Here is a 55573-nt window from a genome sequence, read left to right as displayed (position 1 = left end):
CTGCGCAACGGCACCCTGGTACGGGTCATGCCCCAGTACCGCTCCCAGGAGTTGAACCTGTACGCCATCTACCCGTCGCGCCAGTACCTGGACGCCAAGATCAAGACCTGGGTCGAATACCTGCGCGGCTCCCTGCCGGAGATCCTCGCCGCGCACCAGGCGGAACTGGCGGCCTATGAACTGAGCGGCAGCCTGAGCGGCGCACGCCTGGCCACCTGAGCCCGCCCCCTTGAACCGGGGGCCTGTAGCCGCTATCGAGCCAAGGCGAGGCTGCGCGGGCTCAGCCTGAGCAACGCTCGCCGAACCCTCCAGAGCTACCACCAGGCCGCCCCTGTGCAAGCCATCGCAGCCTGCAGCAGCGGCTACAAAAAGCCGGTGGGGAATGTTAGCTTGCTTGGCATTCTCTCCCGCCTGATGAGTCTTCCCGCAATGAAAAAGACGGTACTTGCCTTCAGCCGCATCACCCCCGAGATGACCGAACGCCTGCAAAAGGACTTCGAGGTCATCGTCCCCAACCCCAAGCTCGGGGACATCGCCGCGCAGTTCAATGAAGCCCTGCCCCAGGCCCACGGCCTGATCGGCGTCGGCCGCAAACTGGGACGCGCACAGCTGGAAAAAGCCGCGCAGTTGGAAGTGGTGTCGAGCATCTCGGTGGGCTACGACAACTACGACCTGGACTACTTCAACGAACGCGGGCTGATGCTCACCAACACCCCGGACGTGCTCACCGAAAGCACCGCCGACCTGGCCTTTACCCTGCTCATGGGCAGCGCCCGCCGGGTGGCCGAGCTGGACGCCTGGACCAAGGCCGGGCAATGGCAGGCCAGCGTCGGCCCGGCGCTGTTCGGTTGCGATGTGCACGGCAAGACCCTGGGCATCGTCGGCATGGGCAACATTGGCGCAGCCATCGCCCGCCGTGGGCGTTTGGGCTTCGGTATGCCGATCCTCTACAGCGGCAACAGCCGCAAGACCGCCCTGGAACAGGAACTGGGGGCGCAGTTCCGCAGCCTGGAGCAACTCTTGGCCGAGGCGGATTTCGTCTGCCTGGTGGTGCCGTTGAGCGAACAGACCCGGCACCTGATCAGCCACCGCGAACTGGCCCTGATGAAACCCAGCGCGATCCTGGTGAACATTTCCCGCGGGCCGGTGGTGGATGAGCCGGCGTTGATCGACGCCTTGCAGAAGGGCCAGATCCGCGGCGCCGGCCTGGATGTGTACGAGAAAGAGCCGTTGGCAGAATCGCCGCTGTTCCAGCTGAAGAACGCGCTGACCCTGCCGCACATCGGCTCGGCCACCCATGAAACCCGTGACGCCATGGCCGAACGCGCCATGCGCAACCTGCGCAGCGCCCTTTTGGGCGAACGCCCGCAGGACCTGGTCAACCCGCAAGTGTGGAAGGGCTGACCACCCACTGCCTATCACCACCTGTAGCCGCTGCCGAGCCTGCGAGGCTGCGAAAAGGTCCGCAGGACCTTCAGCGATAGCCCGGCAGCATCAGGTCGCCTGGTTTTGCGACGGCTGCGCCGCCGTTCGCAGCCTCGCAAGCTCGGCAGCGGCTACAGAGGCTGGCGCAGCCTTGGGTTTACGGAACACCAGCACGTTGCCCAGCATCACCAGCACCAGTCCGGCCAATGCCGGGGCGGTCCATTGGTAGCCTTCGGCAAAGGCCGAGACGTTCAGCGCCACCACCGGGAACAGTACCGTGCAATAGGCCGCCCGTTCCGGGCCCATGCGCCCCACCAGGGTCAGGTAGGCGGTGAAGCCGATCACCGAACCCGGTATCACCAGGTACAGCAGCGAGCCGATGTAGCGGGTGGTCCACTCGACATCGAAGGCGATGCCCTGGGACAGGCAATACACCGCCAGCATCGTCGCGCCGTAGGCCATGCCCCAGGCATTGGTGGTCAGGGGCTTGAGCCCGGCTTTCTGCTGCAGGCTGGAGAGCATGTTGCCCGCCGAGAAACACAGGGTGCCCAGCAGGGCCAGGCCCAGGCCCAGCAGGGTTTGCGGACTGGCGCTGTGGCCTGCCAGTTCCGGCCAGAACAGCAGCCCCAACCCCAGCAAGCCCAGGCCGCCGCCCAGCAGCACGTTGCGGGCGATCTTCTGGCCAAAGAACACTCGCGCATTCAAGGCGTTCCACAAGGTCGCGGTAGAAAACACCACCGCCACCAGGCCGCTGGGAATCCATTGGCTGGCGTGCAGAAAGCACATGAAATTGATGCAGAACAGGCATAGGCCCTGGGCCAGGCAGATCAGATGGCCACGGCGGTTCATTGGCTGCAGCTTGCGACTGAGCAGCAGCAGGACGAACAGCACCAGGGCCGCCAGGGCGAAGCGATAGACGATGGACACCGGAATCGCCACCACCCCCAGTTGCAGTTTCAGGGCGATCCAGGTGGTGCCCCAGATCAGCACGGTCAACAGGTACAGCGATAGGTTCATGGCGCGACTCCTTTATAAGGCGTGCAGTGTCCCGCCCGCCCGACCTTGGGCGCTTGCATAAACTTGCGCTTTTTATCGGCCCGGGGCTGGCGGCGAACCGGCGAGGGAGTAGCATGCGAACCACCGGAAACCGGACCCCTTGCCGACTCGAACAGCATGCCCGCACTGGATACCCTGCAAGTCTTCCAAGCCTTGAACCGCTCGCCCCATGCTCGCCTGGAGCACAGCGCCGAGCTCGGAGACGGCTTGTCCGCCGCCTTGTGGAGCAACCATCACGACGCCCAGGAATATGAGGCACCCGGCCACCACACCCTGTCCTGCTACCTGGCCGGCGGCACCGGCACCTTTCGCCGCGATCAGCCGGACAGCAAAGGCGGCCCGGGCAAGCTGTGCATCCTGCCTGCCGAGCACCAGTCGGCCTGGGTGATCAACGGCGATATCCGCCTGGCCCACGTGTATTTCAGCCCCGAACAATTCGCCCTGGGTTGCGTCACCCTGCTGGACCGCGAACCCCGGGCAATGCAACTGCGCGAAAGCACCTTTGTCGATGACCCCGAGCAGACCCGGCGCTTTGCGCAACTGGTCCGCCTGAACTGGGACGAGCCCGGCGAGCGCCTGCTCACCAGCAGCCTGGCCCACGAGATGCTCAGCCATGCCCTGCTCAATCAAGTGGGCCTGCGCCAGGGTGCCCGGCTCAAGGGCGGCTTGGCCGCGCACCAGCGCCGCCTGCTGGTGGACTACATCGACAGCCAGCTGGACGCGCCCCTGAGCCTGGGCCAACTGGCGGGGTTGTGTGCGCTGTCGGAGTACCACTTCGCCCGCATGTTCCGCGCCAGCTTCGGCCTGCCGCCCCATCAGTATGTGCTGGCCCGACGCCTGAGCCGGGCCCGGCACCTGCTACGCAGCACTGCCCAGCCCCTGGGGGAGATTGCCCTGGCCTGTGGTTTTGCCAGCGCCAGCCACTTCAACAATCGCTTCCGCCAGGCCCTGGGTGGAACACCGGGGGACTACCGCCTGGCATTCCTGCGCTGAAGTTCGGCTTGATCCTGACCCGCCTCTGTAGGCCCCTTCTTATGCCAAAGTCCGCATCGGCACGCCTGAATAAGTAAGTTACTCAAATTCTTGACCTAAACAGGACAACTCTTACCAAACAATTAATAAACTCCTACGCAGCCCTCTATAAAAGAGCACTTCTAACAAGTACCTGTATGACAAACAAAAACGCAAACAGGTAATTATTTTAAAACTTCAGTTATCACCCCATTCACAGAACTGATGATTCTTGTTTAACCCCAGCCCCAACTTAGTCTTTAGGCCTTGAATCCCCGGCATTACGCAACGATTCAACAAACAGCCACACGCCTTCCCCCATTAACTTCAACCCCAAAACAGCCACACCCACAACTTCACCCACCATTCATCAGATTTAAACAAAGCGGCAAAGACTCAACACATCAGCCCCCAATCGCCTTTCTCCTAAAACAACAAAAACAGAGGACGATGAAATGCCTTCAAGACACTGGCCACGACGATGGCTCAACCGCTCTACCCTAATTTGCGCCGGGCTGCTGGCCATCCCGGTAAAAGCCGAACTGCTTGAAGACAGCAGCGCGCGCCTGGAACTGCGCAACTATTACTTCAATCGGGACTATCGCGAAGGCACCGCGCCCACCCGCGAAGAATGGGCACAAGGTTTGCTCCTGCGCCTGGACTCGGGGTTTACCGAGGGCCGCCTGGGTGTGGGTGCCGACGCCATCGGCATGCTCGGCATCAAGCTGGACTCCGCGCCTGGCCGAACCGGCACCGGGCTGTTGAAGGTGGGGCGCGATGGCCGGGCAGAGGATGACTATTGGAAACTGGCCCTGACCGGGAAGCTCAAGGCCAGCAAGACCCTGTTCAAGTTCGGCGCGCTGGTGCCACCGGTACTGCCAACCTTGAAACCCAACGACGGCCGCCTGTTTCCGCAGATTTTCGAAGGCGGGCTGCTGACCTCGAATGAAATCGATGACCTGGAGTTGACCGCCGGGCGCCTGAGCCGGGTCATGCAGCGCAACGCCACGCAGTACACGCCGCTGACCTTGAGCCCTTTGAACCGACGCTTCCAGGGTCAGGGGGCCACGGCAGAACACTTCGACATGGCGGGCGTCGACTATCGGTTCCACAAGCAATGGCTGGCGCGGGTGCATGTCGCCCAACTGGAGGACATCTACCGCCAGCAGGTCTTCACCCTGGTCAACAAGAGCCCCTGGGGCGCGGGGACGTTCAGCAGCGATCTGCGCTTGAGCCTGATGAACGACTATGGCAATGCCAAAGGCGGCAAGATCGACAACCGCGCTCTGCAGGGGCTGCTCGGCTATGCCTATAAAGGCCACAGCCTTGGCCTGGCTTATCAGCGAATGTTGGGAGACACCGGTTATGCCAACATCCTGGGCGCCGATGCCAACTTGATCAACTTATCGGTACTGGGTGACTTCGCCAATGCCAAAGAACGTTCCTGGGCACTGCGTTATGGCTATGACTTCGCCAACCTGGGTTTGCCGGGACTGAGTATCAACAGCCGCTATATATCCGGCAGCCATGCAGAAATCACCGGAACCCGAACCATTGGCAAGTCATGGGAGTTGGATAACGAACTGCGTTATGTCGTGCAACAAGGCCCACTGAAAAACTTGAGTGTGCGCCTGCGCACCGCACACTATCGCTCCAACTATGCCAAGAACTTCATTCGCGACACCGATGATACACGGCTGATGTTCAATTACGCCTGGAACATCAAGTAACCCAATAAGCAGAACCCATGTAGCGAATCAAACTCCTAGAGGTGATATCCACATGCAACGCCTACTATCGAACTGTTTGGCCGGTCTATTGTTTTCAAGTCTGATCCACAGCGCCGCAGCCAAACAAACCAGCCAAGCGGAAAACGTCCCGGAGTTCCGACCGGGTTACTTGATCGGTTATCTGAAACAGCAGGATCTGCCCAATAGTCTGTCGCTGTTACCACCACCTCCTGCGGTGGGCACGCCAGCCTTCGCGCTGGACCAGAGCATGGCTGAAAAAAGCCAGGCCTTGCGTGGCAGCAAACGCTGGGCGTTGGCCATCAGCGATGCCAACCTGAAATTCCCCGCCGCCGCAGAGACGTTTTCCTGTGCGCTGAATGCGCCCATCAGCGAACAGCAAACACCTGCGCTGTACAGAGTCTTGCGCCGGACCCTGACCGATGCCGGGCTGGCCACCTATAGCGCAAAGAAGCGCTACCAGCGCCCCCGGCCCTTCGTCTACAACCAGCAGCCCAGTTGCACCCCGGAAGATGAAGCCAAGCTGGCCGCGGATGGTTCCTACCCATCGGGCCACAGCGCCATCGGCTGGGCCTGGGCGCTGCTGTTGAGCGAACTGGCCCCCGAGTACGGCAACGCGCTCTGGGCCCGTGGCCGGGCCTATTCGGAAAGCCGCATGGTGTGCAACGTGCACTGGTACAGCGACGTCCGTGAAGGCCGCGAGATTGGCGCGACCACCGTGGCACGCTTGCACACCGATCCGACCTTCCAGGCCGACTTCGCCGTCGCCCGGCAAGAGCTGCTGGCCGTTCGCGCCAAGGGCCTGACTGCCAGCGACGACTGTGCGGCGCAAGCGCAAGCCCTGGCGCTGGGCGCCGACTAAGGCGCCACGGCCAGGCCCGGGATCAGGTTGCTCATCAGAACTCCAGGGTGCTGGACAGCGACACCTGGCGGGCATCCCCCATGGACACGAAGAACTTGCTGGCCGACGAGGTGTAGTAGGTCTTGTCGAACAGGTTCTTCACGTTGAGCTGGAACTTGACCTTCTGCCCTTCGACCCGGGTGTCGTAGGTGGCGAAGGCATCGGCCACGGTGTAGCCCGGCAGGTCGAAGCTGTTGGGCGCATCCCCGGCGCGCTCGCCGACATAACGGGCCCCGGCGCCGACGCGCAGGCGGTCGCCACCGATCAGGCTGCCAAAGTCGTAGACCGCCGACAGCGAGCCGGTGTTCTTGGCCACGTTCTGCAGTTGCTTGCCCTTGTACTGGGTGTCCTTGGTCACTTCGGTGTCGGTGTAGGCGTAGCTGCCGATCAGGCTCCACTGATCGGTGAGCTGCCCGGTCAGGTCCAGTTCCAGGCCCTGGGAATGTACTTCGCCGGCGACGCTGGTGACCGTCTCGGTAGCGGTGGCGGTGGTCACCAGCACATTGCGCTTGGTGATATCGAACAGCGCCGCGCTGGCGGTGATGCGCCCAGGGATGTCGAGCTTGGCCCCCAGCTCCCAGGACTTGGCTTCTTCCGGGGCGATGGAGCCGTCGAGCACCGCGCTGCCACCGGCCAGATCGGCGATGCTGGAGTTCGGCTTGAACGACTCGGTGTAGCTGCCGTAGAGCGACAACTGGTCGGTGTAGCGATACACCAGCCCGGCCCGCGGCACGAATTTCTGTCCGTTGCTGTTGGTATTGACCCGGAACGGCCGGCCCTTGCCGGCGTACTGGTCGTATTCCTGGAAACGTCCGCCGCCCACCAGAATCCACTGGTCGGTAAGGTGGATGGCGTCCTGGAAAAACAGCGAGTCGCTGCGCAACAGGTCGGTCTGCGCACTGTCGTTGGCGCTGACTGTGGTTCCGGCCACTTCCCGGCCGTAGACCGGGTTCAGGTAGTTGAAGGTGGTCCGGCTTTTCTGCCGGATCAGGTCGGCGCGGTAGATCTTGCGGTACTCATCATCCAGGCCAAACACCAGATCGTGGCGCATGCCGCCCAGTTGCACCTGGCCTTCCAGGCTGACGGTGGCGTAGCGGTCGGTGGTCAAGGCGTCCTGGGTGCCGTCCATGGCCCGGGTCAGGGTGCCGTTGGCATTTACCGCGGTCAGGCGCACCTGGCTGGCGTCGTAGGTCTCGCGGTTCCAGCTGTAGCCGAAGTGGGCCTTCCAGTCGTCGCTGAGCTCGTGGTCGACTTCAAAGCGATACAGGTCCGAGCGCCCTTCCATGTTGTTGAACGGCTCGTCCAGGCGTCGGGTGGCCGGGATGTCCAGCGGGTGGTTGGTCTTGGGATCGATGGCGGTGCCACGGTCGAAGGGGGTCAGGAACTCGCGGTGCTCATAGGCCAGCAGTACCTTGGTGCGCTCGCCGTACCAGGCCAGGGACGGCGCCACCAGGGATTCGCGATGGGTGCCGAAGTTGCGCCAGTAGTCTTCGTCCTCATGGTCGACGATCAAGCGGTAGGCCAGCCCGGAATCACCCAGCGGCCCCGTGGTGTCGAGGCTGCTGCCGCTGCCGTTCTTGCCCGAGCCGTAGGTCGAGCCACGCACGGTCAGGGCCGTGGACTGCTGCAGTTCAGGCTTCTTGCTGACAATGTTGATGACCCCGCCCGGGTCCTGGATGCCGTACAGCAGAGACGACGGGCCCTTGAGCACTTCCACCCGGTCCGCCGTGGCATTCAGCGCCCGGCCCTGCACCACCGGCATGCTGTCGCGCATGATCGAGCCGTTGCGGTTGTCACCGAAGCCGCGCAGCAGTACCGCATCCTGGGTGCCGCCCAGGGTGTTGGTCTGGGTGATGCCGCTGACGTTCTTCAGGGCATCGTCCAGGTTGCGTGGGGTCTGGTCCCGCAGCACTTGGGCTGGAACCACGTTGATGATCTGCGGGATCTCCTGGTTCAGCGCCTGGGAACGGGCCACCGAAGTGGTGGCCGGCGGCTGGTAGCTGGTGCTGTCGTCGAGGCCCGGGGTGGTGATGCTGGTGGCCCCCAGGTTCAGTGCGCCACTGCTGGGCAAGGGTTCCAGGACCAGGGTGTGCGCGTCGCTGCGCCGGTAGGTGAAGCCGGAACCGCCCAGCAGACGCTGCAGGGCCTGTTCGGCGCTGAACGGGCCGCTGAGGGCCGGTGCCTTGAACGCGTAAGGCGCTTCGTCGGTGTAGACCACGCTAATCCCGGTGACCCGGGTGAAATCGCTGAGGGCCTGGGGCAGCGGCTTGGCCACGATGGCAAAGTTGAACAGCGCACCGTGTTGCGCACTGCCGGCCTCGGCCGCCTGCGCCACGCTCAGGGGCAGCCATGCCAACCCCGACACCACCAGCGCCGAAGCGCCGAACCACCGTTTGACCGAAGCGTTTGCCGCCGAATGTGCCCTGGACTTCATGCTTGAGACTCGCGTGTAAAAAAGCCATGAATGCGAATTAGTCGCACTTTCAAGCACTACACGTGGCTCGAACGCAAAGACCTCACCTGTTTTTTGAAAATATTTTCACGACGGCGAAAACGCCCCTCCCGCCCGACGCATCCCTTGTAGCCGCTGGCGCAGGCGGCGAACGGGCTGGGCGGTATTCCGACGAAGCGGTCGCGGCGGTCTTGAGGCCGCTGCTGGCTTGGCGGGAGATCGCCAAGCAAGGTCCTGCGGACCTTTTCGCAGCCTCGCAGGCTCGGCAGCGGCTACAAGGATCGGGACGCTTCTGGTGTCAGTTGAGGCGCTGGATACGCCCGGCGCTGGTGCTGGAGCCCACCGGCCGGCCCTGCTGGTCCATGGCCTTGAGGTACTGCAGCATCGCGTCCAGGTCGCTGAGCCCGAGGTCGCTGCGGTTGCGGCCGCTCTTGAACAGGCTGAAACGGTCGCCGCCATCGGCCAGGAAACCATTCATCACCAGCCGGTAGCTGCGGTCGGCCTGCAGTGGCTGGCCATCGAGACGCACACTGCCCGGCACCACGCGGCTGTCCAGCGGACGCTTGGCGTCCCAGCGGTAGCTGAAGCCCTGGGACACTTGCAGGATGTTGGCATCCTCCGCGCCCTTCCATTGCTGGTTGAGCACCTGTTCGATCTGCCGCCCCGTGAGATCGAAGGCGATCAGGTTGTTGTTGAACGGTTGCAAGGTCGCCAGTTGCCCGTAGTTCACCTGGGTCTGCCCCGGCTCCAGGGCCAGATCGCTGCGAATGCCGCCGGTGTTCATGAAGGCGATTTGCGCACCGTTGGCCCGACCACCCGCCAGATGGGCGTCGGCGATCAGGTCGCCGATGGGCATTTCCCCGGCGTTGTCGGCGCGCCGGGCAATCGGCGAGGCGGCAATCGCCCCTACCGGCTGGAGCAGCACCTGATTGCTGCGGGCCTCGACCTCCTGTTGCAGCTTCGCCAAGTCCTGGTCCTGTGGATAACGGGCCGGATCGGCCAGCAGGTTAAGGGCCTGGATGCTCGTCACCCGGTGCTGGCCAGGGGTCACTTGCAGGGTCAGGTGGGTCAACAGATGGCCGTAGGCATTGCCCTGGGTCACCAGCAATGGCCCGACCTTGCACAGGTAGCCCTGGTGCGAGTGAGCGCTGATCAACACGTCCACCGCCGGGTCCAGGCGCTTGGCCACGTCGACAATATCGCCACTCAACTGCGAGCAGTCCTGCTGGTCGAACGGTTCCGGGGTCGCGCCACCCTGGTGCACCACGGCGACGATGGCGTTGACCCCCTTGGCGTTGAGTTCGGGAATCAGCCGGTTGATGGCGTCGGCTTCATCGGCCACCTGCAAACCGCGCATGCCCTTGGCGCTGACCACCGAAGACACGTCCCGCAGCACCGCGCCGACGAAGGCCACCTTGACCCCGCGCACCTCCTCGATGCGGTAGGCCGGCAACAGCGGCTGGCCGGTGTCGCTGTCCAGCAGGTTGGCCGCCAGGTAGGGGAAGCCGCTGCCGGGGTAGTTCGGGCGGAACTGGCAGGCCTTGTCCGGCCGCGATGACTGGCAGCCGCCATTGAGCTGGCGCAGGAACTCGGCCTTGCCGTTGTCCAGTTCGTGGTTGCCGATGGCGCTGAGTTTCATGTCCATGCGGCGCAGGGCTTCCAGGGTCGGCTCGTCGGCCCACATGGCCGACAGCGGCGGGCTGCCGCCCACCAGGTCACCGGCGCCGATGAACAGCAGTTGCGGGTCCTGCTGGCGCAGCTGGGTGAGCATGCCGCCCAGGGTGGCGATACCGCCGGCCGCAAGCTTGCGCACTCCGCCCGGGGCCTGGGGGTCCTTGTAGCTGAAGGGGTTGGCCTGCAAATAGCCGTGCAAGTCGTTGATGGCGACGATGTTCACCGCCACCGGTTGCGGCTCGCGCGGCAGCGAGCTGCAACCGGCCAGGGTGACTAGGGCCAGGGTCAGTGCACCCAGCAACCGGGGCATGGGACGAAGACGGGACATGAAAGAAATCCTTGGCAGATCAGCAAAAAAAAGGCCGCTGACACAGGCCTGGATCGGACAGAGACGAGCGCTGGGGAACAGCGCTCGCCGTCGATCGTCCGAACGCGGCCCTAGCCTGCGGCAGCGGCTACAGGTCACGTCAGGTCATCAGGCCGGTTGCAGATTGCCCTGGACCGTGGGTGCGGGGGCCTTCAGCGCGGTGCCCATGCCGGCGCGCAGCAGCAGGATCTTCAGGTGGTCGGTGATGCGCTCGACCCGGTCCTGGAAGTGGTTGTGGAAGATCATGCTGCCCAGGGCAATGGCGATCCCCAAGGCGGTGGCGTACAGCGCGGTGCCGATGCCCTTGGACACTTCACCGGGGTCGCTGACGCCGGTCTCGGCCAGGGCCTTGAAGGTGTCGATGATCCCCAGGATGGTGCCCAGAAGGCCCAGCAGGGGCGCGGCGGTGACCACGGTTTCCAGCAGCCACAGGCCATGCATCAGCTTGCTGCGGGTGGCGATGTAGATCGACTCGCTGAGGTCTTCCAGGTCCTTGTGGCTGGCCAGCCCCTGCTTGTGGGCAAACAGCTCGGCGACCATCTCCAGGGGCAGGCTGTTGCGCTGGCGCAGCTCGGCGGGCAGGTCGTCAACGCTGTGCATCTTCGGGTTGAGCACGCTCTCCAGTTTCTTCGCCTGGCGCAGGCTGAAACTGAAGTAGATGCCCCGCTCCACGGCGATAAAGGCGGCAATCGCGGCAGCGCCGTACATGGTGTAGAAGGTGATGTCGTGCAGCAGATTCATGTCCATCGTCATTTCCTCTTGGCCCCGAAGGGCATCAGAACCCGGCTTCCAGGGAGACCATCGCGGTGCGTTCCTCACCGACGTTGTAGTAGGCGGTGCTCGGCGCCAGGCCATTGGTGCGCTGGGTGTTGAACGACACGGTACGGGTCGAGGCCAGGTATTCCTTGTCGAACACGTTGAGCATGGAGAAGCGCAGGGTCGCGGACTTCAGCACCTTCTTGTCCACCGGCAAGTGGATACCGGCGTTGAGATCCACCACGGTGCGGCCGGCGATCTTCTCGTCGTTGGTCAGGTCGCCGTAGAAGGCGCCGACGTATTTGCCGACCACGTTGCCGTAGTAGCGCGAGTCGTCGTAGCCCAGGCTCAGGTTGAACATGTTTTCCGGCACGTTGGCCAGTTGCTTGCCGGAGGTGGGCAGCAGCACGTTCTTGTTGCTCAGGTCGTCCATCTGCTCGGACTGGGTGTAGGTGTACGAGGCGTAGTAGTTGAAATCGTGGGGCAACTTGCCGCTCCACTCCAGTTCCAGGCCGCGGTTCTTCACTTCGCCAACGTTGGCCACCACATAGTCGCCGTTGACGTCGGTGGTGGAGATCTGCCGGTCCTTGAAGCTGATGTAGAACAGGGTCGCGCTCAGGGCCATGTTGTCTTCGCTGTAGCGCCAGCCCAGTTCCTGGTTCCAGCTCAGCTCGGGTTTCAGGCTGATGGAATCGCCCTTGTTGTAGAGCACGTAGTTGGGCGGCGTACGCATGTTGCGGGTGACGTTGTAGAAGGCCTGGTTGTTCGGGTCGATCTGGTACTTGGCGTTGAAGCTGGGCAGGAACTCGTGGTACTTGGCGTCGCGTTTTTCCGGCTTGTCGGTGAGGCTGCCGAGGTTGTTGCCGTCACGTTCCACGTACTGGTAGGCCAGGGCCCCGGTCAGGGTCAGGTCCGGGGTCGCCTGCCAGGTGTCCTGCACCCAGAGTTTCTGCGCCGGGGTCACGGTGTATTGGTGACGGCCCTGGACCGTGGCGCCGTTGCGGTCCACCAGTTGGTCGGAACCGTTGTAGTCGCCCCAGACATTTTCCGGGGCGCCATTGCCCTTGATCCCGATGAAGGGCTGGGTCTGGCGCTGGCGGGCGCGCTCGTACCAGTAGCCGACGTCCAGGCTGTGCTCTTCGTTGAGGTCCCACTTGAGCTTGGTGGTCATCCCGGGGCGCCAGGTTTCGGTCCACGACGGCCGGTAGTAGGTGCCGGCAGGCAAGCCGCTCAGGTCGTAGTTGCCGGCCTTGTTCGAGCTGGCGGACAAGCTGGTGGCGGTCTGGCCGCTGAAGCTGCCGCCGTTGGACCACACGTAGTAGGGGTTCAAGGTCAGGCTCAGGTCGTCGCGCAGCTGGAAGCGCTGGGTCACCGAGGCGGTCAGGCTTTCAAAAGGGTTGCGATTGAGCTTGTAGGACTGGGACACGCTGCCGTTCTTGAACACGGTGCTTTCCGAGTAGTCCAGGCGCCGGCCCTGGTTCTGGAACTGGGCCTTGCTCAGGCTGTTGTAGTTGTAGTTTTCCTGCTGGTTGTACTTGACGATGGCGTTGGTGGAGTTGCCGTTGCCGTCTTCGAACAGGGTGTTCCACTCGACCTTGTCAGCCCGCAGGGTGCCCTTGCCGCGCCACTTGTCGCCCTCGGTGTGGGACGCCGAGACCCAGGTCTTGAAGCCGCCCAGGTCACCGGTGTTGAGACGGGCGAAGCTCTTGCGCACGTTGTTCGAGCCGATGGACTGCTTGGCGAACACGCCGAAGTCCTTGGTCGGGCGCACGGTCACCAGGCCGATGTTGCCGCCGCTGGAGCCGATGTGCGGGCCGTCGGCTTCGGACGAGCCCTGGGTGACGAAGACTTCGCTGAAGTTCTCCGGGTCGCCCATGAGGTTCGGGTAGATGCTGTAGTCCCCCGAGTCGTTGATCGGGAAACCATCGGCGGAAAGCCCGACCTGGTCGGAGTTCATCCCGCGCATGGTGAAGTTGGTGCCGCTCAGGCCGGTGGCGTCGGTGCTGGAAACGTTGATCCCCGGGGTGTACTTGAGCTTGTCCACGGCGTTGGCAGTGGGGGCCATCTGGTCCATGGCCTCCTTGGTCACGGTGGAACGTCCCTTGGCGCTTTCTTCCTTGATCATGTGGCCGTTGCCCAGGGTCTGTTTACCGGCAACGTTCACCGAACCGACGTCAACTGTATCTTCGGCCAAAACCAATGGCGCAAAACTGCCCAGGCCCGATGCCAGAAGCAGGGCATAAAGTTTATTGATCTTCACGGGTCAATCCCTTGCTTACAACTTTCGTTAATAGGTGATGGGTTTATTCCACGTTGTAACTAAAGGTCGCGGTAAAACGTTGCTTGTTCTTGCCGGAGAACGCGTCCGAGGGAAACGGTGAAACTTTCTCCACGCGGCGCAAACTGGTTTGCGCCGCGCGATTGAGCAACATGTTCGGCGCCTTGTTTTCGATGCCACTGTCGAGCACGTTGCCGGCCCGATCGACTTCCAGCCAGATCACCACATCGCCCTGGGGACGTTGCAGCGAGGCCTCGCGGCCGCTGGGGTACTGCTTGTGCTTTTCCAGTTCCTTGCGCAAAGCGGCGGTGTACAGGCTTTCCTTGATTGCACTGGCGGGCGCCGCAGGTGCGGGGGCCGGAGCCGGTGCAGGAGCCGCTGGCGCCACCACCGGTTGCGGCGCTGCAACCACCGCCGGCTGCGCCGCGGGGGCACTCCTGGCCACCTGAGCCGGAGCCGGCTTGGGTGGTTGCGGCTTGGCCAGCAACGGCTTGGGCGCTGGGGGCTTGGGCTTGACCACCGGCTTGGGCTTGGGCGGCTCGATCACCAGCGGCTCTTCCTCAGGCACCACCAGCGGTGGCTCGGGCTCGATCGGCAGCGGCTCGGGCTCAGGCGGTGGTGGCTCTGCCGCGGCCACCAGTTCCGCCGCATCCACCAGGGCAATTTCCACCGTGCTTTCGTCATACACCGGCTTGATCTGCAACTGTTGCAACTGACTGGCATAGATCAGCAGAAACAGCAGGCCGGCCGGCAGCAGGCACGCCAGCCACTTGCGAGTTCTATATAAACCGAACATGGCGTCAGGACTTGCGCGTAGCGATGGAGACGGAAGAGAAGCCATTGCCCTTGAGCAAGTCCATCACCGAAACCAGGCGTTTAACTTCCACGCCCTGATCGCTGTTGATAATGATCACCAACTTTTCGCTGCCGTTGTTCAGCACTTTAAGTTGTGCCAACAGCGCCCCTTCATCCAGGTCCTGGCCGTCGAGTTGCAGGCGCTCTTGCAGACCCAGGGTAATCACCGCCTTGTTTTGCGGCTTCAATTGTTGCGCGGTACTGGCCACCGGCAACTGCGTCTTGATTCCCACGGCGGGAATCACGTTGAGACTGATCAGTACGAAGAACACCAGGAGAAACATCATCACATCGATCATCGGAATGATTTCGATGTGGGCCTTCTTCTTTTTTGCGACATCCCAGCTGCGCATCGTCTTGCTCCCGCTTCAGCCTTCCCTCCCTTGTGAGAGCTGAATCACAACCCTCGCCGATCCTGACCATGTGCTCAGGAATCCGCAGATCATCCGCGCCTGATATAACGGTTTGGTGACAGAAAGGTGTGATATCGATGAATGTTCGGGAGCTCTGGGACGGGCCTTTCAGCGCAGGACTATGAACCTGCCGAGGACTTGGTGCTGTTCGAACCCTAAGGCCGCCTGCAGGGAATCGAGGACCGCCTGAGGGTCCTTGCTGGAGAAACTGCCACTGACCCGGCGCGCTGCCAGTTGGTCATTGAGCAGCAGGATGCGTCCGGGGAAATAGCGTCGCAGGTCCTGCACCACCTCGGCCAGGGGCGCGTGGTAATAGTTCAGCCAACCCTGGCGCCAGGCCAGTTGCGCTTCGCTGTCGACACCCTGCAACGGGGTCGCCTGGCCATGACCGTACGCCACCTGCTGGCCGGCACCGAGCACCTGCTGCGCCGCGCCTTTGGCGGCCGTGACCGCGACACGCCCAGACAGCACCGTGACCTGGGCACCGTCGGCTTGCAGACGCACTTCGAACTGGGTGCCCAGGACCCGCGCTTCGCCCTCCCCGGCCGCCACCACAAAGGGCGCGCCCGTGTGGCTGACGCTGAAGAAACCGGCGCCACGACGCAACTGCACATGACGTTCACCGCGGCTGAAGTCCACGGCAATGGCGCTGTCGGCGTCCAGGGTGACCTGGCTCTGGTCGGCAAGCATCACCGTGCGTACCTGACCCGGCGCGGAAACGTAATCGGCGCCCAGGTCATCGAGCCAACGGCCCGGCTGCCAGCCGGCGCCCAGGGCGATCACCAGCAGCACACTGGCGGCCATGGCCAACCCTGCCGACCAGCGCCGCCGGGCCCGAGCCCGGGCTCCGTCCATGGCGCGCAGCAGGCCCTGCAGGGCCAAGGCGTCTTCATCCGCCAGGGTCCGCGCCGGCTGTTCACTCAACTCCCACAGCACCTGGGCCTGGGCATAGGCTTCGACGTGGGCCGGATCGGCCTGCAGCCATTGGCTGAAGGTGGCCTGATCGCCGCTGCTGGGCTGGTCGTGGAGCAGGCTCAGCCAGGCCAGGGCGGCCTGTTCCTGGGCTGGCGTCGGGATGACTCTGGAGCGCTGATTCACGGTGCATTCCTTGGCGTGCGCGGGGGCGCAGGTTCCCGCAGGCTGGCCTTGCAGGCTTCGAGGGCGCGCATCATGTGTTTTTCCACGGCGCTTTGGGACAGCCCCATGACCTTAGCGATCTCGGCGTACTTGCGTCCGTGGATACGGTTGAGCAGGAAGATCTGCCGGGTTCGCTGCGGCAGGCTGCGCAGGGCGGCCTCCACGTGTCGCAAGTCATTGCCGGCTTCCAGGGCGGCCTGGGGCTCGCTGCCCTGGTTGTCCTGCTGTTCCGGTAGCCAGCCTTCACTGACCCGCACCCGCGCGCCTTCGCTGCGCAAATGATCAATGGCAATGTTGCCAGCGCAGCGCAGCAGGTAGGTGCTGAGCTCTTCGACCTGCACCAGGGGCCGGCGCCAGAAGCGCAGGAACAGGTCCTGCACCAGATCCGCGGCGGTGGCCCGGCAGCCGACCCGGCGGCTGACCAAGGCTTCCATCTGCGAACGCTGGGACAGGAACACCTGCAGAAAATGCGCACGACTGCCCCGCAGATCGGGGTGATCCAGGTCGCCGGGGTCCGGTGGCAGGGCGCTCATCACGGTCCGCTCCCTTAGAACCGGGCCAGGGCCGCAAGGGGGCAGGCCAACAGACTGGCCCCCGCCATCGACAGCACCAGACGCGGGCGATAGGGCAGCAGCAACACCAGCAGTAAGGCACTGCACATCAGCACGGCGCACCACTGCACCAGCCCCAGGCTCCAGCCGGTGCCCTGCACTGCCGCCGCCAGCGACAGGCCCAGCAACAACCAGCCTCCCAGGCGCAGGCCCTGTTGGCGCCGAGTCGTGGGCTTGTGCCCCAGCACTTCGCCGTGATGCCGGTCCAGGGACAGGCACAGGCCGGTGAATCCGCTAAAACACAACAGCAGCGCCAGCAACATCAGTTCACCTCGGTGTCAGGGGGCAGAGGCCGCTGCCGGGCCGGTGCGTGCTGGCCGCGATGCAGCTTGCGCGCAGCCCAGGCCAGGAACAGGCCACTGCTCAGGCAGGCCAGGTCGAAGCCCGCCAGCATCCAGTCGCCACGCACCATGAAGCCGTCCATCAGGCTCGGGCTGGTCACCGCGTCCAGCAAGGGGATGCTGGAGAACAGCAAGGCGGCGAGGCTCAATTGCTCGACCCAGGCACGCCGCCCGGGCCGGACCACGGCATGCACCAGGCTCAGGCCCCACAGGATGAAGAAGCTGTTGACCTCCCACTCGGCGCGCTCGGCGAAGGCTGCCGGCAACAGCCGGTTGGCCCAGAAGAAGCCGGCCACCGCCAGCACCAGCCCGGACATGCTGGCAATGTTCAGCACTTCCACCAGGCGCAGCTCGAAGGGCATGAACCCGCGCTTGGCGTGCTTGAGCTGGCGCTTGCCCAGCCAGATCACCAGCCCGGTGCCGATCATCGCGGTGCTCGCCAGGCCGCAGATAAAGTACAGCCAGCGCAACACCGGACCGGCGAACAGGCCCATGTGCAAGCCATAGAAACTGCCGCCGATGGCCATGGGCAGGGACTGTTCGGGGCTGGCGTCCAACGGCTGGCCAGTGACCCCGTTGAACGACACGCTGCTGCCAAGATCCCGGGCCACCCGGTCGGCGCTGTGGCGCATGACGTGCACCGACGCATTCACATCCCCCGGGTGGTTGACCACCAGGCGCTGCGCATGGCCCCCCGGCCACTGCTCCAGGGCGTGCTTGAGCAGCGGGTCCAGGGGCGTCAGCGCTGCCGGCTGCCCAGCCGCCGGGATGCTGTTGCTGGCCGGCCGCAAGTCCTTGAAGAACGCATTGCTGTCGCCCTTGTAGGCCACCAGGATGCTCGCCGGCATGACCATGGACATGAAGATCACCAGGCTGCTGTAGGTGATCATCAAGTGGAATGGCAGCACCAGCACGCCCACCGCGTTGTGCCCGTCGAGCCAGGTGCGCTGGCCCTTGCGGGGCCGGAAGGTGAAGAAGTCCTTGAAGATTTTCTTGTGGATGATGATGCCGCTGATCAGGGCCACGAACATCACCATGGCGGCCAGGGTCGACAACCAGCGGCCCCAGGGATAAGGCATTTGCAACTGGAAGTGGAAGCGGTAGAAGAACTCGCCGCCACGGGTATCGCGCACCTGCAGTTCGCTGCCGGTGCTGGGGTCCAGGAGTTTTTCCGTGAACTCACCGCGCTCGCCCGGGGCGCTCGGCGCCTGCCAGGCCACCGACAGCAGCGGCTGACGCGCATCGGGAAGGGTAATGAACCAGCGCTGCGCGCCCTGGCCGTGCTGTTCCAGGTAACGCTGGGCCAGATCCAGGCTGATATCGGCATGCACGGCCCGAACCGGGGCCTCCGGCTGCATCCAGTGGGTAATTTCTTCCTTGAAGTAGGACAGGGTTCCGGTGAAGAAAATCGCGAACAGCAACCAGCCGAACACCAGCCCGGCCCAGGTGTGCAGCCAGGCCATGGACTGACGCAAACCTTCCTTCATGGCAAGGCCACCCAATAGGCGCTGCCGGCGACCAGCGCCAGCACCAGGCTTGGCAGCAACAGGCCGAACCAGGCCTGCCAGGCAGTGCGACAGGCGAAGCACCAGAGCACCGCCAAGAGATAGAACACAAAGGAGGCCATCATCCCGCTGAGCACGGCGTCGGCCCGGGGAATGGGCAGCAGCAGGGTCAGGCAGACGCTGGACAGCGCCGCCAGCAGGTAACCACCCAGGACCGCGGCACAGACCCGCGAGACCACTGCCAGACGATAGGAAGCGGGAACTCCGCCGGCCTTGCTTTTCATGTTTGAACCTTGCAGCGAGGGGATGCCCGGGGCACTGCGCAGGCCGTCGGGGAGAAACAGGCGCACAATACTAATGATAAATATTCTCATGTGCAAAAAAACACCGACAACGCGGCCCATTTCTGTCGGTACGGGCTGATTGCCGAATGCCCTGTCGCAACACTACAATGCGAACAATTCTTGTTCTCTTATGCGCCTTATGGGTGCAGGAGCGTCCGACTTGTCCCATTGCGCTACCGTCGAAGGCCTCTATCAAGCCCATCACAGCTGGCTGAACACTTGGTTGCGGCGCCGGCTCGGCTGCCCGCACAGTGCCGCCGACCTGGCCCAGGACACCTTTATTCGTGTGCTCAGCGCCCGGGAAACACCAACCCTGATCGAGCCCCGGGCGTTTCTCACCACCATCGCCAAACGGGTGCTGTTCAACCACTACCGGCGCCAGGATCTGGAGCGGGCCTATCAGGAAACCCTGGCGCAGATGCCGGAACAGGTGGCCCCTTCCGAGGAGGAACGGGCCATCATCCTGCAGACCCTGATGGAGCTGGACGCCTTGCTCGACGGCCTGCCACGCCCGGTCAAGCGGGCCTTTCTGCTCTGTCAGCTCGATGGCCTGACCTACGGTCAGATTGCCGAGCAATTGAACATCTCCATCGCCACAGTCAAACGGCATCTGAACAAAGCCGCCATGCGTTGTTATTTCGCCCTGTGAGCACCTCGATGAATCCACACCTCAATGGCCAGCCCGACTTCAGCAACGCCGTGGCCGAACAGGCCGTGCACTGGCTGATCGAAATGCAAGGCGGCCCCTTGAGCCCGCGCCAGCAGGCGGCCTGGCAGCAATGGCACGACGCCCATAGCGAACACCAGCGAGCCTGGGCGCATATCCAAAGGGTCAATCAGCGCTTGCGCGGCTTGTCCTCGCCCCTGGCCCACGCGGCCTTGAATGCACCGAAATCCGCCAGCCGGCGCCAGGCCCTGAAGCTGTTGCTGATCCTCGGTGCCGGCTCGGCCGCCGCCTGGGGCCTGCGGGAACACAACCCGCTGCCGCCGCTGTTGGCGGACTACCGCAGCGCCGTGGGCCAGCGGCGCACCTTGCAACTGAGCGATGGCAGCCAGTTGCAGCTCAACACCCGCAGCGCGGTGGATGTGCGCTTCGATGGACAGCAACGGCTGATCCGCCTGCTGGAGGGCGAGATCATGCTCAGCGCCAGCCAGGACGCCCGGCCGCTGGTGGTACAGACCGCCCAGGGGCAGGTCCGCCCCGCTGCCGCACGAATCAACCTGCGCCAGTTCAAGGAGCACAGTCAGCTGGCGGTGTTTTCCGGAACGGTCAGTGTGACGCCTGCGCACTACAGCGCACTGCCGCCTCAGGTAGCGGCCGGACAACAACTGAATTTCACCCACAGCAGCTGGCAGCCGCCCCGAGCGCTGGATGCCGGCAGCGGTGCCTGGAGCGAAGGCATGCTGGTGGCGGCCCATATGCGCCTGGCGGATTTCCTCGACGAGTTGGGGCGCTACCGTCGTGGCCAGTTGAACTGCGATGCCCAGGTGGCGGACCTGCTGATCTCAGGCAGTTATCCCCTGGATGACAGCGAGCGGATTCTCGACCTGCTGGCCATCAGTCTGCCGGTCAGGGTGCGGCGTTTTACCCGCTATTGGGTCACGGTTGAGGCTCGGGCCTGATTGTCGGCAACCGCCATCCGTCGCTGGTTCTTTCGCTCAGGAAGATTTTTTCATGGCCGTTGAGCCGTTTTGCCCGGCTCGGGTGACAGAGAGGGAAAGCCACCTTGATTCCCCCTTCTCAGGATCGCCGTTCATGACCGAGCACCCCATCCGCCTCACACCCCTGGCCCGTACCCTGCGTCACCTGTTGCTGGGCGCCAGCCTGAGTCTTGCCAGCCTGCCCCAGGTCCTGGCCGCCACCACCGAGACCAAGCCTTACCACATTGCCCCGACCAGCCTGGAAAGCGCGCTGAACCAGTTCGGTCGTGAAGCCGGGGTACTGATCTCCTTCGGCTCAGAGGTCACCCGTGGTATGCAAAGTCGTGGCCTGGAAGGTAACTACAGCCCGGAACAGGGCCTCAAAGCCCTGCTACAAGGCACCGGCCTGCAAGCCCGGGCCGAGGGCCAGAATGCCTTCAGCCTGCAACCGGCCAACCCCGAGGCAACCCCGGCGTCGGTGCAGTTGGAGACCTCCAGCGTGGTTGGTGACTGGCTCGGCGATGCCCAGCAGAGCGATGTCTTCGAGCACCCCGGCGCGCGGGACGTGATTCGGCGGGAAGAGTTCGAGCGTCAAGGCGCGACCCAGGCCCGGGACGTACTCAATCGGATTCCCGGGGTCAATGCACCGGACAACAACGGCACCGGCAGCCACGACATGGCCCTGAACTTCGGCATTCGCGGCCTCAATCCGCGTCTGGCCTCGCGTTCCACGGTGCTGATGGACGGCATCCCGGTACCGTTCGCCCCCTACGGTCAGCCGCAACTGTCATTTGCCCCCATCAGCATGGGCAACATGGATGCCGTGGACGTGGTGCGTGGCGGCGGCGCCGTGCGCTACGGCCCGCAGAACGTCGGCGGCATCGTCAACTTCGTGACCCGGGCGATTCCCGATACGCCAACGGTCAAGGGCGGTTTTCAGACCGAGACCAGCCCCTCCTCCAGCCATGACGGTTTCAAGACCAGCGCCAACCTGCTGGCCGGCGGCACGGCCGACAACGGCCTGGGTGGCGCCCTGCTGTATTCCGGCACCCGCGGCGGCGACTGGCGCGAACACAGCGACACGCAGATCGACGACCTGATTCTCAAGGGCAAGTACCAGCTCGACGAGGCCAACAGCTTCAATGCCATGGCCCAGTACTACGAGGGTGAAGCGGACATGCCCGGCGGCCTGAGCGTGGCGGACTACAAGGCCGATCCGTATCAGTCCACTCGTCCCTATGACAAATTCTGGGGCCGGCGCACGATGTTCAATGTCGGCTATCACTATCAGGAAGATCGCCGGGAGTTCAGCGTAAACAGCTTCTTCACCAAGACCCTGCGCAGCGGCTACCTGGACCAGGGCAGCTTCCTCTCCCTGTCACCCCGCGAGTACTGGGTCCGTGGCCTGGAAACCCGCTTCGCCCAGGGCTTCGACCTGGGGGACAGCAGCCATGAAGTGGGCGTCGGCTACCGCTACATCAACGAAGCCGGGCATGAACTGCGCTATCGCACACCACTGACCGCCAATCAGCAACTGCCCACCAGCAACAGTCGCAACGACCGGGACACTCGTGGCGGCACCGAGGCCCACGCATTCTTCGTCGACGACCGGATCGATATCGGCAAGTGGACCCTGACCCCGGGCATCCGCTACGAGATGATCGAGTCCCAGCAGAGCAACAACCTCACCCACGTCAAATACCAGGGCGACTACAACACCGCGCTGCCGGCGCTGAATGTGCTGTATCACCTCAACGAGAGCTGGAACCTCTACGCCAACACCGAAGGCTCCTTCGGCAGCGTGCAATACAGCCAGATGCCCAACCGGGTGGCCAGCGGCGAGGTCAAACCGGAAAAGGCCCGCACCTGGGAACTGGGCACCCGCTATGACGATGGCAACCTGCGGGCGGAGATCGGCGCCTTCCTGATCAACTTCGACAATCAGTACGACAGCAACCAGACCAACGACACGGTGATCGCCCGGGGCGAAACCCGGCACCAGGGTATCGAGAGCAGCATCAACTATGCCCTGGACGGCCTCGATCCGGCGCTGGCCGGTTTCAATGTCTACGCCACCTATGCCTACGTCGATGCCACGATTCGTGAGGACGGTCCGAACAAGGGCAACCGCGTGCCCTTCTCCTCCAAGCACAAGGGCACCCTGGGGGTGAGCTACACCGAAGGTCCATGGAAGCTCAACCTCGACAGCAGCTACCAGAGCAGCCAGTTCGCCGACAACGCCAACACCTCGCGTGAAAGTGCCGACGGCAGCAACGGCCGCATCCCCGGCTACATGCTGTTCGGCACCCGTGCCGGCTACGACTTCGGCCCGCAATTGTCGGATCTGAATGTGGCGGTGGGCGTGAAGAACATCTTCAACCACCAGTACTTCACCCGCTCCTTCGATGACAACAACAAGGGCAAGTACGTGGGTGAGCCACGCACGCTCTATGTACAAACGTCAGTGGCGTTCTGACTTTTCTCGCCACAAAACAAAACGGGCCTGCAATGCAGGCCCGTGGGTTGGGGGAGAAACTCAGCCGTCAGCTATTGAGCGCGGCCTGTTGGTTTTCCAGGAATTCTTCTTCGAGCAGGGCATCCGCCTCGGTGCCGTCGCTGCTGGGCACGGCCGCCGCACGTTTGCCGCGCAATTTACCGAACATGTGCTCCAGGGCACTTTCCAGCTTGATGGTCGCACCATCAATGGCCTGTTCCAGGGTGCCGGCCTTGTGGGTCACGGAAATCGGCTGGTGACCTTTCGGACGGGCTTCCAGCTGGCAGCGCATATCGTCCGGACCTGACTTGCCACCGTTCTCGTCCCGCAGGTGGACCACGACCCGGGTCAGGTCTTCTTCGTAGCGTTCGAGCGTGCTTTCAACGGTGCTGCGCACCCACTCCTCCAACCGAAGGCTGCTTTGAATATGGTTATCGCTATGGACTTGGATTTGCATAGTTCTTCCCTTATTTCAGCTTGCTCGTAAGAGGGTCAAGGCAGGACGTTTGGACCTGCATTTCGTGACCTCTTGATTACACAATTAGGCACGGCGGCGAACATTTCAACCCCTTAAAAAAGATAAATATTCATACGCAAATAAAGCCGGACAAACTGCAAAGGCGCTGTTAAGGTCGGGAGTTAGCTCGATTCGGCTTCCTCGCTCAACCCCTCATAATTGACCCTCTCCCAGGGGGTGCAAGCCGCGAAAGATCTCCGCTTCTTCCACCAGCCAGTCATGCACCGCACGCACCCCCGGATGGCTCAGGGCGCCCGGTGCATAGAGCAGTACATAACGCTTGTGATTGGGCACCGCCAGGCCGAAAGGCACGATCAGGGTGCCGCGCTCCAGTTCGTCATTGAGCAGGGTGCGCCGGGCAATCGCCACGCCCATGCCGGCGATCGCCGCCTCGATGGTCAGGTGGTTGCGGTTGAAGGTGTGGCCACGACGCACATTCGCGCCTTCGAAGCCGATGGCATTGAGGTAGAACTCCCATTCAGCGTATTCAAAGCTGCCGCGCCAGGCGGTGATGTCGTGCAGCAGGGGGAAATGCGCCAGATCTGCCGGCCCGTGCAACGGCGGACGGCCCCGCAGCAGACTCGGCGCGCAGACCGGGAAGATCTGCTCATCCAGCAACGCAGTGGACTGCAAGCCGGGGTAGCTGCCGTCGTTCAGGTCGATGGCCAGGTCGAAGTCGCCTTCGTGCAAGGCCACGCTGCTGTCTTCGGCCACCAGCCGCAGCTGGATCTCCGGATAACGCTGCTGCAGCCGCGGCAGGCGCGGGGTCAGCCACTTGCCGAGAAACGAAGGGATCGAACGCAGACGCAGGGTGCCACTGATCATTCCCGCGTCCAGGCGCCGCAGTTCCGCATCGATGCTGCCGTAGGCCTCGCTCACCGTCAGCGCCAGCCGCTGGCCTTCGGCACTCAGTTCCACTCCCCGGGGCCGACGGTGAAACAGGCGCAGACCCAGGCGCTCTTCCAACTGGCGGATCTGCTGGCTGACCGCACCGGGGGTGATGTGCAGTTCTTCGGCACAGCGGGTAAAGGACAGGTGCCGCGCGGCACAGGAAAACACATGCAGCCAGACATAGGTCTGGGCATGAAACTGACGGCTCATCGTTTAGTCCTGCTAAAGGATCTCTTAGGAAGTTTCGTTGGTCAGTTCCGACCGACCCGGGCAGTATCGCCGACATTGCGCTTGGCCTACAAAAAATGGCAGCGATCCACCTTCCATTGCTTGTAAGGCTTTAGCATGGCTATCAGTGTTTTCGATCTTTTCAAAGTCGGTATCGGTCCCTCCAGTTCCCACACCGTGGGCCCGATGCGCGCCGCCGCCACCTTTGCCCAGGCACTGTTCGACCTGGGCCTGGAGGATCAGGTACAGCGGGTGCAGATCCGCCTTTACGGCTCGCTGTCGGCCACCGGTGTCGGCCATGCCACCGACCGCGCCAGCGTCATGGGGCTGATGGGCGAATGGCCCGACAGCATCGACCCGGGCAGCATCGGCCCACGCATCCAGCAACTGCGCGACAGCGGCCAATTGCTGCTGGGGGGGCGCACGAACATCGCCTTCGACTGGCAACAGGACCTGCTCCTGCTGGACCAAAGCCTGCCCTACCACCCCAACGCCATGTCCCTGACCGCCTCAGGCGAGCAAGGCACGCTGCTGGAACAGACCTACTACTCGGTAGGTGGTGGCTTCATCATCGAGGCCGCCCAGGTCGAGGCCGGAACTGAAGCCGGCGCCAGCGTCGAATTGCCTTACGACTTCAACAGCGCTGCTGAACTGCTGGCGCTGTGCAAGACCCACAAGCTGCGGGTCGGCGAGCTGATGCTGGCCAACGAAAGGGCTTGGCGTAACGACGCCGAAATCCGTAGCGGCCTGCTGCATATCTGGTCGGTGATGCGCGAATGCGTCGAACAGGGCCTGCGCCACGAAGGCATCCTGCCTGGCGGCCTCGATGTCCCCCGGCGCGCCGCCAAGCTGCACCGCAGCCTGCTGGAAATCGGCAAGCCGAATGTCATCACCTCGACCCTCTCGGCCATGGAGTGGGTCAACCTCTACGCCCTGGCGGTAAACGAGGAAAACGCCGCCGGCGGGCGCATGGTCACCGCTCCTACCAACGGTGCGGCGGGGATCATCCCGGCGGTGCTGCACTACTACATGAAGTTCAATCCCCAGGCCTCTGACGACGACGTCGTGAACTTTTTCCTCGGCGCCGCGGCCGTGGGCATCCTGTGCAAGAAGAACGCCTCCATCTCCGGCGCCGAAGTCGGCTGCCAGGGCGAAGTGGGCTCGGCCTGCGCCATGGCCGCAGCGGGTTTGGCGGAAGTCCTCGGCGCCACCCCCGAGCAACTGGAGAACGCCGCCGAGATCGGCCTGGAACACAACCTCGGCCTGACCTGCGACCCGGTGGGCGGGCTGGTGCAGGTGCCCTGCATCGAGCGCAACGCGATTGCCGCGGTGAAAGCGATCAACGCCACCCAGATGGCCCTGCGCGGCGACGGCAAACACTTCATTTCCCTGGACCGGGTGATCCGCACCATGCGCGATACCGGCGCCGACATGCATGACAAATACAAAGAAACTTCACGGGGCGGCCTGGCAGTGAGCTGGGTGGAATGCTGAGGAGCCTTCCCTGACCGTCCGTAACACGTGAGCCCGAGCAAAAATAATAACGAGGCGATACCGATGACCGATGTACCCACACCTGCTGCCGAAAATCCCGCAGTAGCCACACCCCGCGACACGGCGACAGCCCGGCAAGGCTGGAGCAAGCACGACACCACCTGGATGCTCGGCCTGTATGGCACCGCCATCGGCGCCGGCACCCTGTTCCTGCCGATCAACGCCGGGGTCGGTGGCTTCTGGCCATTGATCGTGCTGGCGCTGCTGGCCTTCCCCATGACCTTCTTTGCTCACCGCGGCCTGACCCGTTTCGTCCTCTCCGGGCGCTCCGGGGACATCACCGAGGTGGTGGAAGAACACTTCGGGGTCGGTGCCGGCAAGCTGATCACCCTGCTCTACTTCTTCGCCATCTTCCCGATCCTGCTGGTGTACAGCGTGGCCCTGACCAACACCCTGGGCAACTTCATGGAGCACCAGTTGCACATGACCCCGCCGCCTCGGGCGCTGCTGTCGCTGCTGCTGATCCTCGGCTTGATGGCCATCGTGCGGTGTGGCCAGGACGTGATCGTGCGGGCCATGAGCCTGCTGGTCTATCCGTTCGTCGCCGCCTTGCTGCTACTGGCCCTGAGCCTGATTCCCAACTGGAACGGCGCGTTCTTCGCCTCGGCCAGCGAGGGCATGCCCCTGCCGCTGTTCTTCAAGACCCTGTGGCTGGCGATTCCGGTGATGGTGTTCTCCTTCAACCATTCGCCGATCATCTCGGCCTTCGCCCTGGATCAGAAACGCCATTACGGCGCCCAGGCCGAACGCAAGAGCAGCGGCATCCTGGCCACGGCCCACGCCATGATGGTGCTGACGGTGATGTTCTTCTGCTTCAGCTGCGTGCTGGCCCTGTCGCCGGCGGACCTGGTGGCGGCCAAGGAACAGAACATCTCGATCCTGTCGTACCTGGCCAACCACTTCCAGACCCCGGTCATCGCCTACGCCGCACCGCTGATCGCCCTGGTGGCCATTACCAAGTCGTTCCTGGGCCACTACATCGGCGCCAGCGAAGGCTTTCAGGGGCTGATCGTAAAAAACCTGCGGGGGCGCTCGCTGTCGTCCACCCGCCTGGAAAAGATCACCGCGCTGTTCATGATCCTCACTTGCTGGGCCGTGGCCACCTTCAACCCGAGCATCCTGCACATTATCGAGACCATGGGCGGACCGGTGATCGCCTGCCTGCTGTTTTTGATGCCGATGTACGCGATCCAGCGGGTGCCTTCGCTGCGCCAGTATTCGGGCCAGCTGTCGAACCTGTTCGTGGTGCTGATCGGCCTGATCGCACTGTCTGCGATCATTTACTCGGTCGTGCCCTGAAACGGGCAGGAATAAAAAAAGCGGACCTTGTGGTCCGCTTTTTTGTCCCCGCAATCATTGCCCGGCGAGGTTCCCGGCATGCCCCTTGCTTTGTTCATCCTTGAGCAACACGGACGTAGGCAAACCTCGGCACACGACCGGCCAGCGGTCTGGAATCGCGAACTAATTCCGCGCCCTGCCAGTCAATGACTGCACGATCCAATCAGGCGGTGACGCATCATGGACAACCCATTTCAACTGATTACCGACACCTTCACCCCGGATTATCAGGTCAACCTGAGCATCCAGGGCCTGGACGGCAGCATCATGCTGACCTTGTCCCAGGCCGGCCGCGTGGTGGCCAAGCGCATGATCAGCGCAGCCCAGCGCAATGACCCGCAGCGCATCAAGCGCCTGGTGCAAAGCATTCAATTCGGCATCGCGATCGAGCAAGGCCACAGCGCCGTGGCCATCCTCGAAGCCATGACCAACGGCGACAGCCTCGCACTGCTGCCGTCCGCTGGCCATAAGCCCGCGCCCCAGGCCTTGCGTTTCTAGAGCTCGCCCTTCTCCACTTCCGGGTGCTCGCCGGAGCCCGCGCCGATCTTGCGTTGCGGATGCTCGATCTTCACCGAGGGAAACTGCGACGAGGCGTAGCGCACCACCAGAATGGCGAAGGCCAGCAGCAGGATGCCGCCACACAGGTAGATGATCCCCAGGTCTGGCGGGCTGTGGTGCGAGACGTTGGAAATCAGTAGCCGGGTCAGCGCGGTGATCGCCACGTAGATCAGGAAACGCACTGGCATATGGTTGGTCTTGAAGTAGATACCGACCATCGCCCCCAATTCCAGGTAGATGAACAACAGCAGGATGTCATCGATCTTGATGTGGCCTGCCTCGAGCATCTGCAGGAATTCCATCACCGCCGCCCAGGCAGTCACCGCGCCAATGGCGAACAGCGCCAGGTAATGGAACGACTCGACAAACAGGTTGCCCAGGGACTCGGCCAGTTGATGGACGTTCTGCCGCAGGTTCTCGGCCCAATTGATTTTCACGATGGTTCTTCCTTAGGTCGGTTCGACCGGATGATGCGGATTGGACGTGACGGTTGTTCTGCATGCAGAAAAAAGGCCAGGAGCCGTCAATGAGATGGTGGCCGCCCGCAACGAGGCACGGCCCCATCACAATCGACCCGGGAAAAAAATTCCGTCTACATTAAAAAGCCACTATCCAAGGGAAAAGGATTCGCCTATTCTCTCGACCTGTATATAGATACAGTATTTATACAGACCCATTATCGTGAAGGCATGTGAGGTGGTGAATGGCCGTCGAAGTGGTATACCGCAGCAGCCGAGATCTGGAGCGCTTGTTCATGGATAAAGCCGAAGCTGACCGTCATGACAAAATGCTCGAACTGGCTGAAGTGCTGGCGCAAGTGTTGCAAAAAGCCGTGCCGTCGCTGAGCGAGCAACAGGTGGAAGAAGCCGGGATCTACATGGCGAAGAACCGCGATGTATTCGCCAGGGCCTTCAAGAGCCAGCCGGATGCGTTGTCCGAATTGCTCAGCGCCCCCGCTCCCGCGCTGGAGGTGGTTGAAGCGCAGCAACCTGCTGAAGTCGAGGCGCCGACCAAACCGGCGAAAGCGGCCAAGGCAGCGAAATAGGCTTTACGCGAATTGAATAAGCTCTGTGTCCATGGCACAGGGCTTTTTTCATGTTTGCCGATCAAGGAGTGCCCTTGATGCAGCCGCCGGTCAAACGACTGCCGCGCCTTTCGGCTCGGGCAAATCGATCAGGTTGCGACGCAATATCGCAGTGATCTTGCCTATGAAAATCACGGGCAAATCGGTCGCGCCTCCATACAGGTCGACCATTCCAACTTCAACCGCGCTGTCGACGAGACTGGAGAACGCCTCGATATCTTCAGGCGCTATCAAAGCAACAAGGCTTTGTGGCAAATCATCCCCTCGACCATTCAATGCCAGTTGCGCTCCGGCCCTGTCCCAGGCCAGTAAACGATCTTTTTCCGGGTAGTCCTCAAGGTGCTTTAACAAGTCATCTACAGCAGGATGAGCAATACCTTTGCTCAGGCAGTAAGCCTCCAGGCACGCCGCAGCGTACAACTGCAGGTCCCTGACAGAACACCCGATCAATGGTTGGTCGGTATGGGCCTGGGTCATGGCGCAACCTCCCACACCCTGCAGCCTGGGGAGCAGTATCCGGACGCTATATCCATGGCTTCCAGGATTCTGTCTTCAAGTTCTGCAGATGCGTCATGCCTGAGCGACGCCAGATAGTTGTACACCGCCTGCGCGCCAACGCCCCAGTCCCGGCACCGCTCAAGAAGCTGGCGTATCGATTGAATATCCGCACCTTTGCGCAACAGCGAGGACAACTGCTCATCCAGGCCACTATCCAGCACTTGAGGCATCGTCGAATTCACTCCTTGTCGTTGGCCTGCGAGGGTTCAGGCTCAGCCCGGCAACCTTTCCCGGGCCCTGATACTACAGAGGGCAAGCCAAAGGGATAAGACACAGCTACCTAACGGTACAGCACCCGCTCCGCCAGTTCGTCCGCGACCCGCGCCGGGGAGCGTTTTTCCGCCTGGGCGTGGGCGAAGATCTCCGTCAGCCGCAGGCTGATCTTCGACAGGTGCGCGGTGATCACCGGAAGCTGCTCATTGCGATGCTTGAGGGACACATAGATCAGGCCACCCGAATTGATCACGTAGTCCGGCGCATAGAGAATCCCGCGCCGCTCCAGTTGATCGGCCACTTGCAGGTTGGTCAGTTGATTGTTGGCCGAACCGGCCACCGCCGCGCAGCGCAACTGGGCCACGCTGAGGCTGTTGAGCACGGCGCCAAGGCCGCAAGGGGCGAGAATGTCGCAAGGGGTGCTGAGCAACGAATCGTTGGCGACGGGATGCGCCCCGAGTTGCTCCATGGCCAACTGCACCTTGCCGGCATCAATGTCGCTGACCAGCAGCTCGGCACCGGCGGCGTGCAGTTGCTCGGCCAGGGCAAAGCCGACGTTGCCCAGGCCCTGGATCGCCACCCGCAGGCCTTCCAGGTTGTCGCTGCCCAGGCGGGCCATGGCGGTGCTGCGAATCCCGGCGAATACGCCCATGGCGGTGTGGGGCGACGGGTCTCCGGCGGCGCTGGTGCTGGTGACGTAGCGGGTCTGCTGAGCGATGCAGTCCATGTCGGCCACCGAGGTGCCGCTGTCGATGGCGGTGATGTAGCGCCCGTCCAGTTGCTCGATGCAACGGCCAAAGGCCTCGAACAGCGCCGCGCGGTTTTCCACATGGGCCGGACGGATGATCACCGCGGTACCGCCGCCTTGAGGCAAGCCGGCCAGGGCCGCCTTGTAGCTCATGCCCTGGGCCAGTCGCGCAGCGTCTTCCACGGCACTGGTGGTGTCGGGATAGGCCAGATAACGGCAACCGCCCAGGGCGGGCCCCAGGCGGTTGTTGTGGATGGCGATCACTGCCTTCAACCCGGTGCTGGGGTCGACGCTGAGGTGCAGCGATTCAAGGCGAGTGCTGTGCATGAGAGCGAACATCGACGGGCTCCCGAATCACTTCTTGTAGTCGCCAGTATAGGCTTGCGCCTGGAATTTGCTGCGCCAGGCTGGAATAAGCCGCAGGCTTTTGCAGGCATTGGGAAATAACCTGCTACCACCTGTGTCAGCACTGGACGAACCTGCGCCACGAGGCTAAAACGAGGCATCCGTCGGAGGTTGAGATGAACCCGCGCCAAGCCTTTTTCGCCTGCCTGCACCGCTCGCCACCAGCCCTGCTGGAAGCGGCCCTGTGGATTGCCGCCGAGCATGCACCAAAACTTGTGCCCGAGCGTCACTTGGAAGCCTTCAAGGAGATCCAGCTGCAGATCGGCAGCAGCCTGCCTCATCTACCGCCGAACGAACTGGGCCAGCCACTGTTGCGACGGATGAACGACCTGGGCTTCCAGCAGGACGAGCACCTGCCTCTGCGCCCCCAGGCGGCGCTGATGGACAAGGTCCTGGAATCGCGCCGCGGGCAACCCCTGGCCCTGGCCCTGATTGCCCTGGAGCTGGCACAACGGTTGCAGATTCCCCTGGTGGGGGTGAACTTCCCCGGGCACTTTCTGCTGCGGGTGCCCGGCGCCGACCATCTGCTCGATCCCTGCGGCGGACGCCGACTGTACCCCGCCGACTGCCGGGAACTGCTGCAACGCCAGTACGGCGCCCATATCAAGCTCAGTGCCGAACACCTGGCCAATGCCGAGCCGCTGCAGATGTTCCAGCGCCTGTCGCGCAATCTGCGCCAGTTGCACCTGTCCTACGACGACAACCTGGCGGCCCTGATCAATGCCGAGCGCGTGCTGGAACTGGGCAACGGCAGCGCCGCCGACTACCTGGCCCGGGCCAGCCTCTATCAACGCCTGGAGTGCCCGAATGCCGAGCGCTTCGACCTGGAACACGCCTTGCTGCTCAGCGACGACCCGATCCAGCGCCTGCGCCTGACCGAGCGCCTGGGGCATCTGCCGCCCAACAACATCGTCCATTGAGAGCTGGGCACTGCCTGCGTGCGACAATCACCCGCGCGCCACCTCCGCTCACCGCTTGCATCAAGGATGAACAGCATGAACAGTGCCGAACGCTTTCTTCAGGACTTTCACCAGCGCCGCCCCGGCACCACGCCACCGGCCTTTTCCGGGTTGAGCCTGCCGGGACGCGGTTCCTCCTACGACATGCTGGCCGCCACACTGGCCGCCGCTCGGCCCGGCGCGCAACTACTGGACCTGGGCTGCGGCGACGGTTTCCTGCTGGATCTGCTCGCCAGGCAGTATCCCGCGGCGCGATTGGTCGGTGTGGATATGAGCACCACCGAACTGCAGGCTGCACGCGCCCGTCTCGGGGAGCGCAGTATGTTGCTCAATGAGCGTGCCCAGTCCCTGTCCCTGGCCACCGATAGCGTCGACGCTGTGGTCTCGCACCTGGCGCTGATGCTCATGAGCGATATCGAACAGGTACTGGCCGAAGTGCATCGAGTCCTGGTCCGGGGTGGACAACTCTCAGCCATCGTCGGCCGCAGCTTTCTCCTGGGCGAACCGGGCCAGCGCTACTTGCAGGCCTTTCGTGCCGCCGCCCAACGCGACCGGCTAGCGCCCCTGCCTCTGGTGGACCCACGTACCCAGTCCCCGAGTGGCTGGCAAGAACTGTTGGCGCGCCATTACCGTGACGTGCAATTCGAAGAGCTGGACCTTGAATGGACCCCCACCTTCGAGGAGTTCTGGAACTCCCTGGGGGAAACCTACGACCTTGACCGTCTGACGCCCGCCACCTGCACACTGATGAAGGACGAACTGCACGGGGCCATGCAACCCTTGCTGCGGACGGACGGCACGCTGCTGACCGGCTGGGGGCTGCTGCTGATCCAGGCCAGGGCCGCATGACAGCCCCACCCGAGCTCAGGCAGGATGCTCGGCTCACTCCACGGAACGGGCGCAGCATGCTGATCAGAAAAGCTCATGGCGGCGACGCGCAACGGGTCTTCGACATTCGTAACCAAGCCATCAACCACCAGTGCCGCGGCCACTACCCCGACGCCGACTTGCAGGTATGGACCGCCGGCAGCCTGGCGGACTACTTCATCGAAGTGGTGGAAAACACCGGCTACGTGGCCGTCATCGACGACCAGGTAACCGCCAGCGGCCTGCTCGACCTGGAGACCGGACAGGTCGACGCGGTGTTCGTCGACCCGCCCTACATGGGCCAGGGGATTGGCCGGCAGATGATGGCCTACCTTGAGGAACGGGCACTGCAAGCCGGGCTGCCGCACCTGATCCTGGACTCGACCTTGAACGCCGCCCACTTCTATCGTCAGTGCGGTTTCGTCGGCGAGCGGATCGCCCAGTACCAGTCGCCCCGGGGCCTGACTCTGGCCTGCGTGCCGATGATCAAGCACCTGGCACGCTGAACCGACAGCACATCAGGACTTGAGCGGTGCCTGCAGCTCGGGTGCCACTCCCGCCCCCCCTGCGGGAGCCTCGGACGGCGAGCGCACCTGGATGATCAGCAAGGCCGCCAGTACCGCCGGAATCGCGCAGAAGAAGAAAATCTGCTGCACCGGGATATGCATCGCCAACAGCAGGCTGCCGAACAAGGGCCCGAGGATCGAACCGAAGCGCCCCACCCCCAGCGCCCAGCCAGTGCCGGTGGCGCGCACCTGAGCCGGATAGAAATTGCTGGCGAAGGCGTTGAGGGTCAGCTGGCCGCCGATAATGCAAAAACCGGCGGCGAACACGAACACCACCAGATAACGCGGGTTGTCGTGATTCAGGCCGAGCAACACCGTGCACAGGGCCGCGGCGCCGAGCACGGCCGCCAGCAAGCGCACCTTGCGCTTGAGGCGGTCGGCGAACCAGGCCATGCAGATCGCCCCCAGGGTGCCGGCGAAGAGGAACATCGAGGTCACCAGATTGGCCTGTTTCAGGGCCAGGCCACTTTCCAGCAGCAAGGTCGGCAACCAACTGATCATGAAGTACAGGAGGATCAGGCTGACAAAAAACGTCGACCAGATCAGCAGCGTTGGCCGCGCATAGCCCTGGCGGAACAGCTCCAGCACCGTGAGCTTGCTGCCTGCCGGTGCTTCAGTGGCGTCGCTGACAACCGGCGGTGGCTGCCAGTCCGGGAGCATCTGCGCAGTGACCTTGCGCAAGCGCGCATAAGGCGGCGCATCGCGCAGCAAGCGCGGCAGGGATTCGGGCAGGCGCCAGACCAGGAACGGAAACAGCAACAACGGCGTGATCCCACCGGCCAGGAACACCGCCTCCCAACCGAAGCGGTCGATGAAACCGGCAGCGACAAAACCACCGGCAGCGCCACCGAACGAGAAACCGCAGGCGGCCAAGGTCACCATCAAGGTGCGCAAGCGTGGCGGCGAATACTCGGACATCAGGGCCATGGCGCTGGGCATGGCGCCGCCCATGCCAATCCCGCAGATAAAGCGCGCGGCCATCAGGCTGTCGAGGGAATTGGCGAACACCATCAGCACCGTCAGGCTGGCGTAGATCAGCACGCAACCGAGCAGAATCCGTCGCACCCCGAACCGGTCTGCCAGAGGTGTCACTGCCAGAGAGCCGAGAGTCAAGCCCAGCAGGTTGGCGCTGAACACCGGGCCGAAGGCGGACTTTTCCAGGCCCCAGTCCTGGGCCAGGGCCGGCACCACATAACCCAGGACCTGGGCATCGTAGCCGTCAGTGACCAGCAGCAAGGCGAGAAGCAACAGGAGCAACCACTGATAGCGGGACACCGGGCGGGCGTCGAGCGCAGCACGAAAGCTGGCAATCTGATTTTGCATCGCAAGGTACCTGTTCGTTTTTTATGGTTATGAGCAGCAGTGTTGCGCAGGTCACAGGCGGTGACCGCTCAAGCCCCGTTGCGGGGCCCGGTTGATACGGATGCCACGCTGCCCCGCACACCGGGGCAGCGTGCAGGCTCAGGCCGGGGTGTCCGGCTGGTTGGCCGGGTGCGCAGCCTGGAACGCCGGGTGCGCCGCAGCCAGGGCTGCGACTCGGAGAATCCGTGGATACTCATCCAGAGATACCTTGAAGCGCTCGGCGGCATACAGCTGGGGAATCAGGAACACATCGGCCAGCCCCGGCTCATCGCCGAAACAGAAGCCGTGGTCACCGATCAGTTGTTCCAGGGCGGCCAGGCCCTGGCTGATCCAGTGGTCGATCCACACCAGCAACTGTTCTTCCTCATGCCCCCACTCGCGCAGCAGATTGAGGGTGCTGGAGTTATGCAGCGGATGGACGTCGCAGCCGATGATCGCCGCCACCGCCCGTTCCCGGGCACGGCTGGCCAGGTCCTCGGACAGCAGCGGCACCTGTGGATAACGTTCCTCCAGGTACTCGATGATCGCCAGGGACTGGATCAGCAGGTCGCCGTCATCGGTGCGCAGGGCCGGTACCCGTCCCTGGGGATTGATCTCCAGGTACTCCGGCTGGCGGTTGGCGCCGCCCTTGGGCACCAGCAGGTTGACCGGGATGGCCTGGAACTCCAGGCCCTTGAGGGCCAGGGCAATCCGCACCCGATAGGAGGCGGTGGAACGGTAGTAGGTATAGAGCTGCATGGGGCTCTCCCTTAACGTGCCGGTTGGACCGTGCCCCGGCATTCGCCGAAGCCGATGGAGGCGAAACCTTCGCGGCGGCAACGCCCGCGCAGGATGATTTCATCGCCGTCTTCGAGGAACTTGCGCACCTCGCCGGAAGCCAGCTCGATGGGCTTCTTGCCGCCTTCGGTGATCTCCAGCAGGCTGCCGAACTGACCGCTCTGCGGACCGGACAAGGTGCCCGAACCAAACAGGTCACCCGCCTGCAACTGGCAACCGTTGACGCTGTGGTGCGCCACCATCTGCGCCACGGTCCAGTACATGTACTGGGTGTTGCTCAGGGTCAGGCGGTGGGCCGGCAAGCCCTGCTCGCGCATGGCCTGGGTGATCAGCAGCACTTCCAGCTCGATGTCGAAGCCGCCAGCGGCCTGATCGCGCTTGTCCAGCAGATAAGGCAAGGGTTGCGGGTCGCCTTCAGGACGCTGGGGCTGGGCCTGGCGGAACGGCTCCAGGGCTTCGGCGGTCACCACCCAGGGCGAAATGCTGGTGATGAAGCTCTTCGACAGGAACGGCCCCAGCGGCTGGTATTCCCAGGCCTGGATATCCCGCGCCGACCAGTCGTTGAGCAGACAGAAACCGGCAATGTGCTCGGCGGCGTCGCCAATCGCGATGGGCTCGCCCATCTCGTTGCCCTGGCCAATCCAGATGCCCAGTTCCAGTTCATAGTCCAGGCGTGCGCAGGGGCCGAAGGTCGGCTCGCTCTGCCCGGCCGGCAGGGTCTGGCCCTTGGGCCGGCGCACATCGGCACCGGAGACGCGGATGGTCGAGGCGCGACCGTGGTAGCCGATGGGCACGTACTTGTAGTTGGGCAACAGGGGGTTGTCGGGACGAAACAGCTTGCCGACGTTCTGCGCGTGCTCGATGCCGACATAGAAGTCGGTGTAGTCATTGATCTTGGCCGGCAGGTGCATCTGACAGTCCGCCGCCAGGGGCAGCAGCTTCGCGCCCAGGGCTTGGATCTTGTCGCGCAGGCTGCTGCCCTCGCCCAGCAGTTCCAGCAGGCGCTCACGCAGGGCGACGCGGGCCGGACGGCCAAGCTGGAAGAAAGCGTTCAACTGACCACCACGGGCGGCTTGCACCGCGGCCTTGGCCTGGCCTTCGAACAGGCCGGCCTCCAGCGCCGCTTCCAGGTCGAAAATCTGTTCGCCAATGGCAACGCCACTGCGGGGCGCCGAACCCTGGGTGCTGAAGACCCCCAGGGGCAGGTTCTGCAACGGGAAGTCGGGGTGACCGTTGGCGGACTCGACCCAGCTACGGGTGATGGTGGGCAAGGTCATGGGTTATCTCCGATTCGGGTTGAAGGTGACGGGCAGCGAGGCCCAGCAAGCATCGTAGTCGTTCTGCAGCTCCGGGCATTCCAGGGCGAACTGGCTCGGGCGCAGCACCTGGCTGGTTTCGAACATGAAGGCCATGGTGTTATCGATCTTGGCCGGCTGCAGCTCGACGTTGATCGCCTTGGTGCAGGTTTCGCCGTCCGGGCCGTGGGCGCTCATGCAGCTGTGCAGCGACGCCCCGCCGGGCAGGAAGCCTTCGGCCTTGGCATCGTAGGCGCCCTGGATCAGGCCCATGAACTCGTTCATCAGGTTGCGGTGGAACCACGGTGGACGGAAGGTGTTCTCGGCCACCATCCAGCGTGGCGGGAAGATCACGAAATCCAGGTTGGCCAGGCCCGGCACGCTGGTGGGCGAGGTCAAGACGGTGAAGATCGACGGGTCCGGGTGGTCGAAGCTGACCGTGCCGATGGTGTTGAAACGGCGCAGGTCGTATTTGTACGGCACGTTGTTGCCGTGCCAGGCGACGACGTTCAGCGGCGAGTGGTCGAGCTCGCAGCCCCAGAGTTCGCCGAGGTATTTCTGGATGAGCGTGGTGGGCTGGCGCAGGTCTTCGTAATGGGCCACCGGCGCCAGGAAGTCGCGAGGGTTGGCCAGGCCGTTGCTGCCAATGGGTCCGAGGTCCGGCAGGCGCAATGGCGCACCGTGGTTCTCGGCGACATAGCCACGGGCTTGCGGGTCCAGCAGCTCGACGCGGAATTTCAGGCCGCGAGGCAGCACGGCGATTTCCAGCGGCTCCAGCTGCAGCACACCCAACTCGGTGACGATGCGCAGGCGGCCCAGTTCTGGCACCAGCAGCAACTCGCCATCGGCGTTGAAGAACACCCGCTCCATCGAGCGGTTGGCGCGGTAGTGATAGACGCTGATACCGGCCGGATGCTGCGCTGCCGAGTTGGCCACCATGGCCACCAGGCCGTCGATGAAGTCGGTGGGCTCGCCTGGAATCTGCAAGGGGCTCCAGCGCAGGCGGTTGGGGGTGACTTCACCCAACGGGCCGCCTGCCAGTTGCCGCGCCAGCTTGGCAAAAGCCGGGTGCTTGGCCGAAGGCTGGATGCGGTACATCCAGGTGCGCCGGGCTTCGCTGCGGGTCATGGTGAAGGCGGTGCCGGAAAACAGTTCGGCGTACAGGCCGTACGGGGCTTTTTGCGGGGAGTTCTGGCCGACGGGCAGTGCGCCCGGCAGGGCTTCGCTGGCGAATTCATTGCCGAAGCCCGATTGGTAGCTGAGGGCCGACGCCGAAGAATCGAGGTTCATGGAGCCTCCTGGAAGTTGGAATAGGCAGGGGCCCACCACTCCTTCACAAGAGTTATCGGCACGCCTGGGTTATTTTTATCGTAATCCAATTACGCATAACGTAATTTGATTGCCTATGAGCGTCAAGCTATAAAGACCGCCACTTGTCACGGGACCCCGACACCTCCATGGAAAAGCCGCGCAGCACCAGCGACAGCACCGGTAAACAGAAAGTCCGCTCGGCCGAAGTCGGCACCGACATCCTCAAGGCCCTGGCCGAACTGTCACCGGCCACTTCTCTTTCGCGCCTGGCCGAACACGTGCAGATGCCGGCGAGCAAGGTGCACCGTTATCTGCAGGCGTTGATCGCCAGCGGTTTTGCCGAGCAGAACACCGCCACCAATCATTACGGCCTGGGTCGTGAAGCCTTGCGGGTGGGGCTGGCGGCCCTGGGCAGCATGGATGTGTTGAAAGTGGGCGCCCTGCCCCTGGCGGAACTGCGGGACGAATTGAACGAAACCTGCTTCCTCGCGGTGTGGGGCAATCAGGGCGCGACCGTGGTGCACATCGAGCCGGCGGTGCGAGCGGTGACCGTGGTCACTCAATTGGGCTCGGTACTGCCCCTGCTCAGCTCATCCACCGGGCTGGTGTTCAACGCCTACCTGCCACAACGGGAAACCCTCGATCTGCGTCAGCAGGAACTGGCCGGCAGCGAGCCCCATGCACTGGCCGACCCCCAGGTTCACGACGCACTGGCGCAGCAGATTCGCCAGCGCGGCCTGCACCATGTCCACGGCCTGCTGATGCCCGGGGTCGATGCGCTGTCGGCCCCGGTGTTCGATGCCACCGGCAAGATCGCCGCCGTGCTGACCGTGGTGGGACCGACTTCGCTGTTTCACGCCGATGAACATGGGCCGGCGGCCCAGCGCCTGCTGGCGGCCAGCGCCGCCGTGAGCTGGCGCATGGGTTATCAGCCGCAGCCCGAGTAACCGCCCCCCCTCAGCTCATCAGCCCCAGGGCCTGGGCCTTGGCCACGGCCTGGGTGCGCCGCTCCACCCCCAGCTTGCTGTGGATCCTGCGGCCGTGGGTCTTCACCGTGTGCAGAGAGATGAACAACTGCTCGGCAATCTGCTGGTTGGAGCAGCCCTGGGCAATCAATTGCAGCACTTGCAACTCCCGCAGGCTGAGCAGGCTGTCGTGATCCTCCTGCGGCGGCGCCGCGGGCGTGGTTGGCGGGCTGTCCAGTGCTTGCAACAACGCTGGTTGTCGCAGGCGCAACTCGTGCAGGGCCTGGGGCAGATTGCAGCGCGCCGCCAGTTCCTGTCCGGCCTGCAGGGCCTGGGCCGCCAGAGCCTGGTCGCCGAGCCTGAAGGCCACCTCGGCCAGCACCAACTGCACCTGGACCTCCAGGCCCAGCATGCCGTGGCGCCGGGCCCGGGCCAGCAGTTCCTGCAAGCTGGCCACCGGTGCCTGGGCCCGCCCCAGATGCACCTCGGCCAGCACCAGCAGGCATTCGATACTCGGGATCAGTTCCAGACTGGCCGGCGGCGCCTGCAGTGCCTGGGGCCCGCGAAAGTGCCGGAGCACCCGGCTCAAGGCTTCGTGAGCCAGATCCGCCCGCCCCTGCTGCAGCCAGAGCTGGCTGCTGAGCTGCAACAGCACGCCACGGTAGACCGTGTCCGGGATCTGCCGTTGCTGCATCAGCCGCTCGGCGTCCCGCAGGCGCACGAACGCCTGGGCGTAGTCGCCCTGGTTGGCCGCCAACTGGGCTTCACCGAGAAAGCCATACAAGGCGCGCTTGTCATGACTGACCAGGCAATCCTCAAGCCCTCGGCGAAAATACTCGGCTGCTTGCCCATCGTTTCCCTGGCGCAACGCCAGCCGGCCGAGGCGCAAGGCCAGGCGCCCGAGCAAGGGCGTGGCGCGCAGCGCTTGCCCGGACAAACGCTCGATCACCTGTTCCAGCAAACTTTGCGCCCGATGGGGCGCGCCGCGTTGTTCCAGCAATTGGGCATGATCGAGCTCCAGCAAGCCTTCGAACAACAACGCATCCTGGGCCCGGGCCAGACACAACGCCTCACGATTGAGGGACTGGGCCGCCTCCAGCTCGCCGCACAGCAGCGCTTGCTGGGTCAGGCCGGACAGGCACAGCAAACGGGTGGTCCAGGCGCCGTCCTCCAACTCGTTCAAGGCTTCGCGAAAGTGCTGCCGCGCGTCCTCCATCCGCCCGCCCAGGTGCAACAGCCACCCTTGCTGCGCCTGCCAGCGAGCCAGCAGTTGACGTTGTTCAACCGCCGAAGGTTGCGGTGCAAACCGTGCCATCTGGGCCATGCATTGCCCGGCCTGTTCGAAGCGTCCGGCAAACAGCATGGCCGCCACCAGCAACCCCAGTAACTGCGGACTGCCCAGCAGCAACTCGGCGCCCTGGCGCTCATGCAGTTGCAACAGCAACAAGCCATTGTGCTGCTGGAACAGGAACTCAATATTGAAATGCTCCAGCAGGCTGACCGCGACTTCGTACTCCTGGGCCAATAGCGCCTGCTCAAAGGCCGACTGCCAATCCTCCTGAGCGGTAAACCACTGGCACGCCCGCCGATGCCAGGAGCGCCCGGCGGGCCAGGCCTCATCCCGCATCAGCCGGGCCAGGGGTGCAAATACCTGCAGCCAGTCGGCACCGCCTTCCCAGGGTTCGATAAAGCAGCCCAGGTCCTGCAGGGTACGCAGGTACTGGGCCCCTTCTCCGGCGCCAAACAGGTGCTCGCACAACTCGGCATTGAACCGCGGCATCTGGGCCAGCACTTGCCAGACTTCCGCCAGTTCCGCCGGTAACACGCTGAACAGCTCATGCTCCAGGTATTCGAGCAAGGTATTGGGGCGCCCTGGCTTGCAGGGTTGGGTCACCCGCTCGCTGCCATCGAGCAAGGCGATGCGCACCCCGGCACACCAGCCGCCACTGCGCTGCAGGATGCTGCTGGCGGTCTGGGCACACAAAGGTTGCGGCAAACGTTGCAGCAGTTGCTCGATATCACGCTGGCTGAAGGCCAGGGCGCTGCCGTCCAGTTCGTAGAGCTGGTCGTCCAGCAACAGGCGTGGCCAGTTGCATTGGGGGCGGCGGCGACTGCCGATCCACCAGGTGAGCAAGGGGTTGTCGATGCTCAGCAAGCGGTCCAGCAGCCCGTCCAGCTCCGGAGCCGGCAAACGGCAATAGTCATCAATGCACAGCCAGGCCGGACTGGGCAGATGAGCCAGGTGTAACAGCAGCGCGGCGGGATCGGCATCGGCCTGGTCCAAGGCGTCGGCCAGGACACGACACAAGTCGTCAGGACTCTGGCACGCACCGCCCAGGGGCAACCAGATGACCCGGCACGAAGCGGGGGCCTGCTGCAGGCATTCGCTGAGCAGGGCGGTCTTGCCGCTGCCGGCGGGGGCACACAACAACTTGACCCGCGCACTGGAGGCCAGCAACGGCGTACTCAGGTGGTCGCGTGGAGAATGATGGGAAGACAAACGGGGCATGAACCCGGGACGCTCTGGACAACGAGTCATGGCAGTCATTGCAGCGAGCCTTTTTATAGTTTTAGCCAGCGTGCCCCCACCCTAGCCTCGACCTCCCGACCTGTTGAAGAAGTATTCAGCGGGCTGATCCTCTGCCATAAAAAAGGCGACCGGGCAGTCGCCTTTGCACCTCGTGCGTCACCGGTGCCTAGCGCACCCCGCTGGCGCGCAAGGCGGCCGGGGTGTAGTCGGCCGCTTTGGCGGCAAAGCCGAATTCCAGGCTGTGCTTTTCCTCGTTCTTCATGCCCAGGGCCAGGTAGCGACCGGCGTTGAGGTCATACAGGGCTTCCAGGGTGTAGGCCGGGACCTGATGGTCGTAGTAGTACTGCGCGTGTCCCTCGGCCACTCGCCACAACTGGCCACGGCCGTCGTAGTGATCCACCAGGGCCACCTGCCAGCTGTCCTCGTCGATGTACATGTGCCGGGTGGCGTAGATGTGCCGCTGGTTGGGCTTGACCGTGCCCACCACTTCCCAGACCCGGTGCAGTTCGTAGCGGGTCAGGTCCTGGTTGATGTGCCCGGCCTTGATGATGTCGTCGTACTTGAGGCTCGGCGAGTCCAGCTTGTAGCTGTTGTAGGGGATGTACATCTCCTTCTTGCCCACGAGTTTCCAGTCGTAACGGTCGGGGGCGCCGGAAAACATGTCGAAGTTGTCCGAGGTGCGCAGGCCGTCGGCGGCGGTGCCCGGACCGTCGTAGGCCACCTGCGGGGCGCGGCGTACACGGCGCTGCCCGGCGTTGTAGATCCAGGCCGAGCGGGGCTCCTTGACCTGATCCAGGGTTTCATGGACCAGCAGCACGTTGCCCGCCAGCCGCGCCGGGGCGGTCACCGACTGCTTGAAGAAGTTCTGCACGTTGGCGCCCTTGGCCGGGTCCAGGTCGGGGATCAGTTGCGGCGCCGCCACTTCCTCTTCAAAACGGATCGAGGTGTAGCTGCCGTTGGTCTGCGGGGTGGCCTGGGTGATGATGCGTTTCTGATTGCCACCGTGATAGCGGGTCAGGTGGTTCCACAGCACCTCGATGCCGCTCTTCGGAATCGGGAAGGCGTAGTAGCGGTTGCCGGTGAAGTTGGCCAGTCCGTTGCCGTCGTTGGTGGTGGTCACGTTCAGCGCGCTGCGCTTGGCCGACTCGTAGATCTCCGGTGGCAGGCCGACGCTGCGATGGGTCGGGTAGACCGGAATCCGGTAACTGTCCGGGTAACGCTTGAACATCGCCAGCTGCCCTGCGGACAGCTTGTCCTTGTACTTGTCGGCCGTGGCCGCGGTAATGATGAACAACGGTTTCTCATTGGCGAAGGGATCGGCGAGAAAGCCCTTGCTGTCCACCGCCCCGGCGTTCTTCGGGATGCCGCCGGTCCAGGCCGGAATCGAGCCATCGGCGTTGCCGGCCTTCTGCGCCCCCACGGGAGTCAGGCTGGTGCCCAGCTTGGCGGCTTCTTCCGGACTCACTGCAGCCATCAGGTTGGCCGCCCACAGGCCCAGTGCCAGGGCGCTGCATTGCAGAATCATCTTGCGCATTCAAGTGCTCCTTCTTGTGCCGGTTCAGAAGTTCACGCCAAAGCTCAACGCGAGGAAGTCCCGGTCGGTGAGGGTGTTGTAGCGCCCGCCAAAAAAGTCGGTGTAGCTGAGGCTGGCGGTGTAGGTGTTGCGGTAGTCGGCGTCGACACCCACGCTGAGGGCCTTGGCGCCCTGGTTGAACAAGCCGTTGGGGCCGTAGCCGTTGACGTCATGGGACCAGGACAGGTTGGGCTTGAAGTTGACCCCGCCGATCACGTTGCTGTAGTCGAGGATGGCCCGGGCCCGATAACCCCAGGAGGTGGCGGTGACGAACCCATCGGTGTCGCCGCCATAGCCGTACTGGCCGTAGACCGAGTCACGGCCGTAGCGCAGCTTGCTTTTGTCCTCCAGGCCACCGACCCGGACGATCGCCGCCTCGCCCACCAGGGTCAGGCGATCAGCCCCCAGCACCTGGTCGAAGAACTGGGTCATGGAGCTCTGGATCTGGGTGATTTCCTTGCGCCGGTAGCCGGTGTTGTCGGCGCCCAGGGCGGTCTTGATCGGCGACGCCGCGCCCCCGGCGATGGGGTTGAGCAGGGCCAGGGTCAGGTCGTTGGTGTTGACCTGCACCGGGGCGTTGGGGCGGTAGCTGATCTCGCCGGTCCAGGCGGTGCCGGTGGGCAGCGTAGTGGAGAAGCTGGCGCCATACAGGCGGATGTCTTCGGGGTATTCCAGGTAGTACTGGCCACGGCCGAGCATCACGCTTTGCACCAGGCTGGCTCCCGCGCCGGGAACCGTGGGCGCGGCCGCAGCTCCTGCGGCACCAATAGCCCCCAGGGTGGCCGGACTGATGTTGGCCGTGGTGGTGCTCACCACCGGGCTGCGCGCATGGTAGTTCATGAAATACAGGCCGTACTCGGTGTCATCGCCGAGCCAGCGCAGAGCGGCGCCCCACTGCCCGGAGTCCCGGGCATCGCGGTCGCCGCCGCGGGGCAGGATCACCCCTTCACGGGACACCTGAAAGCCCTGGCCGAACGCCGCGGCAACCGGTTGCAGGGGCGCGATCGCCGGGCTGCCGACGGTGTAGCCGGTGGTGCAGCCATCGGCCACCACATCGTTGCCGAAGAAGGTGCCGCAGTTGTCCACCACGGTCTGGTCCCACTCCAGCTGATAGAAACCTTCCACGGTCAACTGGTTGGTCAGGCCCTGGGAAGCAAACAGCATGTTCACCGGCACCAGGCCTTCCTTGATCTCGGCCCCGGGGCGGCGAAAGGCCGAGACGTCCACCGGGTTGATGCTGTTGATGGAGTTGCCGATGAAGGTGCTCTCGCCCCAACTGACCACCTGCTTGCCGGCGCGCACGGTACCCGGCAGGTTGGCAATCGAGTAGTTGTGGTAGACGAAAGCGTCGAGAATCTGTGCGCCCGAGGACTTGGCGCCTTCCTTGCGGTTGTGGTCGCTGATGGGTTTGAACTGGCGATCCTCGTCCTTGAGTTCGAAGTCGTACCAGTACTTGCCGCGCACGAAGACGCCGGTGTCGCCGTACTTGAGCTCAAGGTCGTGCAGGCCCTTGAAGATCTTCGAGAAAGTCTCGCCCTTCTTGAAGTTCAAGCGGCCATCGTCACCGGTGGAAGACTGCGCGGTGCCGCCGTTGACCGTACCGACGAACGCCCGGTCGGCATCGCGCATGCCCCAACTGGCGCCGACGGACAACGATGAATCGAACTGCCCTTCAATTTCCCCAATATTGAACGAAACCGCCTGCGCCTGAGCGCTGCAGCCCAGCGCTACCGCGACAGCCAGCGCCTGCGGTTTGAAGATGGCGCGCATTGTTGTTCTTGTCATGCGTCTTCCCCGGTGAGTGACAGGAGGCCTCACCCTACTGCCGGGGTACCACGGCCGATAAGCGCACCAAGGAGGTATTCGAGTTGTCGCTCGAAAGGATTAGCGCCCTTGCCACAGGGGCCGTTCAGAGATGTATCCACGGGCTGGATACGCGACCATCAAGTGCATCGATACAGGTGCTGCGCACTCTGGACTGTTGCTCAAGCTGTAACAGTCCTTGTCCTGAATGGCTATTTTTCCAGGTCATGCCAGGGCTTATTCTTACCTCGCAGTAAAGGCAAACAACGCCACGCCACTGCCGCGCAAAGAGCCCGCCGCCCGTTGCCCGAAACAGACTTCCAGTTGGCTTGAAAAGATTCAGTTCAGGCCACTACCCCAGGTTCACCGACGTTGATTTTGTAGCTCCTTGATCTAACGTCTTACCTTGGCCGCTGCTCTTGCAGCGGCCTTTTTTATGCGCGCAAGACAACGGCCCAGTTGGCCTTACAAGGTGTCGTCATCACCATCGTCGTAATGAAACTTGTGCAACAGACGATGCGCCACCGGTGACAGGATCAAGCCCAGAGTGGCGGCGAACACCAGGTTGGTGTAGAGCCCGTAGGTGGCAAAAAACAGTTTGCCGCCAGGGGTTTGCGGCATGTTGATGGGCCCGATGCCGCCGAGGATCATGGCCGCGTCATACAAGGCGTCGTGAAAGGAAATGTCCTGCTCGAAGTACAGCAGGCCGCTGATCCCCAGCAGCACCGAAAAGCTGATCAGGGCCAGGACCACCAGGCCATGAACACATAGACGCCGGATAAACAGCAATCGCGACAGTACCGGCTGATCCTTTGATTCATACATCTCAAGCGCTCCTTGTGCGTTCGCCAGCCGTCGAGCATAGAGACGAACGCCACAGGAGTAAAACCGCCGGGGCCCAGGCTCCGGCGGGTCATTGAATGGCTGTTTTCAAGCCAGGGAAGAATGCCCGCCGATCAGCGCCGGACAAGGCTGGTCCGCGCAGCGTCAGAGGGCGTACTTTTGCAGATTCTGCATCATCTCCTTGAGTGCCTCGATGTTGTCCCTGGGATGGGCCGCCCCCTCGAAATCGCAGATCTGCTGCCAGTGCGCTGCCACATCGTCGGGCGAGAAGCCCTGGCGCGGATCAAAACCGGCGCCCAGGCTGCGCTCCCAACGCACCTTGCCGATCCAGCCGCCGCCCACTTCGAACAGGCCGGAGGTTTCTTCGCACTGCTCGCTGCCCAGGTACACCACCAGCGGACTCACCAGTTCCGGCTTGAGCTGCTCGAACACCTGTGGCGGGATCAGACCTTCGGTCATCCGCGTGCCACCGGTCGGGGCAATGGCGTTGACCAGGATGTTGTTCTTGCGCCCTTCGATGGCCAGGGTCCGGGTCAGGCCGTACAGGCCGAGCTTGGCCATGCCGTAGTTGGACTGGCCGAAGTTGCCGTAGATGCCTGATGTGGACGCAGTGAAGATCACCCGTCCGTAAGCCTGGTCCCGCAGATGCGGCCAGGCGGCACGGGTGACCTTGTAGGCCCCTTCGACATGCACCCGGTACACCAGGTCCCAATCGGCGTCGTCCATCTTGTGGAAGGTCTTGTCCCGCAGGATGCCAGCGTTGTTGACCACCACATCGACCCGGCCGAACACATCCAGGGCGTTCTGCACGATCTTTTCGCCCTCGGTGACCGAGTCGTGGTTGGCCTCGGCGATGCCCCCAGCCTCGCGGATCTGCGCCACCACCCGATCGGCCGCCGAGGCACTGGCGCCCTCGCCCTGGGCCGAGCCCCCCAGGTCGTTGACCAGCACCTTGGCCCCGTGCCTGGCGAACAGCAAGGCATGGGCCCGGCCCAGGCCGCCGCCGGCTCCGGTGATGATCACTACTTTGTCTTGCAAGCGCACAGATTCACTCATACCGAACTCCAGCAGGGCCAATGGACAATTCTTCGAGTGTCGGACAGCCAGCCGGCGGTCACAATAAAAACGTCCGGGCCTGAATGGTGCCCAATAAGACAGCGGGATAATCGCCCCGCCCGCACCAGAGCACGCCCCTGCCTTGGGCCACACAGTGACCCAAGGCGCTCAGGAACCCATTGCCTGGCGTGGCGGCGCGAGCAATGTGTCGCGAAACCCCAGGTAATGCTTGAGCACCGGCAACGGCGCCTCGATCTGCGGGTAATGGCCGATGCCCGGCAGCAGCACGGTGTCCGGCTCGGGGATCAGCTGGCGATAGCGCTCCACCATGTGCGCCCCGGAAATCGGGTCCTGGGCGCCATCGATCACCCGCAGCGGCACCTCGCCACGTTGCATGGCGCCGACCCAACGCTCGCGCTGGGCCCGTCGCTCGGGGATATAAGCGATCAACTTGTGCAGGATGCGCGGCCCGTTGTTGCTGTGCACCAGGCTCCAGAAGTCATCCAGGACCGACTCGCTGGGACCGGTCTGGGGGCCGAAGATCTGCCGGAAGCTGTTCGCCAGCCCCTGGCGACTGAACACCCGCCCGAGCATCCAGCCCACGGGGCTGAGCAACAGCTTCTGGGTCAGCACCGGGCGATGGGTTTCCGGAAACAGACCGCCATTGAGGAACACGCAGCTGGCGATCTCGATCCGCGCTTCATAATGCCGGGCCAGCAGTTCCTGGGCGACGCTGTCGCCGTAGTCATGGGCCAGCAGGTGCAGCGGCTCTTGGATCTGCAAATGGGCCAGCAACGCCTGCTGCAAGTCTGCCTGCTCCAGCAGGCTGTACTCATGGTCCAGCGGCTTGTCCGAGTCGCCGAAGCCGAGCATGTCGCAGGCGATCACCTGATAGCGCCGCGCCAGGGGTTGCCACAGGTAATGCCAGTCCCAGCTGGCAGTGGGAAAGCCATGGATCAACAGCAGCGGCTCTCCTTGCCCCGCCACCCAGTAACGAATGCGCTGGCCGCGAAACACAAAGTCCTTGCCGCGCTTGCGCCAGACACACAGAGGAATCTCGGTGATAGGCATCAGACTTTGTAACCCGGGTCGAGTTGATCGAGTTTGCGCAACAGGGCCGGCCAGGCCAGTGCGCCCCCCATCCCCTGGGCACTGCGGGTGACACCGGCGATCATCGCCTTGGCCCCCGCCAGGATCGACGCGGGAATGATAATCAGCTCGGCGCCGCCATTCTGCGCCAGCACCTGGATCTCGCAGGCACGCTGGAAGGTGAACATCATCAGGAAGGTATCGGCGATGCTGGCGCCGCAGGTCAGCAAGCCATGGTTGTGCAGCAGCAGGAAGTTGTTGTCCCCCAGGTCGGCCTGCAGCCGCTCTTTCTCCTCGGGGTTCAGGGCCACGCCCTCATAAGGGTGACGGCCCAGGCTCGACAGCACGAACAGCGACTGCTGGCTGATGGGCAGCACGCCCTGCTTCTGCGCCGACACCGCGACCCCGGCGGCCGTGTGGGTATGCAGCACACAGAGCACATCGTGGCGCACCGCGTGCACGGCACTGTGAATGGTGTAGCCCGCCGGGTTGATCTCGTAGGGGCTGTCCATCAGCTTGTTACCGGCCTGGTCGACCTTCACCAGGCTGGAGGCAGTGATCTCGTGGAACATCATGCCGAAGGGGTTGATCAGGAAGTCTTCGGTGCCCGGCACCTTGGCGGAGATATGGGTGAAGATCAGGTCGTCCCAGCCGTGCATGGCCACCAGACGGTAGCAGGCGGCGAGGTCCAGACGGGTTTGCCACTCAACGGCGCTGACTTGTTTTTTTACACTCGGTGTCGATTGAACGGGGGCTAGGCTCACGGCAAGGACCTCGGTGATGGTTCTTATTGGATGAGGGAACCCCCAGAGTCTAGACAGCTTGCATCGACTGCGGAGTTGCATTGACAGCCAGCTTGATGACCGTGCGGGTCAGCCGGAGAGAAGGCTCTGGTCCGCGGCTTTGCGTCAAAGCACCGACGCCAGCAAAGGGGCCGCGAAAAGGTTAAGCAACCCGGTCAACACCATCACCAGGCCGGCCACCGAGCCCTCTTCACCCCCGACTTCATGGGCCCGGCTGACTCCGGCTCCGTGGGCGCCGACACCAAACAACGCGCCCCGGGCCAGGGCACTGCGCAAGGGCAGCCAGCGCAGCAGCACACCGCCGAGCATGGCACCGAACACCCCGGTGAACATCACGAACACCGCCGTCAACTCAGGCACGCCGCCCAAGTCATGGGCCAGGGGCATGGCGAACGGCGTGGTAATGGAACGTGGCACCAGGGACAGGGTCACCGAGCTGTCCAGGGCCAGCATCTTCGCCAAGCCGAAGGAACTGCCGATGGACGCGGCGCTGCCCGCCAGCATGCCCAGCAACAGGGCCGACCAGTGGCGCATCAGCAACTGGCGCTGCTGCCAGATGGGAATCGCAAAGGCCACCGTCACCGGCCCCAGCACCAGCATCAGCCAGTGGGTGTTGGCGGCGTATTCGGCATAGGCGGTGTGCAGCGGCACCGCAATTGCCAGCAGCAGGGCCGGCACCAGGATCAACGGCGACAGCAGGTAGCGCCCGGTGCGCCGGTAGATCCAGCGGCTGAACAGATACGCCCCCAGGGTCAGGGCCAGCCAGAACATCGGCATCAGTTCAAGCTTCATGGCGCATCCTCCAGCGGCAGACCATCTCCACCGTGAGTGCGGTCACCAGCATCACCAGCAGGGTGCTGATACCGATCACCAGCAGAATCCGCCAGCCGTCCTGACGCAGCAGGCCGCCGTAGTCCAGCAAGCTCATCAGCGCCGGAATGAAGAACAGCAGCATCTCCGCCATCAGCAGGCCGGCCCCCAGTTGCAAGGCCGCCGGCTTGACCCAGCCCAGGGCGAAGGCCAGCAGCAACAGCGCAAGGCCAATGACCCCACCGGGAATCGGCCAGGGCAGCCAGGTAGCCAGTTGGCAACCGAGAAAATAGATGGCCAGCAGCACTGCCAATTCGCCAATCAGGCGGCCCAGGCGTTTACAGGTGGAAATGTTCATGGTGGTTGAGTCCTCTCAGGGGCCCATTTTATGAAAAGTCCCTGCATCACCGAAGCGAATTGTTAGACTTGAAACCATTCCAATCTGGAATTACCACCATGGATTTCAAACAACTGCGCAGTTTTGTCGAAGTCATCCGCCAGGGCGGTTTCACCCAGGCGGCCAGGACCCTGCACATCAGCCAGTCGGCGGTCAGCAAGCAGATCGCGCAGCTGGAGCAAAGCCTGGGCACGCCCCTGCTGGAGCGCCAGGGCTCGCACATTCATCTCACCGCCGCCGGCGGCGTGGTGCTGCAGCGGGCCGAGGACATGCTGCGCCTGCGCCATGAACTGCTCAGTGAACTGGATGACCTGAGCCAACTGGCACGGGGTGAACTGCGCCTGGGTCTGCCGCTGCTGGGCAGCGATGCACTGTTCGCCAGCCGTTTCGCCGAATACCGCCGGCGCTACCCGAATATCCAGGTGCAACTGCTCGAAGGCGGCAGCCTGAATGTCGAGCAGGCCGTGCGCAGTGGCGAGCTGGAACTGGGCGGCAGCCTGACCCCCAAGGACCCGGCGTTTGCCTATCAACCCTTCTGCGATGAGCCCCTGGATGCCTTGCTGCCCGCCGATCATCCCCTGGCGCTGAACGCCCAGGTGCGCCTGGAAGAACTGGCCGATACCCCCTTCCTCCTCTATCAGCGCAGCTTTGTGCTCAACGACCGACTGCTCCAGGCCTGCCAGCAGGTGGGCTTCACGCCAAAGGAGGGAGGACGTAGCGGCCAGGCAGACTTTCTTGCGGCGCTGGTGGCCGCCGGTCAAGGTGTGGTGTTGCTGCCCAGTGTGGTGGCCCGCGGCCTGGTGCGGCCGGGGGTGGTGCGCCTGACGCTGAAGGCCCCGGACTATCTGCGCTGGGACATTGCCTTCATCTGGCGCCAGGGCGCGTATCTGTCCAAGGCAGCGCAAGCCTGGCTGGCGCTGCTACGGGAACAGCCGGTCAGCCCCGCAGGGCGCTGATCAACTCGGCCAGCCAGGGCTCGGCATCGGTTTCCGGGGTCACGCTCTCGCTGGCGTCCAGGCGCAACATCGGCAGCACTTCTTCCACTCCCAGCTCGGCAAACAGCTCACGCATCTGCTCGCCACCGCCACAGAAGGTATCGCCGTAGCTGGAATCCCCCAGGCCAATCACCGCTCCGGGCAGCCCACGCCAGGCGGCGGGCAACTGATCGCGAATGCTCGAATACAGCGGCAGCAGGTTGTCTGGCAGTTCGCCCATGCCGGTGGTCGAGGTCACGGCCAGCAACGCCTGCGGTGCGAAGGCCTGAAGCTCGGTCAAAGTGGCCCGCGAGTTGTGCCAGGCCTCGAAACCTGCGGCGTTGAGGAGCTTGGCGGCGTGCCGGGCGACTTCTTCAGCCGTGCCGTACACCGAGCCGGAAAGGATGGCGACTTTCATCAATCTGTTCCTGAAGCTGACTAAAAGACTGGGATATTACCAGCTACGGAGTAAAATCCCGCCTCTGCTGCCCGCACCGCTCAAAAGCGCCTGTGGACAGCGTGCCAGCGTGACTTAGAATTCAATTCAACACTTGCTGATTGATAGCGGAACTTCGGGATGATCAACGCTCATCTGCTGCAAAAGATGATCAACGCCTCCAACGACGGGATTGTGGTCGCGGAACAGGAAGGCGAAGACAACATCGTGATTTACGTGAATCCGGCTTTCGAGCGACTGACCGGCTACAGCGCCGACGAAGTGCTGTATCAGGATTGTCGTTTCCTGCAGTCCGGAGACCGTGACCAGCCGGGGCTGGAACGGATTCGCCAGGCCCTGAGCCAGGGTCAGCCATGCCGCGAGGTGCTGCGCAACTATCGCAAGGACGGCAGCCACTTCTGGAACGAACTGTCGATCACCCCGGTATTCAACGACAGCGATCAACTGACCTATTTCATTGGCGTGCAGAAAGACGTCAGTGTGCAGATCAAGGCGCAGCAACGCTTGCTCCAGCTGGAGCAGCAACTGGCCGCAGTGCAAGCCGAGCTCGCCGCCCTCAAGGCGACCGACGGCTCTAATAAGTCGCAGATTTAGTGGTCTGTAGGGATATTCCCCACCGATTTGTCCTTCACCCTTCGAGCAACATCATGCAGCGTGACGCTCTCCTCACTCAGGATGAACTGGACTTCATCCAAACCATGCAGCACAACCCGCAGCTCAATGTGCGCGATGCCACATCGAGCCTGCTGGTCAATGGCGGCTCGCAGATCCGTGACCTGCTGACCCGTCTGGCTGCCAATGAAAAGGTCACCATCCAGGCCCATTTCGACAACCAGCAGATGACCTTCCCCCTGCATCTGGTGGAAGACGAATTCCATGCCCTGCATCTGCGCCTGGGGGTGCCGAGCATCTTCGAGGACGGCCCCATGATCCGGCCCTGGCGCCTGACGCTGGAAGAGCCGGTGGCCCTGGAAAACTCCAGGGGCCAGCCTGGACGCCTGTGGGTGCGGGAGGTGTCGTTCAAGGGCGTATTGCTGGAGATCCGTAACCGGACCCGGCCCCCCAAGCAGTTCGCCCAGTGGTTCAGCCCTTCGGGATATGAACGGATTGCGCTGCACGGGCGCTTCGAGCGCCAGACCGAAGCCGGTTTCTATGCCTATCGCCTGGATCAGAGTGACGCGGAAGAAACCGAACGCCTGCGCCAGTTCATCCTCCAGCAGCACCGCCATACCCATCCGGCCCTGCACGCCTGAAGCTGACCGAGAGCCGTTTCAGGTATCCAGGCGACCGCTGAGGAACTGCCGCAGGCGCTTCTGCATCAGGCGCCCCTCATTTCCCAGGCACGCCACCGGCGAACCGCTGAAGCTTTCCTGGGCCAGGTCCGCCGCATCTCCGGCAAGCATCAATGGACAGTCCAGAGTCAGCGCCAGACGCTTGAGGCGCTTGGGCAACTCCGCCGTCGGCGCGTGATTGGAAAACACCACCAGGGCCACAGGCTTGAGTTTTTCGCAGACCAGGGTCAGTTCATCCAGCGGTGCTCCCGGCCCCAGCAGGCGGACACCGATCTGGTCATGCCCGAGCATCAGCGCCGCCACCAGCAGCTCCAGTTCGCGGCACTGCGGGCTGAGCGCCGTCAGCAGCAGTTGCCGGTGCTGAGTGGCACGCTGCAACACCAGCCTTTGCGTGATCCGCGCCCGCAAAAAACCATCCAGAAACAACCACTCGCTGGTCTGACCGAAAGTCTCCCGGTCCTGCAGCAGTTGCTTCCAGAACGGCAGGAAAATGTCCTGGAATACCACCGGCAAGGCGTAGCTGGAGAAGACCTGGCCGTAGAGACGCTCCAGTTGCTCTTCATCGAAAGCGCTCACCGCCAGCTTCAACTGATCGCGCCACTGGCCATATTCACCTTGCAGGCCATCGTCCACCGCCACCTTGGCCTGAGCCTGGTCTGCCCGGCTCTTGGCCAGAATCTTGCCGACCTTGCTGACCGCCACACCGCGCTCGATCCAACCCAGAATCTCCCGCACCGCCTCAACATCGTGCATGGAATACAGGCGATGCCCGCTTTCGGTGCGCGTCGGCTGGATCAGACCGTAGCGTCGTTCCCAGGCTCGCAGGGTCACCGGGTTGATTCCAGTCAGGCGCGCCACTTCACGGATCGGAAACAGCTCATCCTGACGGGCAGGGTCAGGAGCCGGAGCAACAGGGACAGGTTCAGTCATGACGGGCATCTGGGGAGAAAACACCAGTAAACAAAGTGGCGGCCATTCTACTCTCCCCAGGTGCAAATGCTTCAAGCGCGAGAAAAACCGACCGGTGTCATTGGTAGCCTCGCGCCAATCAGGAATAATCCTTGCTTGATTCAGGCGCGGCCCACTACCCCGGCGCCACGTCAGCGACTGCCTTACCCAGGCCGCGCATTGGTTTACGGAGATACATAATGTCTACCTCACCCGTCACCCTGATGGTTGCCCGGCGCGTTGCCGACGGCCGTTACCAGGACCTGATCGCCTGGCTGCGCGAAGGCGAACAACTGGCCACCGACTTTCCCGGCTACCTGGGTTCCGGCGTTCTGGCCCCACCACCTGACGACGACGAATTCCAGATCATCTTCCGCTTCGCCGACGAACAGACCCTGCACACCTGGGAACACTCCGCCTCGCGCACCGCCTGGCTGGCCCGGGGCAGCGACTTGTTTGCCCACCCATCGGAACATCGCGTCAGCGGTATCGATGGCTGGTTCGGCGCAGCCGGACAACGACCACCGCGCTGGAAACAGGCCGTGGCCATCTGGCTGGCGTTCTTCCCGGTGTCGCTGCTGTTCAACTTCGTCTTAGGTCCCCTGCTCAGCGACCTGAGCCTGCTGCCCCGAGTGTTTGTCAGCACCCTGGCGTTGACCCCGTTGATGGTCTACTTCTTCATTCCGATGTCCACCCGCCTGCTGGCTAACTGGCTCAACAGCACACCGGCGCGCCCGCTACCGACCAGCGCCTCGACGCAGAATCCGTGATTCGCCGGCAAGCCGGCTCCTGCACACTGCGCAGGAGTCGGCTGCTGATCTGGCTTGCCAGCGCAGCCCCCGAGCAACAGGCACAACCCGTCCCACCGCTGGTATAGTTTTCCCCTACCCGCGACGCGAGTCCTTCATGAACACCTCCTCCGCTCCGATCCTGATCACTGGTGCCAGCCAGCGTGTCGGCCTGCATTGCGCCCTGCGCCTGCTGGAAGACGGGCAACCGGTGATCGTCACATACCGCAGCGACCGCCCGGGCCTGCAGACCTTGCGGGAAAAGGGCGCGATCCTGCTGCATGCCGACTTCTCCAGCGAAGCCGGAATCCTGGCCCTGATCAGCGCGGTGAAACACCACACCGACCGCTTGCGGGCCATCGTCCACAACGCCTCAGAGTGGCTGGAAGAAAGCCCAGGCGAGGAAAGCGCCGCCTTTACCCGGATGTTCAGCGTGCACATGCTCGCGCCCTACCTGATCAACCTGCACTGCGCAGAGTTGCTGCAGCGTTCGAGCCCGGCGGACATCATCCACATCAGCGACGACGTGACCCGCAAGGGCAGCAGCAAGCACATCGCCTACTGCGCCAGCAAAGCCGGGCTGGACAGCCTGACCCTGTCCTTCGCGGCAAAATACGCCCCGGCAATCAAGGTCAACGGCATCGCTCCGGCCCTGCTATTGTTCAACCCCGACGACGACGCGGCGTACCGCGCCAAGACCCTGGCCAAATCCGCCCTGGGCATCGAACCCGGCAGCGAAGTGATCTACCAGAGCCTGCGCTACCTGCTGGACAACCCCTATGTCACCGGCACCACCTTGACCGTCAACGGCGGGCGGCACGTCAAATAAGCCGGCCCCCACGAGGACCTTGCATGAGCCTTTCCCTGCCCCAACACTACCGCGAGATCCTCAAGGGCCTCGGTGAAGACCCCGAGCGCGAAGGTTTGCTCGACACCCCCAAGCGCGCGGCCAAGGCCATGCAGTACCTGTGTCATGGCTACAGCCAGTCGGTGGACGAGATCGTC

54 protein-coding genes and 1 pseudogene (2 of these 55 only partly in view) are annotated in these 55573 nt (G+C 63.4%); 22 read left to right on the top strand and 33 right to left on the bottom strand.

Annotation, left to right across the window (positions count from 1 at the left end; genetic code table 11):
* Positions 1-219, top strand: partial view of a LysR family transcriptional regulator gene (locus tag ACMGF8_RS10050; RefSeq protein ID WP_102861226.1) — the end only. Its footprint begins 750 nt before the window's first position; the window shows 219 of its 969 coding nt (coding positions 751-969); its start codon lies off the left edge, out of view; it ends in the stop codon at positions 217-219.
* 210 nt (positions 220-429) lie between these two features.
* Positions 430-1404, top strand: coding sequence for a 2-hydroxyacid dehydrogenase (locus ACMGF8_RS10045; RefSeq protein WP_416759466.1), 975 nt, complete (start codon positions 430-432; stop codon positions 1402-1404).
* Between the two features lie 90 nt (positions 1405-1494).
* Here the strand turns inward: ACMGF8_RS10045 and ACMGF8_RS10040 are convergent, their stop codons facing one another.
* Positions 1495-2442: a DMT family transporter gene (locus ACMGF8_RS10040; protein WP_102861224.1), complete on the bottom strand. Its 948-nt coding sequence runs from the start codon at positions 2440-2442 to the stop codon at positions 1495-1497.
* A gap of 156 nt (positions 2443-2598) precedes the next feature.
* On the opposite strand from ACMGF8_RS10040, the gene ACMGF8_RS10035 reads away from it, so the two are divergent.
* The 3 genes from ACMGF8_RS10035 to ACMGF8_RS10025 all read left to right on the top strand — a co-directional run bounded on the left by ACMGF8_RS10035 (position 2599) and on the right by ACMGF8_RS10025 (position 6102).
* Entirely contained in the window at positions 2599-3474 is an 876-nt protein-coding gene (locus tag ACMGF8_RS10035; RefSeq protein WP_207167089.1) for an AraC family transcriptional regulator, read from the top strand.
* A 473-nt stretch (positions 3475-3947) separates the two neighbouring features.
* Positions 3948-5222, top strand: a complete 1275-nt coding sequence (locus ACMGF8_RS10030) for an OprD family porin (protein ID WP_102861222.1) — start codon at positions 3948-3950, stop codon at positions 5220-5222.
* 52 nt (positions 5223-5274) lie between these two features.
* Positions 5275-6102, top strand: coding sequence for an acid phosphatase (locus tag ACMGF8_RS10025; protein ID WP_416759463.1), 828 nt, complete (start codon positions 5275-5277; stop codon positions 6100-6102).
* A 34-nt stretch (positions 6103-6136) separates the two neighbouring features.
* On the opposite strand, the gene ACMGF8_RS10020 is transcribed toward ACMGF8_RS10025, so the two are convergent.
* The 11 genes from ACMGF8_RS10020 to ACMGF8_RS09970 all read right to left on the bottom strand — a co-directional run bounded on the left by ACMGF8_RS10020 (position 6137) and on the right by ACMGF8_RS09970 (position 18814).
* Complete coding sequence (locus tag ACMGF8_RS10020) at positions 6137-8575, bottom strand: TonB-dependent siderophore receptor (RefSeq protein ID WP_416759461.1); 2439 nt, start codon at positions 8573-8575, stop codon at positions 6137-6139.
* 316 nt (positions 8576-8891) lie between these two features.
* Positions 8892-10595, bottom strand: a complete 1704-nt coding sequence (locus ACMGF8_RS10015) for a bifunctional metallophosphatase/5'-nucleotidase (protein WP_305948944.1) — start codon at positions 10593-10595, stop codon at positions 8892-8894.
* Positions 10596-10742: 147 nt separating this feature from the next.
* The gene (locus ACMGF8_RS10010) at positions 10743-11381 is read right to left on the bottom strand and encodes a MotA/TolQ/ExbB proton channel family protein (protein WP_102861218.1); all 639 of its coding nucleotides are present in this window, start codon (positions 11379-11381) and stop codon (positions 10743-10745) included.
* Between the two features lie 28 nt (positions 11382-11409).
* Positions 11410-13650, bottom strand: coding sequence for a TonB-dependent receptor family protein (locus ACMGF8_RS10005; RefSeq protein WP_102861217.1), 2241 nt, complete (start codon positions 13648-13650; stop codon positions 11410-11412).
* Between the two features lie 43 nt (positions 13651-13693).
* Positions 13694-14464, bottom strand: coding sequence for an energy transducer TonB family protein (locus tag ACMGF8_RS10000; RefSeq protein ID WP_115581636.1), 771 nt, complete (start codon positions 14462-14464; stop codon positions 13694-13696).
* Between the two features lie 4 nt (positions 14465-14468).
* Complete coding sequence (locus ACMGF8_RS09995) at positions 14469-14876, bottom strand: ExbD/TolR family protein (protein ID WP_060837609.1); 408 nt, start codon at positions 14874-14876, stop codon at positions 14469-14471.
* A gap of 168 nt (positions 14877-15044) precedes the next feature.
* Entirely contained in the window at positions 15045-16034 is a 990-nt protein-coding gene (locus ACMGF8_RS09990) for a FecR family protein (protein ID WP_115581635.1), read from the bottom strand.
* The gene (locus tag ACMGF8_RS09985) at positions 16031-16606 is read right to left on the bottom strand and encodes an RNA polymerase sigma factor (RefSeq protein WP_115581634.1); all 576 of its coding nucleotides are present in this window, start codon (positions 16604-16606) and stop codon (positions 16031-16033) included. The genes ACMGF8_RS09990 and ACMGF8_RS09985 overlap by 4 nt, the downstream gene beginning before the upstream one ends.
* Positions 16607-16620: 14 nt before the next feature.
* Entirely contained in the window at positions 16621-16947 is a 327-nt protein-coding gene (locus tag ACMGF8_RS09980) for a DUF3325 domain-containing protein (protein WP_102861213.1), read from the bottom strand.
* On the bottom strand, positions 16947-18512 hold the full coding sequence (locus ACMGF8_RS09975; protein WP_416759456.1) for a PepSY-associated TM helix domain-containing protein: 1566 nt from the start codon (positions 18510-18512) through the stop codon (positions 16947-16949). The genes ACMGF8_RS09980 and ACMGF8_RS09975 overlap by 1 nt, the downstream gene beginning before the upstream one ends.
* Entirely contained in the window at positions 18509-18814 is a 306-nt protein-coding gene (locus ACMGF8_RS09970) for a DUF3649 domain-containing protein (RefSeq protein ID WP_102861711.1), read from the bottom strand. Before ACMGF8_RS09970 ends, ACMGF8_RS09975 begins: the two co-directional genes overlap by 4 nt.
* A 199-nt stretch (positions 18815-19013) precedes the next feature.
* Between ACMGF8_RS09970 and ACMGF8_RS09965 the strand changes: the two genes are divergently transcribed.
* The 3 genes from ACMGF8_RS09965 (at position 19014) to fecA (ending at position 22991) form a co-directional block, all read left to right on the top strand.
* Entirely contained in the window at positions 19014-19523 is a 510-nt protein-coding gene (locus ACMGF8_RS09965; protein ID WP_372342435.1) for a sigma-70 family RNA polymerase sigma factor, read from the top strand.
* Between the two features lie 8 nt (positions 19524-19531).
* Positions 19532-20497: a FecR domain-containing protein gene (locus ACMGF8_RS09960; protein WP_250329090.1), complete on the top strand. Its 966-nt coding sequence runs from the start codon at positions 19532-19534 to the stop codon at positions 20495-20497.
* Positions 20498-20630: 133 nt separating this feature from the next.
* The gene (gene fecA, locus ACMGF8_RS09955) at positions 20631-22991 is read left to right on the top strand and encodes a TonB-dependent Fe(3+) dicitrate receptor FecA (protein ID WP_416759454.1); all 2361 of its coding nucleotides are present in this window, start codon (positions 20631-20633) and stop codon (positions 22989-22991) included.
* A 67-nt stretch (positions 22992-23058) separates the two neighbouring features.
* On the opposite strand, the gene ACMGF8_RS09950 is transcribed toward fecA, so the two are convergent.
* Positions 23059-23466 (bottom strand): HPF/RaiA family ribosome-associated protein, encoded by a 408-nt coding sequence (locus tag ACMGF8_RS09950; RefSeq protein ID WP_416759452.1) that lies wholly within the window; start codon positions 23464-23466, stop codon positions 23059-23061.
* A 213-nt stretch (positions 23467-23679) separates the two neighbouring features.
* Positions 23680-24627, bottom strand: a complete 948-nt coding sequence (locus tag ACMGF8_RS09945) for a LysR substrate-binding domain-containing protein (RefSeq protein WP_416759450.1) — start codon at positions 24625-24627, stop codon at positions 23680-23682.
* Between the two features lie 135 nt (positions 24628-24762).
* Here ACMGF8_RS09945 and ACMGF8_RS09940 point away from each other — a divergent pair, with 135 nt between their 5' ends.
* From ACMGF8_RS09940 to ACMGF8_RS09930, 3 genes are all read left to right on the top strand, one after another.
* Positions 24763-26139, top strand: a complete 1377-nt coding sequence (locus ACMGF8_RS09940; RefSeq protein ID WP_416759448.1) for an L-serine ammonia-lyase — start codon at positions 24763-24765, stop codon at positions 26137-26139.
* A gap of 63 nt (positions 26140-26202) precedes the next feature.
* On the top strand, positions 26203-27498 hold the full coding sequence (locus ACMGF8_RS09935; RefSeq protein WP_102861205.1) for a serine/threonine transporter: 1296 nt from the start codon (positions 26203-26205) through the stop codon (positions 27496-27498).
* 219 nt (positions 27499-27717) lie between these two features.
* Positions 27718-28035 carry a DUF3509 domain-containing protein gene (locus ACMGF8_RS09930; protein ID WP_102861204.1) on the top strand — a complete coding sequence of 106 codons (318 nt, stop codon included), beginning with the start codon at positions 27718-27720 and terminating at the stop codon, positions 28033-28035.
* Here the strand turns inward: ACMGF8_RS09930 and ACMGF8_RS09925 are convergent.
* A complete protein-coding gene (locus ACMGF8_RS09925; protein WP_102861203.1) occupies positions 28032-28532 on the bottom strand; it encodes a phosphate-starvation-inducible protein PsiE in 501 nt (166 codons plus the stop codon). The genes ACMGF8_RS09930 and ACMGF8_RS09925 overlap by 4 nt on opposite strands.
* Positions 28533-28798: 266 nt before the next feature.
* Between ACMGF8_RS09925 and ACMGF8_RS09920 the strand changes: the two are divergent.
* Positions 28799-29053, top strand: a pseudogene (locus tag ACMGF8_RS09920) (YebG family protein); the annotation flags it as partial.
* A gap of 177 nt (positions 29054-29230) precedes the next feature.
* On the opposite strand, the gene ACMGF8_RS09915 reads toward ACMGF8_RS09920, so the two are convergent.
* From ACMGF8_RS09915 to ACMGF8_RS09905, 3 genes are all read right to left on the bottom strand, one after another.
* Positions 29231-29656: a hypothetical protein gene (locus ACMGF8_RS09915; RefSeq protein WP_416759445.1), complete on the bottom strand. Its 426-nt coding sequence runs from the start codon at positions 29654-29656 to the stop codon at positions 29231-29233.
* Positions 29653-29907 carry a hypothetical protein gene (locus tag ACMGF8_RS09910; RefSeq protein ID WP_102861200.1) on the bottom strand — a complete coding sequence of 85 codons (255 nt, stop codon included), beginning with the start codon at positions 29905-29907 and terminating at the stop codon, positions 29653-29655. Before ACMGF8_RS09910 ends, ACMGF8_RS09915 begins: the two co-directional genes overlap by 4 nt.
* Positions 29908-30017: 110 nt before the next feature.
* Entirely contained in the window at positions 30018-31037 is a 1020-nt protein-coding gene (locus tag ACMGF8_RS09905) for a Leu/Phe/Val dehydrogenase (protein ID WP_102861199.1), read from the bottom strand.
* Between the two features lie 182 nt (positions 31038-31219).
* Here ACMGF8_RS09905 and ACMGF8_RS09900 point away from each other — a divergent pair, with 182 nt between their 5' ends.
* The 3 genes from ACMGF8_RS09900 (at position 31220) to ACMGF8_RS09890 (ending at position 33435) form a co-directional block, all read left to right on the top strand.
* Positions 31220-32023, top strand: coding sequence for a SirB1 family protein (locus ACMGF8_RS09900; RefSeq protein ID WP_102861198.1), 804 nt, complete (start codon positions 31220-31222; stop codon positions 32021-32023).
* A gap of 75 nt (positions 32024-32098) precedes the next feature.
* A complete protein-coding gene (locus ACMGF8_RS09895) occupies positions 32099-32911 on the top strand; it encodes a class I SAM-dependent methyltransferase (RefSeq protein ID WP_416759442.1) in 813 nt (270 codons plus the stop codon).
* Between the two features lie 56 nt (positions 32912-32967).
* A complete protein-coding gene (locus tag ACMGF8_RS09890; RefSeq protein WP_102861196.1) occupies positions 32968-33435 on the top strand; it encodes a GNAT family N-acetyltransferase in 468 nt (155 codons plus the stop codon).
* 12 nt (positions 33436-33447) lie between these two features.
* On the opposite strand, the gene ACMGF8_RS09885 is transcribed toward ACMGF8_RS09890, so the two are convergent.
* The 4 genes from ACMGF8_RS09885 to hmgA form a co-directional block, all read right to left on the bottom strand.
* Positions 33448-34818 carry an MFS transporter gene (locus ACMGF8_RS09885; protein ID WP_102861195.1) on the bottom strand — a complete coding sequence of 457 codons (1371 nt, stop codon included), beginning with the start codon at positions 34816-34818 and terminating at the stop codon, positions 33448-33450.
* A gap of 138 nt (positions 34819-34956) precedes the next feature.
* Positions 34957-35595, bottom strand: coding sequence for a maleylacetoacetate isomerase (gene maiA, locus ACMGF8_RS09880; RefSeq protein ID WP_102861194.1), 639 nt, complete (start codon positions 35593-35595; stop codon positions 34957-34959).
* A gap of 11 nt (positions 35596-35606) precedes the next feature.
* Positions 35607-36911 carry a fumarylacetoacetase gene (fahA, locus tag ACMGF8_RS09875; protein WP_416759439.1) on the bottom strand — a complete coding sequence of 435 codons (1305 nt, stop codon included), beginning with the start codon at positions 36909-36911 and terminating at the stop codon, positions 35607-35609.
* Between the two features lie 3 nt (positions 36912-36914).
* On the bottom strand, positions 36915-38219 hold the full coding sequence (hmgA, locus tag ACMGF8_RS09870) for a homogentisate 1,2-dioxygenase (RefSeq protein ID WP_060837587.1): 1305 nt from the start codon (positions 38217-38219) through the stop codon (positions 36915-36917).
* Between the two features lie 167 nt (positions 38220-38386).
* On the opposite strand from hmgA, the gene ACMGF8_RS09865 reads away from it, so the two are divergent.
* Complete coding sequence (locus ACMGF8_RS09865; protein ID WP_060837586.1) at positions 38387-39187, top strand: IclR family transcriptional regulator; 801 nt, start codon at positions 38387-38389, stop codon at positions 39185-39187.
* Positions 39188-39197: 10 nt separating this feature from the next.
* On the opposite strand, the gene ACMGF8_RS09860 is transcribed toward ACMGF8_RS09865, so the two are convergent.
* The 9 genes from ACMGF8_RS09860 to ACMGF8_RS09820 form a co-directional block, all read right to left on the bottom strand.
* Complete coding sequence (locus ACMGF8_RS09860; RefSeq protein WP_416759437.1) at positions 39198-41753, bottom strand: LuxR C-terminal-related transcriptional regulator; 2556 nt, start codon at positions 41751-41753, stop codon at positions 39198-39200.
* A gap of 148 nt (positions 41754-41901) precedes the next feature.
* Complete coding sequence (locus ACMGF8_RS09855; RefSeq protein WP_102861190.1) at positions 41902-43269, bottom strand: DUF1329 domain-containing protein; 1368 nt, start codon at positions 43267-43269, stop codon at positions 41902-41904.
* Between the two features lie 24 nt (positions 43270-43293).
* Entirely contained in the window at positions 43294-45093 is a 1800-nt protein-coding gene (locus tag ACMGF8_RS09850; protein ID WP_115581622.1) for a DUF1302 domain-containing protein, read from the bottom strand.
* A 483-nt stretch (positions 45094-45576) separates the two neighbouring features.
* Complete coding sequence (locus tag ACMGF8_RS09845; RefSeq protein ID WP_102861188.1) at positions 45577-45936, bottom strand: hypothetical protein; 360 nt, start codon at positions 45934-45936, stop codon at positions 45577-45579.
* Positions 45937-46098: 162 nt separating this feature from the next.
* Positions 46099-47010 carry an SDR family oxidoreductase gene (locus ACMGF8_RS09840; protein WP_102861710.1) on the bottom strand — a complete coding sequence of 304 codons (912 nt, stop codon included), beginning with the start codon at positions 47008-47010 and terminating at the stop codon, positions 46099-46101.
* Between the two features lie 168 nt (positions 47011-47178).
* Positions 47179-48081, bottom strand: a complete 903-nt coding sequence (locus ACMGF8_RS09835; protein ID WP_102861187.1) for an alpha/beta fold hydrolase — start codon at positions 48079-48081, stop codon at positions 47179-47181.
* Entirely contained in the window at positions 48081-48863 is a 783-nt protein-coding gene (locus ACMGF8_RS09830) for a class II aldolase/adducin family protein (RefSeq protein WP_416759433.1), read from the bottom strand. The genes ACMGF8_RS09835 and ACMGF8_RS09830 overlap by 1 nt, the downstream gene beginning before the upstream one ends.
* A gap of 144 nt (positions 48864-49007) precedes the next feature.
* Entirely contained in the window at positions 49008-49694 is a 687-nt protein-coding gene (locus ACMGF8_RS09825; protein WP_060837578.1) for an LrgB family protein, read from the bottom strand.
* Entirely contained in the window at positions 49684-50070 is a 387-nt protein-coding gene (locus ACMGF8_RS09820; protein WP_102861185.1) for a CidA/LrgA family protein, read from the bottom strand. The genes ACMGF8_RS09825 and ACMGF8_RS09820 overlap by 11 nt, the downstream gene beginning before the upstream one ends.
* A 98-nt stretch (positions 50071-50168) precedes the next feature.
* Here ACMGF8_RS09820 and ACMGF8_RS09815 point away from each other — a divergent pair, with 98 nt between their 5' ends.
* Positions 50169-51065, top strand: a complete 897-nt coding sequence (locus tag ACMGF8_RS09815; protein ID WP_102861184.1) for a LysR family transcriptional regulator — start codon at positions 50169-50171, stop codon at positions 51063-51065.
* On the opposite strand, the gene ACMGF8_RS09810 is transcribed toward ACMGF8_RS09815, so the two are convergent.
* Positions 51046-51501 (bottom strand): flavodoxin, encoded by a 456-nt coding sequence (locus tag ACMGF8_RS09810; RefSeq protein WP_102861183.1) that lies wholly within the window; start codon positions 51499-51501, stop codon positions 51046-51048. The two genes, ACMGF8_RS09815 and ACMGF8_RS09810, sit on opposite strands and share 20 nt — an antisense overlap.
* A 159-nt stretch (positions 51502-51660) precedes the next feature.
* Between ACMGF8_RS09810 and ACMGF8_RS09805 the strand changes: the two genes are divergently transcribed.
* Positions 51661-52134 (top strand): PAS domain-containing protein, encoded by a 474-nt coding sequence (locus ACMGF8_RS09805; RefSeq protein WP_102861182.1) that lies wholly within the window; start codon positions 51661-51663, stop codon positions 52132-52134.
* Between the two features lie 53 nt (positions 52135-52187).
* Positions 52188-52793, top strand: coding sequence for a hypothetical protein (locus ACMGF8_RS09800; RefSeq protein ID WP_102861181.1), 606 nt, complete (start codon positions 52188-52190; stop codon positions 52791-52793).
* Positions 52794-52811: 18 nt separating this feature from the next.
* Here ACMGF8_RS09800 and ACMGF8_RS09795 read toward each other — a convergent pair whose 3' ends face one another.
* The gene (locus tag ACMGF8_RS09795) at positions 52812-53771 is read right to left on the bottom strand and encodes a MerR family transcriptional regulator (RefSeq protein WP_102861180.1); all 960 of its coding nucleotides are present in this window, start codon (positions 53769-53771) and stop codon (positions 52812-52814) included.
* Between the two features lie 209 nt (positions 53772-53980).
* On the opposite strand from ACMGF8_RS09795, the gene ACMGF8_RS09790 reads away from it, so the two are divergent.
* The 3 genes from ACMGF8_RS09790 to folE form a co-directional block, all read left to right on the top strand.
* The gene (locus ACMGF8_RS09790) at positions 53981-54550 is read left to right on the top strand and encodes an antibiotic biosynthesis monooxygenase (RefSeq protein WP_102861179.1); all 570 of its coding nucleotides are present in this window, start codon (positions 53981-53983) and stop codon (positions 54548-54550) included.
* A 136-nt stretch (positions 54551-54686) separates the two neighbouring features.
* On the top strand, positions 54687-55397 hold the full coding sequence (folM, locus tag ACMGF8_RS09785) for a dihydromonapterin reductase (protein ID WP_207167077.1): 711 nt from the start codon (positions 54687-54689) through the stop codon (positions 55395-55397).
* A gap of 23 nt (positions 55398-55420) precedes the next feature.
* Positions 55421-55573 carry the beginning of a GTP cyclohydrolase I FolE gene (gene folE, locus ACMGF8_RS09780; RefSeq protein ID WP_102861177.1) on the top strand. Its footprint extends 408 nt past the window's final position, so only the first 153 of its 561 coding nucleotides appear in the window; its start codon is at positions 55421-55423; the stop codon falls past the right edge of the window.

It is taken from the genome of Pseudomonas sp. BNK-7 (genome assembly GCF_048072025.1).
Classification (GTDB): Bacteria; Pseudomonadota; Gammaproteobacteria; order Pseudomonadales; family Pseudomonadaceae; genus Aquipseudomonas; species Aquipseudomonas danubii.
Note: the sequence above shows the minus strand (reverse complement) of the source record. Positions and strands in the feature narration are given on the sequence as shown.

Bases quoted from the DNA above. Each gene is read 5' to 3' on its own strand.
- ACMGF8_RS10045 (WP_416759466.1), top strand. From the start codon at position 430: ATGAAAAAGACGGTACTTGCCTTCAGCCGCATCACCCCCGAGATGACC.
- ACMGF8_RS10040 (WP_102861224.1), bottom strand. From the start codon at position 2,442: ATGAACCTATCGCTGTACCTGTTGACCGTGCTGATCTGGGGCACCACC.
- ACMGF8_RS10035 (WP_207167089.1), top strand. From the start codon at position 2,599: ATGCCCGCACTGGATACCCTGCAAGTCTTCCAAGCCTTGAACCGCTCG.
- ACMGF8_RS10030 (WP_102861222.1), top strand. From the start codon at position 3,948: ATGCCTTCAAGACACTGGCCACGACGATGGCTCAACCGCTCTACCCTA.
- ACMGF8_RS10025 (WP_416759463.1), top strand. From the start codon at position 5,275: ATGCAACGCCTACTATCGAACTGTTTGGCCGGTCTATTGTTTTCAAGT.
- ACMGF8_RS10020 (WP_416759461.1), bottom strand. From the start codon at position 8,575: ATGAAGTCCAGGGCACATTCGGCGGCAAACGCTTCGGTCAAACGGTGG.
- ACMGF8_RS10015 (WP_305948944.1), bottom strand. From the start codon at position 10,595: ATGTCCCGTCTTCGTCCCATGCCCCGGTTGCTGGGTGCACTGACCCTG.
- ACMGF8_RS10010 (WP_102861218.1), bottom strand. From the start codon at position 11,381: ATGGACATGAATCTGCTGCACGACATCACCTTCTACACCATGTACGGC.
- ACMGF8_RS10000 (WP_115581636.1), bottom strand. From the start codon at position 14,464: ATGTTCGGTTTATATAGAACTCGCAAGTGGCTGGCGTGCCTGCTGCCG.
- ACMGF8_RS09995 (WP_060837609.1), bottom strand. From the start codon at position 14,876: ATGCGCAGCTGGGATGTCGCAAAAAAGAAGAAGGCCCACATCGAAATC.
- ACMGF8_RS09985 (WP_115581634.1), bottom strand. From the start codon at position 16,606: ATGAGCGCCCTGCCACCGGACCCCGGCGACCTGGATCACCCCGATCTG.
- ACMGF8_RS09980 (WP_102861213.1), bottom strand. From the start codon at position 16,947: ATGTTGCTGGCGCTGCTGTTGTGTTTTAGCGGATTCACCGGCCTGTGC.
- ACMGF8_RS09975 (WP_416759456.1), bottom strand. From the start codon at position 18,512: ATGAAGGAAGGTTTGCGTCAGTCCATGGCCTGGCTGCACACCTGGGCC.
- ACMGF8_RS09970 (WP_102861711.1), bottom strand. From the start codon at position 18,814: ATGAAAAGCAAGGCCGGCGGAGTTCCCGCTTCCTATCGTCTGGCAGTG.
- ACMGF8_RS09965 (WP_372342435.1), top strand. From the start codon at position 19,014: ATGGGTGCAGGAGCGTCCGACTTGTCCCATTGCGCTACCGTCGAAGGC.
- ACMGF8_RS09960 (WP_250329090.1), top strand. From the start codon at position 19,532: ATGAATCCACACCTCAATGGCCAGCCCGACTTCAGCAACGCCGTGGCC.
- fecA (WP_416759454.1), top strand. From the start codon at position 20,631: ATGACCGAGCACCCCATCCGCCTCACACCCCTGGCCCGTACCCTGCGT.
- ACMGF8_RS09950 (WP_416759452.1), bottom strand. From the start codon at position 23,466: ATGCAAATCCAAGTCCATAGCGATAACCATATTCAAAGCAGCCTTCGG.
- ACMGF8_RS09945 (WP_416759450.1), bottom strand. From the start codon at position 24,627: ATGAGCCGTCAGTTTCATGCCCAGACCTATGTCTGGCTGCATGTGTTT.
- ACMGF8_RS09940 (WP_416759448.1), top strand. From the start codon at position 24,763: ATGGCTATCAGTGTTTTCGATCTTTTCAAAGTCGGTATCGGTCCCTCC.
- ACMGF8_RS09935 (WP_102861205.1), top strand. From the start codon at position 26,203: ATGACCGATGTACCCACACCTGCTGCCGAAAATCCCGCAGTAGCCACA.
- ACMGF8_RS09930 (WP_102861204.1), top strand. From the start codon at position 27,718: ATGGACAACCCATTTCAACTGATTACCGACACCTTCACCCCGGATTAT.
- ACMGF8_RS09915 (WP_416759445.1), bottom strand. From the start codon at position 29,656: ATGACCCAGGCCCATACCGACCAACCATTGATCGGGTGTTCTGTCAGG.
- ACMGF8_RS09910 (WP_102861200.1), bottom strand. From the start codon at position 29,907: ATGCCTCAAGTGCTGGATAGTGGCCTGGATGAGCAGTTGTCCTCGCTG.
- ACMGF8_RS09905 (WP_102861199.1), bottom strand. From the start codon at position 31,037: ATGTTCGCTCTCATGCACAGCACTCGCCTTGAATCGCTGCACCTCAGC.
- ACMGF8_RS09900 (WP_102861198.1), top strand. From the start codon at position 31,220: ATGAACCCGCGCCAAGCCTTTTTCGCCTGCCTGCACCGCTCGCCACCA.
- ACMGF8_RS09895 (WP_416759442.1), top strand. From the start codon at position 32,099: ATGAACAGTGCCGAACGCTTTCTTCAGGACTTTCACCAGCGCCGCCCC.
- ACMGF8_RS09890 (WP_102861196.1), top strand. From the start codon at position 32,968: ATGCTGATCAGAAAAGCTCATGGCGGCGACGCGCAACGGGTCTTCGAC.
- ACMGF8_RS09885 (WP_102861195.1), bottom strand. From the start codon at position 34,818: ATGCAAAATCAGATTGCCAGCTTTCGTGCTGCGCTCGACGCCCGCCCG.
- maiA (WP_102861194.1), bottom strand. From the start codon at position 35,595: ATGCAGCTCTATACCTACTACCGTTCCACCGCCTCCTATCGGGTGCGG.
- fahA (WP_416759439.1), bottom strand. From the start codon at position 36,911: ATGACCTTGCCCACCATCACCCGTAGCTGGGTCGAGTCCGCCAACGGT.
- hmgA (WP_060837587.1), bottom strand. From the start codon at position 38,219: ATGAACCTCGATTCTTCGGCGTCGGCCCTCAGCTACCAATCGGGCTTC.
- ACMGF8_RS09865 (WP_060837586.1), top strand. From the start codon at position 38,387: ATGGAAAAGCCGCGCAGCACCAGCGACAGCACCGGTAAACAGAAAGTC.
- ACMGF8_RS09860 (WP_416759437.1), bottom strand. From the start codon at position 41,753: ATGACTGCCATGACTCGTTGTCCAGAGCGTCCCGGGTTCATGCCCCGT.
- ACMGF8_RS09855 (WP_102861190.1), bottom strand. From the start codon at position 43,269: ATGCGCAAGATGATTCTGCAATGCAGCGCCCTGGCACTGGGCCTGTGG.
- ACMGF8_RS09850 (WP_115581622.1), bottom strand. From the start codon at position 45,093: ATGACAAGAACAACAATGCGCGCCATCTTCAAACCGCAGGCGCTGGCT.
- ACMGF8_RS09845 (WP_102861188.1), bottom strand. From the start codon at position 45,936: ATGTATGAATCAAAGGATCAGCCGGTACTGTCGCGATTGCTGTTTATC.
- ACMGF8_RS09840 (WP_102861710.1), bottom strand. From the start codon at position 47,010: ATGAGTGAATCTGTGCGCTTGCAAGACAAAGTAGTGATCATCACCGGA.
- ACMGF8_RS09835 (WP_102861187.1), bottom strand. From the start codon at position 48,081: ATGCCTATCACCGAGATTCCTCTGTGTGTCTGGCGCAAGCGCGGCAAG.
- ACMGF8_RS09825 (WP_060837578.1), bottom strand. From the start codon at position 49,694: ATGAAGCTTGAACTGATGCCGATGTTCTGGCTGGCCCTGACCCTGGGG.
- ACMGF8_RS09820 (WP_102861185.1), bottom strand. From the start codon at position 50,070: ATGAACATTTCCACCTGTAAACGCCTGGGCCGCCTGATTGGCGAATTG.
- ACMGF8_RS09815 (WP_102861184.1), top strand. From the start codon at position 50,169: ATGGATTTCAAACAACTGCGCAGTTTTGTCGAAGTCATCCGCCAGGGC.
- ACMGF8_RS09810 (WP_102861183.1), bottom strand. From the start codon at position 51,501: ATGAAAGTCGCCATCCTTTCCGGCTCGGTGTACGGCACGGCTGAAGAA.
- ACMGF8_RS09805 (WP_102861182.1), top strand. From the start codon at position 51,661: ATGATCAACGCTCATCTGCTGCAAAAGATGATCAACGCCTCCAACGAC.
- ACMGF8_RS09800 (WP_102861181.1), top strand. From the start codon at position 52,188: ATGCAGCGTGACGCTCTCCTCACTCAGGATGAACTGGACTTCATCCAA.
- ACMGF8_RS09795 (WP_102861180.1), bottom strand. From the start codon at position 53,771: ATGCCCGTCATGACTGAACCTGTCCCTGTTGCTCCGGCTCCTGACCCT.
- ACMGF8_RS09790 (WP_102861179.1), top strand. From the start codon at position 53,981: ATGTCTACCTCACCCGTCACCCTGATGGTTGCCCGGCGCGTTGCCGAC.
- folM (WP_207167077.1), top strand. From the start codon at position 54,687: ATGAACACCTCCTCCGCTCCGATCCTGATCACTGGTGCCAGCCAGCGT.